The 57,671-nt window shown below is 65.7% G+C and carries 46 protein-coding genes, 1 tRNA gene and 6 pseudogenes (1 of these 53 running past the window's edge); 26 read left to right on the forward strand and 27 right to left on the reverse strand.

All coding sequences use genetic code 11. The features are described 5' to 3' along the window. Positions 1-37: 37 nt before the first annotated feature. Positions 38-124, reverse strand: a pseudogene (locus AC5Y46_RS21535) (oxidoreductase); the annotation flags it as partial. 175 nt (positions 125-299) lie between these two features. On the opposite strand from AC5Y46_RS21535, the gene AC5Y46_RS21540 reads away from it, so the two are divergent. Continuing rightward, positions 300-1,487, forward strand: coding sequence for a cytochrome P450 (locus tag AC5Y46_RS21540; RefSeq protein WP_499992965.1), 1,188 nt, complete (start codon positions 300-302; stop codon positions 1,485-1,487). A 660-nt stretch (positions 1,488-2,147) separates the two neighbouring features. On the opposite strand, the pseudogene AC5Y46_RS21545 reads toward AC5Y46_RS21540, so the two are convergent. The 4 genes and pseudogenes from AC5Y46_RS21545 to AC5Y46_RS21560 all read right to left on the reverse strand — a co-directional run. After that, positions 2,148-2,363 (reverse strand): annotated as a pseudogene (locus AC5Y46_RS21545) (hypothetical protein); the annotation flags it as partial. Between the two features lie 565 nt (positions 2,364-2,928). Next, complete coding sequence (locus AC5Y46_RS21550) at positions 2,929-3,198, reverse strand: metal-sensitive transcriptional regulator (protein ID WP_499946153.1); 270 nt, start codon at positions 3,196-3,198, stop codon at positions 2,929-2,931. A 130-nt stretch (positions 3,199-3,328) separates the two neighbouring features. Further along, positions 3,329-6,223, reverse strand: coding sequence for an MMPL/RND family transporter (locus AC5Y46_RS21555; protein WP_499946154.1), 2,895 nt, complete (start codon positions 6,221-6,223; stop codon positions 3,329-3,331). Beyond that, positions 6,220-6,651, reverse strand: coding sequence for an MmpS family transport accessory protein (locus tag AC5Y46_RS21560; RefSeq protein ID WP_499946155.1), 432 nt, complete (start codon positions 6,649-6,651; stop codon positions 6,220-6,222). Before AC5Y46_RS21560 ends, AC5Y46_RS21555 begins: the two co-directional genes overlap by 4 nt. Before the next feature lie 536 nt (positions 6,652-7,187). On the opposite strand from AC5Y46_RS21560, the gene AC5Y46_RS21565 reads away from it, so the two are divergent. The 5 genes and pseudogenes from AC5Y46_RS21565 (at position 7,188) to AC5Y46_RS21585 (ending at position 11,047) form a co-directional block, all read left to right on the forward strand. Continuing rightward, a complete protein-coding gene (locus AC5Y46_RS21565; RefSeq protein ID WP_499946156.1) occupies positions 7,188-7,802 on the forward strand; it encodes a mycothiol-dependent nitroreductase Rv2466c family protein in 615 nt (204 codons plus the stop codon). 215 nt (positions 7,803-8,017) lie between these two features. Then, the gene (locus AC5Y46_RS21570) at positions 8,018-9,196 is read left to right on the forward strand and encodes an NAD(P)/FAD-dependent oxidoreductase (RefSeq protein WP_499946157.1); all 1,179 of its coding nucleotides are present in this window, start codon (positions 8,018-8,020) and stop codon (positions 9,194-9,196) included. Between the two features lie 91 nt (positions 9,197-9,287). Continuing rightward, positions 9,288-9,986: a GAP family protein gene (locus AC5Y46_RS21575; protein ID WP_499946158.1), complete on the forward strand. Its 699-nt coding sequence runs from the start codon at positions 9,288-9,290 to the stop codon at positions 9,984-9,986. A 72-nt stretch (positions 9,987-10,058) separates the two neighbouring features. Then, positions 10,059-10,396, forward strand: a pseudogene (locus AC5Y46_RS21580) (HNH endonuclease); the annotation flags it as partial. A gap of 234 nt (positions 10,397-10,630) precedes the next feature. Continuing rightward, the gene (locus AC5Y46_RS21585; protein WP_499946159.1) at positions 10,631-11,047 is read left to right on the forward strand and encodes a hypothetical protein; all 417 of its coding nucleotides are present in this window, start codon (positions 10,631-10,633) and stop codon (positions 11,045-11,047) included. Positions 11,048-11,846: 799 nt separating this feature from the next. Here AC5Y46_RS21585 and AC5Y46_RS21590 read toward each other — a convergent pair. Further along, positions 11,847-13,172 (reverse strand): hypothetical protein, encoded by a 1,326-nt coding sequence (locus AC5Y46_RS21590; RefSeq protein WP_499946160.1) that lies wholly within the window; start codon positions 13,170-13,172, stop codon positions 11,847-11,849. Positions 13,173-13,487: 315 nt separating this feature from the next. Between AC5Y46_RS21590 and AC5Y46_RS21595 the strand changes: the two genes are divergently transcribed. The 5 genes and pseudogenes from AC5Y46_RS21595 (at position 13,488) to AC5Y46_RS21615 (ending at position 16,579) form a co-directional block, all read left to right on the forward strand. After that, complete coding sequence (locus AC5Y46_RS21595) at positions 13,488-14,330, forward strand: helix-turn-helix domain-containing protein (protein ID WP_499946161.1); 843 nt, start codon at positions 13,488-13,490, stop codon at positions 14,328-14,330. 6 nt (positions 14,331-14,336) lie between these two features. Next, positions 14,337-14,519 carry a helix-turn-helix domain-containing protein gene (locus AC5Y46_RS21600; RefSeq protein ID WP_205876824.1) on the forward strand — a complete coding sequence of 61 codons (183 nt, stop codon included), beginning with the start codon at positions 14,337-14,339 and terminating at the stop codon, positions 14,517-14,519. A 26-nt stretch (positions 14,520-14,545) separates the two neighbouring features. Next, a complete protein-coding gene (locus AC5Y46_RS21605) occupies positions 14,546-15,844 on the forward strand; it encodes a site-specific integrase (protein WP_499946162.1) in 1,299 nt (432 codons plus the stop codon). A 79-nt stretch (positions 15,845-15,923) separates the two neighbouring features. Next, positions 15,924-16,244: pseudogene (locus tag AC5Y46_RS21610) on the forward strand (type II toxin-antitoxin system RelE/ParE family toxin); the annotation flags it as partial. Next, the gene (locus AC5Y46_RS21615) at positions 16,241-16,579 is read left to right on the forward strand and encodes an XRE family transcriptional regulator (protein WP_499946163.1); all 339 of its coding nucleotides are present in this window, start codon (positions 16,241-16,243) and stop codon (positions 16,577-16,579) included. The pseudogene AC5Y46_RS21610 and the gene AC5Y46_RS21615, both read left to right, overlap by 4 nt. 25 nt (positions 16,580-16,604) lie before the next feature. Here the strand turns inward: AC5Y46_RS21615 and AC5Y46_RS21620 are convergent, their stop codons facing one another. The 3 genes from AC5Y46_RS21620 to AC5Y46_RS21630 form a co-directional block, all read right to left on the reverse strand. Then, positions 16,605-18,701, reverse strand: a complete 2,097-nt coding sequence (locus tag AC5Y46_RS21620) for an AAA family ATPase (RefSeq protein ID WP_499946164.1) — start codon at positions 18,699-18,701, stop codon at positions 16,605-16,607. Next, positions 18,698-19,804: a hypothetical protein gene (locus AC5Y46_RS21625; RefSeq protein ID WP_499946165.1), complete on the reverse strand. Its 1,107-nt coding sequence runs from the start codon at positions 19,802-19,804 to the stop codon at positions 18,698-18,700. Before AC5Y46_RS21625 ends, AC5Y46_RS21620 begins: the two co-directional genes overlap by 4 nt. A gap of 575 nt (positions 19,805-20,379) precedes the next feature. Then, a tRNA-Met gene (locus AC5Y46_RS21630) sits at positions 20,380-20,456 on the reverse strand. A 179-nt stretch (positions 20,457-20,635) separates the two neighbouring features. Here AC5Y46_RS21630 and AC5Y46_RS21635 point away from each other — a divergent pair. Next, positions 20,636-21,841, forward strand: coding sequence for an RtcB family protein (locus AC5Y46_RS21635; protein WP_499992970.1), 1,206 nt, complete (start codon positions 20,636-20,638; stop codon positions 21,839-21,841). Between the two features lie 108 nt (positions 21,842-21,949). Here AC5Y46_RS21635 and AC5Y46_RS21640 read toward each other — a convergent pair whose 3' ends face one another. Further along, entirely contained in the window at positions 21,950-24,919 is a 2,970-nt protein-coding gene (locus tag AC5Y46_RS21640; RefSeq protein WP_499992973.1) for a UPF0182 family protein, read from the reverse strand. 69 nt (positions 24,920-24,988) lie between these two features. Beyond that, a complete protein-coding gene (locus AC5Y46_RS21645) occupies positions 24,989-26,011 on the reverse strand; it encodes a YlbL family protein (RefSeq protein WP_499992974.1) in 1,023 nt (340 codons plus the stop codon). Between the two features lie 78 nt (positions 26,012-26,089). Between AC5Y46_RS21645 and AC5Y46_RS21650 the strand changes: the two genes are divergently transcribed. Continuing rightward, positions 26,090-27,475 (forward strand): zinc-dependent metalloprotease, encoded by a 1,386-nt coding sequence (locus AC5Y46_RS21650; protein WP_499992976.1) that lies wholly within the window; start codon positions 26,090-26,092, stop codon positions 27,473-27,475. 38 nt (positions 27,476-27,513) lie between these two features. On the opposite strand, the pseudogene AC5Y46_RS21655 reads toward AC5Y46_RS21650, so the two are convergent. Further along, positions 27,514-29,087: pseudogene (locus AC5Y46_RS21655) on the reverse strand (PE family protein). Between the two features lie 189 nt (positions 29,088-29,276). Here AC5Y46_RS21655 and AC5Y46_RS21660 point away from each other — a divergent pair. After that, on the forward strand, positions 29,277-30,107 hold the full coding sequence (locus AC5Y46_RS21660; protein ID WP_499946170.1) for a TOMM precursor leader peptide-binding protein: 831 nt from the start codon (positions 29,277-29,279) through the stop codon (positions 30,105-30,107). Here AC5Y46_RS21660 and AC5Y46_RS21665 read toward each other — a convergent pair. Continuing rightward, positions 30,104-30,277 carry a hypothetical protein gene (locus AC5Y46_RS21665; protein ID WP_499992978.1) on the reverse strand — a complete coding sequence of 58 codons (174 nt, stop codon included), beginning with the start codon at positions 30,275-30,277 and terminating at the stop codon, positions 30,104-30,106. The two genes, AC5Y46_RS21660 and AC5Y46_RS21665, sit on opposite strands and share 4 nt — an antisense overlap. An 88-nt stretch (positions 30,278-30,365) precedes the next feature. Here AC5Y46_RS21665 and AC5Y46_RS21670 point away from each other — a divergent pair, with 88 nt between their 5' ends. Further along, the gene (locus tag AC5Y46_RS21670) at positions 30,366-31,709 is read left to right on the forward strand and encodes a macrolide-binding ATPase MABP-1 (protein WP_499946172.1); all 1,344 of its coding nucleotides are present in this window, start codon (positions 30,366-30,368) and stop codon (positions 31,707-31,709) included. 56 nt (positions 31,710-31,765) lie between these two features. Here the strand turns inward: AC5Y46_RS21670 and AC5Y46_RS21675 are convergent, their stop codons facing one another. The 3 genes and pseudogenes from AC5Y46_RS21675 to AC5Y46_RS21685 form a co-directional block, all read right to left on the reverse strand. Next, positions 31,766-32,029, reverse strand: a complete 264-nt coding sequence (locus AC5Y46_RS21675; protein WP_499946173.1) for a WhiB family transcriptional regulator — start codon at positions 32,027-32,029, stop codon at positions 31,766-31,768. Beyond that, a pseudogene (locus tag AC5Y46_RS21680) lies at positions 32,005-32,318 on the reverse strand (hypothetical protein). Before AC5Y46_RS21680 ends, AC5Y46_RS21675 begins: the two are co-directional and overlap by 25 nt. A gap of 100 nt (positions 32,319-32,418) precedes the next feature. Beyond that, positions 32,419-34,521, reverse strand: coding sequence for an ATP-dependent DNA helicase UvrD2 (locus AC5Y46_RS21685; protein ID WP_499992980.1), 2,103 nt, complete (start codon positions 34,519-34,521; stop codon positions 32,419-32,421). A 103-nt stretch (positions 34,522-34,624) separates the two neighbouring features. Here AC5Y46_RS21685 and mrx1 point away from each other — a divergent pair, with 103 nt between their 5' ends. Together mrx1 and AC5Y46_RS21695 are read left to right on the forward strand one after the other, a co-directional pair. Then, entirely contained in the window at positions 34,625-34,867 is a 243-nt protein-coding gene (gene mrx1, locus AC5Y46_RS21690) for a mycoredoxin Mrx1 (protein WP_499946175.1), read from the forward strand. A gap of 77 nt (positions 34,868-34,944) precedes the next feature. Next, positions 34,945-35,583, forward strand: a complete 639-nt coding sequence (locus AC5Y46_RS21695) for a sensor domain-containing protein (protein WP_499946176.1) — start codon at positions 34,945-34,947, stop codon at positions 35,581-35,583. On the opposite strand, the gene nudC is transcribed toward AC5Y46_RS21695, so the two are convergent. From nudC to AC5Y46_RS21715, 4 genes are read right to left on the reverse strand one after another with little or no spacing between them, the layout of a single operon-like run. Then, on the reverse strand, positions 35,576-36,502 hold the full coding sequence (gene nudC, locus AC5Y46_RS21700) for an NAD(+) diphosphatase (RefSeq protein ID WP_499946177.1): 927 nt from the start codon (positions 36,500-36,502) through the stop codon (positions 35,576-35,578). The genes AC5Y46_RS21695 and nudC overlap by 8 nt on opposite strands. Next, the gene (locus AC5Y46_RS21705) at positions 36,502-37,569 is read right to left on the reverse strand and encodes a potassium channel family protein (RefSeq protein WP_499946178.1); all 1,068 of its coding nucleotides are present in this window, start codon (positions 37,567-37,569) and stop codon (positions 36,502-36,504) included. The genes nudC and AC5Y46_RS21705 overlap by 1 nt, the downstream gene beginning before the upstream one ends. 18 nt (positions 37,570-37,587) lie before the next feature. Beyond that, a complete protein-coding gene (locus AC5Y46_RS21710; protein ID WP_499946179.1) occupies positions 37,588-40,881 on the reverse strand; it encodes an ATP-dependent helicase in 3,294 nt (1,097 codons plus the stop codon). Beyond that, entirely contained in the window at positions 40,848-43,934 is a 3,087-nt protein-coding gene (locus AC5Y46_RS21715; protein WP_499946180.1) for an ATP-dependent helicase, read from the reverse strand. Before AC5Y46_RS21715 ends, AC5Y46_RS21710 begins: the two co-directional genes overlap by 34 nt. A 51-nt stretch (positions 43,935-43,985) precedes the next feature. Between AC5Y46_RS21715 and AC5Y46_RS21720 the strand changes: the two genes are divergently transcribed. Continuing rightward, complete coding sequence (locus tag AC5Y46_RS21720) at positions 43,986-44,771, forward strand: alpha/beta fold hydrolase (RefSeq protein WP_499946181.1); 786 nt, start codon at positions 43,986-43,988, stop codon at positions 44,769-44,771. A gap of 2 nt (positions 44,772-44,773) precedes the next feature. Beyond that, positions 44,774-45,082 carry an MGMT family protein gene (locus tag AC5Y46_RS21725; protein ID WP_499946182.1) on the forward strand — a complete coding sequence of 103 codons (309 nt, stop codon included), beginning with the start codon at positions 44,774-44,776 and terminating at the stop codon, positions 45,080-45,082. Here the strand turns inward: AC5Y46_RS21725 and AC5Y46_RS21730 are convergent. From AC5Y46_RS21730 to AC5Y46_RS21740, 3 genes are all read right to left on the reverse strand, one after another. Then, on the reverse strand, positions 45,079-45,933 hold the full coding sequence (locus tag AC5Y46_RS21730) for a TIGR02569 family protein (protein ID WP_499946183.1): 855 nt from the start codon (positions 45,931-45,933) through the stop codon (positions 45,079-45,081). The two genes, AC5Y46_RS21725 and AC5Y46_RS21730, sit on opposite strands and share 4 nt — an antisense overlap. Before the next feature lie 360 nt (positions 45,934-46,293). Then, positions 46,294-47,460, reverse strand: a complete 1,167-nt coding sequence (gene moeZ / locus AC5Y46_RS21735; protein WP_499946184.1) for an adenylyltransferase/sulfurtransferase MoeZ — start codon at positions 47,458-47,460, stop codon at positions 46,294-46,296. A gap of 143 nt (positions 47,461-47,603) precedes the next feature. Next, a complete protein-coding gene (locus AC5Y46_RS21740) occupies positions 47,604-48,629 on the reverse strand; it encodes a DUF3152 domain-containing protein (RefSeq protein ID WP_499946185.1) in 1,026 nt (341 codons plus the stop codon). A 191-nt stretch (positions 48,630-48,820) separates the two neighbouring features. Between AC5Y46_RS21740 and fasR the strand changes: the two genes are divergently transcribed. Next, entirely contained in the window at positions 48,821-49,507 is a 687-nt protein-coding gene (fasR, locus tag AC5Y46_RS21745; protein WP_499946186.1) for an HTH-type transcriptional activator FasR, read from the forward strand. Here the strand turns inward: fasR and AC5Y46_RS21750 are convergent. Then, the gene (locus tag AC5Y46_RS21750) at positions 49,504-49,761 is read right to left on the reverse strand and encodes a DUF3107 domain-containing protein (protein ID WP_499946187.1); all 258 of its coding nucleotides are present in this window, start codon (positions 49,759-49,761) and stop codon (positions 49,504-49,506) included. The two genes, fasR and AC5Y46_RS21750, sit on opposite strands and share 4 nt — an antisense overlap. A gap of 214 nt (positions 49,762-49,975) precedes the next feature. On the opposite strand from AC5Y46_RS21750, the gene AC5Y46_RS21755 reads away from it, so the two are divergent. Further along, a complete protein-coding gene (locus AC5Y46_RS21755; protein WP_499946188.1) occupies positions 49,976-50,671 on the forward strand; it encodes an MmpS family transport accessory protein in 696 nt (231 codons plus the stop codon). 4 nt (positions 50,672-50,675) lie between these two features. Here the strand turns inward: AC5Y46_RS21755 and AC5Y46_RS21760 are convergent, their stop codons facing one another. After that, entirely contained in the window at positions 50,676-51,371 is a 696-nt protein-coding gene (locus AC5Y46_RS21760) for a ferritin-like fold-containing protein (protein WP_499946189.1), read from the reverse strand. Positions 51,372-51,639: 268 nt separating this feature from the next. Here AC5Y46_RS21760 and AC5Y46_RS21765 point away from each other — a divergent pair, with 268 nt between their 5' ends. Both AC5Y46_RS21765 and AC5Y46_RS21770 read left to right on the forward strand, forming a co-directional pair. After that, positions 51,640-53,148 carry a DEAD/DEAH box helicase gene (locus AC5Y46_RS21765; RefSeq protein ID WP_499946190.1) on the forward strand — a complete coding sequence of 503 codons (1,509 nt, stop codon included), beginning with the start codon at positions 51,640-51,642 and terminating at the stop codon, positions 53,146-53,148. Positions 53,149-53,163: 15 nt separating this feature from the next. Then, positions 53,164-54,378 carry an Rv3212 family protein gene (locus AC5Y46_RS21770; RefSeq protein ID WP_499946191.1) on the forward strand — a complete coding sequence of 405 codons (1,215 nt, stop codon included), beginning with the start codon at positions 53,164-53,166 and terminating at the stop codon, positions 54,376-54,378. Positions 54,379-54,511: 133 nt separating this feature from the next. Here AC5Y46_RS21770 and AC5Y46_RS21775 read toward each other — a convergent pair whose 3' ends face one another. Then, on the reverse strand, positions 54,512-55,315 hold the full coding sequence (locus AC5Y46_RS21775; protein WP_499941851.1) for a ParA family protein: 804 nt from the start codon (positions 55,313-55,315) through the stop codon (positions 54,512-54,514). A gap of 85 nt (positions 55,316-55,400) precedes the next feature. On the opposite strand from AC5Y46_RS21775, the gene AC5Y46_RS21780 reads away from it, so the two are divergent. From AC5Y46_RS21780 to AC5Y46_RS21790, 3 genes are read left to right on the forward strand one after another with little or no spacing between them, the layout of a single operon-like run. Beyond that, the gene (locus AC5Y46_RS21780; RefSeq protein WP_499941850.1) at positions 55,401-56,012 is read left to right on the forward strand and encodes an acid phosphatase; all 612 of its coding nucleotides are present in this window, start codon (positions 55,401-55,403) and stop codon (positions 56,010-56,012) included. Next, positions 56,009-57,097: an isochorismate synthase gene (locus AC5Y46_RS21785; protein WP_499941848.1), complete on the forward strand. Its 1,089-nt coding sequence runs from the start codon at positions 56,009-56,011 to the stop codon at positions 57,095-57,097. Before AC5Y46_RS21780 ends, AC5Y46_RS21785 begins: the two co-directional genes overlap by 4 nt. 44 nt (positions 57,098-57,141) lie before the next feature. Then, entirely contained in the window at positions 57,142-57,570 is a 429-nt protein-coding gene (locus AC5Y46_RS21790; RefSeq protein WP_499941920.1) for a GNAT family N-acetyltransferase, read from the forward strand. Here AC5Y46_RS21790 and AC5Y46_RS21795 read toward each other — a convergent pair. Further along, on the reverse strand, positions 57,522-57,671 hold the 3' end of the coding sequence (locus tag AC5Y46_RS21795) for a hypothetical protein (RefSeq protein WP_499941846.1). 282 nt of this gene lie beyond the right edge of the window; only the last 150 of its 432 coding nucleotides appear in the window; its start codon lies beyond the right edge, outside the window; its stop codon occupies positions 57,522-57,524. The genes AC5Y46_RS21790 and AC5Y46_RS21795 overlap by 49 nt on opposite strands.

Genomic DNA, 57,671 nt, shown 5'->3' on the forward strand with positions numbered 1-57,671 from the left:
CATCCCACACTGTAAACTAATTAATGACGCACGACACTAGAACGAGGGCGGCACCCCGCCCGATGCCAGTACCTCCGCCGGTTACGACCGCGACGCGGCCATCAAGTGAAAACCGATTGCCCATCGAGCTCCCTAAGTCCGGTGAGTCGAACGTTTCGTGCGTCCGCCCGAATCGTACGACCGCATAGCATTGCGCGGCCTCCTGCACGAATCCGCTGTTGCCGGTCCACTATTCGTCCTGTACGTTCGTACAGCAGTCACTATACGCGATTGATGCTTCTATCGTCGAGGAGTCGATGTTGAGCGACTTGTACTACGACCCATGGGACTTCGACATTGACCTCGATCCCTATCCCACCTACCGCCGCCTACGCGACGAACAACCGGTCTACTACAACGAACGGCATGACTTCTGGGCTGTAAGTCGCTACGCGGACGTCGACGCCGCGCTGCGGGATACCGCACGGCTGAGCTCGGCCAAAGGCGACATCCTCGAAGTGGTCATGACCGACCCGGTGATGCCGCCAGGCATCTTTATCAACGAGGACCCGCCCCTGCACACCATCCATCGCGCGATCGTTTCGAGGGCATTCACGCCGAAGAAGATGCGCGCGATCGAGGACAAGATCCGTGCATTCTGTGTCGCCTGCCTCGATCCCCTCGTCGGCGGCGACCGGTTCGATTTCGTCGAGGACCTCGGCGCCGAGCTCCCCATGCGCACAATCGGAATGCTCGCAGGCATCCCCGACGCCGAACAGCCCGCGGTGCGTCAGCACGCCAACGACGTGTTGCGCAATGAACCGGGAAAGCCAATGGCAATCAAGAAAGACCGGTATTTCACCGGAGAAATGTTTGGTGAGTACGTCGAATGGCGGGAGAAAAATCCTTCGGACGATCTGATCACCGAACTACTCAACGTCGAGTTCGAAGACGAAACCGGCACCACGCGGAAGCTGACCAAGCAGGAGCTCACTGTGTTCCTTGCCGTCGTTGCCGGTGCCGGGGTCGAGACGACCGGCCGACTATTCGGTTGGATGGGCAAGGTTCTTGCCGAACATCCCGATCAACGGAAAGAACTCGTGCAGGACCACAAGCTGATTCCGGTAGCGATCGAGGAACTCCTGCGCTTCGAACCACCGGGGCCGCACGTGGCACGCTTCGTTGCTTCTGACGATGTGACCTTCCAGCAGCAGATGATTCCTGCCGGCAGCGCGCTACTGATGATGCTGGCGTCAGCCAACCGCGATGAGCGTCATTTCGACGATCCTGACAGGTTCGACATTCACCGAAAGCCGGGTGGACATCTGACTTTTGGGCGCGGGGCGCACTTCTGCGTAGGTTCTCCATTGGCTCGCCTAGAGGGCCGCGTGGCGCTTGAAGAGGTGCTCAAACGTTGGCCCGAATGGGATGTGGATATGGCCCAAGCGCGACGATCCCGCACGTCTACTGTGCGCGGATGGGACAGCATGCCAGCTGTCGTGGCCTGATTTGTCTGATGCGCCCTTGGACAGCAGCGCCTCGTAGGCGTCGCCCTTGAGATCTGTACCCGAAGCCGACCACGAGCCCACCATTCGGGTCCGGCCCGGGAGCGCTGGCCAAATCTCTTAGGGTAACGACTTTGGGACCGACGTAGTCTGCCGCGGGATCGTCCGCTGGAAGTACGCGCGCATCCTGAAGAGCGACAAGCCGGCCAGACGCATGTTGTATCCCTGTACCTTGCGCAACCACCCATTGGCCAACGAGTTGTGCTGCGACGGTGTCGTTTACGACGCGCTTGAGTTCGACGGTGTTATCGACGTCGTCGCGGAGACGGAACTCGTGTGACCGTAGATCGACCTTCTGAGTCGGCCAGCGGCGGTCATGTCGGTTCCTGTACGGACACGCATCGGTGTCCAAGTTTCGACATGCATCGCCGATGACGCAATCCGCACTTCCGGCCGTGAAGGCGCACCGAGGATTACGGTCGGTGCCGCTGCTTGAATGGCGTTGACCAACTTGCCGACGCTCTCCGCGATCAGGTCAGTCGCCCAATCGGGGCGACGATCCTTGCCCATAGCCCGCACAATTTCCCACAAACGGTCGTCCGCCACGGCTTGTTCAGGCAGGTCGACGTCAAGTTTGTCAGTAGGACCCTTGCCGAATCGGAGCACGGTGCTTCCAGGCTCAATCGCATGGAGTCGCAGCTGCGAAAACTCCTCCATGAACTGCTTCGTGCGGCCGGGGCCAGGCGTATTGACTACTTCACGGCTAATTCGAGTCGTCAATTCCTGCAAGGCAGTCGCGAGGGCGGCTAGGTCCTTGACCGGAATCTCGCCGCTCGGGGTTGGAGCGTCAACAAGACGGAGCTCAATCTCCTTCATCATCGCAGCTACCTCCCTAGTTTCATCACCGACGAGTCGTCACTCCGGTATGGCGCACGTCACCCGAATCAATTCGGCCCTCACCAGCAGCAACGTTTGCACCGATTATCACAGCGGCCTGCGACAACACTTGTCTGCGCAGCAGAAGGCACCTTCACTCGACGCCTCGGCTTTCCCACTCACCAAGGTCCCCGAGCCAAGCCGTGCGCAGCGCGTTCTATGCGCTCTCATAAGTTTTTGGCCTCGCGAATGTTCCCGGAAGTGTTCCCAACGGACATGAAAATGGCCCCCAGGCTGCTGCCTGAAGGCCATCTCCGTTGGTAGCGGGGACAGGATTCGAACCTGCGACCTCTGGGTTATGAGCTACGGGTCAGGGATTTTCGGGTGTTCGGGTGGTCTCATTTGTGCAGTTCAGCGGGGGTATGGCGTTCGGTCGGTTGCGTCGTGTCACACTGATTTGGGGTGGTTTCGCGGTGTTTGGTTCCCAAATTTGTTCCCAAATCTCGACGACGGGCTGTCGGCGCGCCAGAAAGCCAGCGAGCTCCTGGCGACCCGTTAGCAAAGCGCCTTACGCCAGCGAGAGGAAGAGTTTTTCTAGTTCGTCTTCGGTCAGGGGTGGCTGAGTCCCTGATTCGTTGTGGGTGATGCATTGCCGCATACCCGAGGCGACGATCTTGAAGCCGGCGCGGTCGAGCGCACGCGACACCGCGGCGAGTTGGGTGACGACGTCTTTACAGTCACGGCCTTGCTCGATCATGGAGATGACGCCGCCTAGTTGGCCGTGAGCGCGCCGCAATCTGCTGAGCACGTCGTTCATACGGTCGATGTCGTCGATCACGGGTCCTCCACGAGGGTTAGCTGGAAGGTCCATTCTACCCGGGGGGGTATGTTGTTGCGCGGCAGCGACTGGGGATGGGGCGAAGCGTGCGCGCTTTGGTGGCACGGTCTGAGTCACTCTCTGCCAACGCTTAGTGGGCTTGAGTCGCTGCTGGGTTGGCTTGGCGGCCAGTGGCAGCGTGCGAGTCGCGCTGGGTGCGCTGACGACTCGAGGCGTAGGGGCTAACGGGGCGTGGTCGCACTCTTTGGGGCCACCAGAACCAGCGTCCGAGTAGGGCTGCGATTGATGGCGTCATCAGGGAGCGCACGATGAGGGTGTCGAATAGCAACCCCAGGCCAATGGTGCTGCCGGCCTGGCCAATTGAGCGCAGGTCGCTGGCGACCATGGACATCATGGTGAACGCGAACACTAGGCCTGCCGCGGTGACGACTCCTCCGGTCTCCCCCATGGAGCGGATAATGCCGGTCTTGAGTCCTGCGCCGATTTCTTCTTGGAATCGTGACACGAGGAGCAGGTTGTAGTCCGAACCGACCGCGAGCAGGATGATCATGCCGAATACTGGTGCGATCCAGTTCAATTCCAGACCGAACAGGTGTTGCCAGACCAGGACCGACAGTCCGAATGCGGCGCCCAGCGACAACAGGACGGTGCCGACGATCACCAGTGAGGCCACGAGCGCGCGGGTGATAATTATCATCACGATGAAAATAAGTGTCATGGCGGCGATTCCGACGATCAGTAGGTCGTATTGGGATCCCGACTGGATGTCTCGGTAGATGGCGGCGGTGCCAGCGAGGTAGAACTTCGCGTCGGTGAGTGCGGTTCCCTTGACGGCTTGGTGTGCGGAGTCGAGTTCGGGGATGACGGAGTCGATTCCGGCCGGTGTCGCGGGGTCGGTGTCGTGGGTGATGATGAAGCGCGCCGCTTTGCCGTCCGGTGACAGGAAGAGCTGAAGGCCGCGCTGGAAGTCGGCGTTGGTGAAGGCTTCCGGCGGCAGGTAAAAGTAGTCGCCGCTTCGGGCGGAGTCGAACGCTTCGCCCATCGCACTGGCTGTGTCGGTCATCCGCGAGATCTGCTCGACGAGGCCGGAGAAGCTGCTGTGCATGGTGAGCAAACTGCCCCGCATCGATTGGGCGACGGTGATGATCGGCGGGAATTGCTGCAGCAGCTGCGGCAGGAGCGCATCGATATTCCCCACGTCCTTCAACAACGCGTTCATGTTGCTGCTGAATGTGTCGACGCCGTCGATCGCGTCGAACACCGATCGGGCTCCCCAGCAGACGGGGATGTTGAAGCAGTGCTGTTCGAAGTACAGATAGCTCCGGAAAGGTCGTGCTACGTCGTCGAAATCCGCCAGGTGATCCCGGATTTCATCGAGCGTGGCTTTCATCTGACCCATGTCGCCAAGCATGTGGTGGGTGGTGGTGGCCATCTCGCGCATCACGGCATAGATTTTCTGCATCGAGGTGACCATGGCGCCCAGATCATCTCCCATGGTGAGCATGTCGGCGGCCCGGTCGCGCATGAATTGCAGGTTCTCGCGGATAGGAATCGATTGAGCGCTGATCTGGAACGGTATCGACGTGTGTTGGACCGGACCACCCAGCGGTCGGGTGATGCTTTGCACCATGGCGATACCCGGTGCGCGGAACACCTCCTTGGCGATGCGGTCCAGGATGATCATGTCGCCGGTGGTGCGCATGTCGTGATCGCTTTCGACCATCAGGATGTCGGGATTCATTGTTGCGGCGCTGAAATGGCGCTCTGCGGCTGCATATCCGACGCTGGAGGGCAGCGTATCGGGGATATAGAAGCGGTCGTTGTAGCTGATTTTCATGCTTGGCATGATCAAAATGCCGACCACGGCGATGACCAGTGACGCGGCGAACACCGGAGCCGGCCAGCGCACCGTGGCAGTCCCGATCCGCCGCCAGCCGCGGACTTTGACCGCCCGCTTGGGGTCGAGCCAACCGAAACGGCCGGCGACCGCGACGACGGCCGGCGCCGCGGTGAGCGCTCCCGCGACGACAACGAGCAGTCCGAGGGCTGACGGGATGCCGAGTGCTTTGAAGTACGAGAGTCGCGCCAGGTGTAGGCAGAAGGTCGCTCCGGCGATCGTGAGCCCCGAGCCCAGGATGATATGCCAGGTCCCGCGGAACATCGCGTAGTAGGCGGCTTCTCGATCCTGCCCGGCCTGGCGGGCCTCCTGATAACGGCCGATCAGGAAGATGGCGTAGTCGGTTCCCGCCGCGATCGCCAGCGAAGACAGCATGGCCACAACGAACGTCGAAAACCCCAACAGATCGTAGTTGCCCAGGAGCGCGACGAGCCCTCTGGCCGTACCCATCTCAAAACCGACCATGAGCAGTATCAACAGCACTGTGCTGACTGAGCGATAGGCCAGGAACAGCATGATCATGATGACGACGCCGGTCACACCCATCATGGTCAGCATGCTCTTGTCGGCAGCTTCATTCATGTCCGTACTGAGCGCTGCTGGACCAGTGACATACACCTTGAGACCACTCGGAGGCCGGGACGCATCGATGAACTCTCGCACCGCCTTCACGGACTCGTTGCCCAACGTGCTGCCCTGGTTACCGGCGAGATTGACTTGAACGTACGCCGCTTTGCCGTCGCGACTCTGCACGCCCGCCGCCGTGAGCGGATCTCCCCACACGTTCTGCACGTGCTGCACGTGCTTGGAGTCGGCCCGCAACCTATTCGCCAGTCCGTCGTAGTACCGATGCGCCGCCTCACCGAGTTGTTGATCGCTTTCCAGGACGATCATGGCGATGCTGTCGGAATCCGACTCGTGGAACTGCGCGCCAATGCGTTTCGCGGCGATCATCGCGGGCGCGTCTTGGGGCGACATGGTCACCGCATGGTTTCGTGCCACCGACTCAATTGGCGGCACAAGCACATTCAAGGCGACGGTCAGCAGCAGCCACGCGATAAGTATCGGCACGGCGAACACCCGGACGAACCGCATGAATGCCGGATGGCCCTCGGTGTCGGTGCTCATGCGGCCTTGACCAAACAGGAAGTTTGCGCGTGGTGTCCAGTCGAAGATTGCTCGTCCTTGACGACACCGTCGACAGTGATGCGGCAACCAATTTCGTCGCTATCGCCTTGAGCCACCAAACTAGCGATCACCGCAGGCACTGTCGTCGTGACCGTAAATGACCACGGCAAACCCGTGAAGGACGCCTGTTTCGGCTGGGCGTCCCTATTCAGATAGCTGATGCTTCCCGCAGTTCCACCAGGTCCGTACACCTCGTATATCACCTGTTTGACATGCGATGCTTCGAGCGGTCCGGCGCTGCTGCCAGTAGCAGAAAAAATCTCATCCGAGCCAAAAACTCCGCGCAGCCGATCAACCGACACCCCGCCAATAGTCAACGCAATCAGGACAATCAGCGGCACCCACAGCTTCCTCAGAAATTTCAGCAAGAAGCGCAATTCCCTTCACTTGTCGCCAACGCGGTGCGCGGCAATCGGAGCGTTGACACCTCAGGCAGCACCGACCCACAGCACCGGCACGATCCGCACACGCCCCTGCCCGGCCAATCGCTTAAGGACGCGCGGGTCGACCTCGCTTCCAGATGTTTCCATGCAGGGTACAGGTACGGGTAGGGGTATATCACCTATGCTGGCACATTGAAACGCGCCAGGCAACAGCGACCGACCTAGATCTCTCGAGCACGCCCTCGGCAAGTCGGCTCCCCGCGCGCGAGTTGGTAGCCGGACCACGCCGGCAAGGTCGCCAGTCGCGATATTGCTCCCATCGCCGACGGTAGATACACTAGGGGGTATGGTATCCAGTAGCCATCTTGGTTAGCCGCCGAGGGGGCCGAAGGCAACTTTGTTGTGAGCAGATGACGACATACTGAAGACAAGATCGCCTGAATTCCAAGCATTTTCAGTGAGTCGCAGTCAACCGCGGCGTCTCGCGATAGTTGTTACGTAGTCGGAGGAGGGAGCAAACATTGACCGAGGCACAGGTACCCGATCGGAGCACGAACACGGTCACTCTATGGCTGGACCCGGTGTGTCCGTTTTCATGGAATACGGCTCGTTGGCTGACCGCCGCCGCCGAGAAGGCCGGATTTGACATTGATTGGCAATTCATGAATCTCGCCATCCTCAATTCGGGCCAAGAACTGCCCGCACCTCAGCGGGCTCGCATGAACGACTCACGACAAGTCGGGCGACTCATGGCCGCGCTACACGACGAGCTTGGTTCCGACGTGACGAGCAAGGCATACTTCGCATTTGCTCAGCGGTACTTTGATCAGTCAGCCGCAGTGGACGACGACCTCGTCAATCATGTTGTCCGGGTAGTCGGTGCCCAACACGTCGGCGTGGGCGCGTTGGGCGATTCTTCTCTCGATGCTGCAGTCGCAGAGTCGCATCAGCACAGCCAGGACGCGCTCGGGGACACCGGCGGCAGTCCTCTGGTCACGATCGATGGCCGCACCGTTTTTGGGCCGGTCTTCACCGCCGTGCCCGCCGCCGACGAGACGCTGGCAGTTTTCGACGCCGTTGCCACGTTGGTGCGCACAACAGAATTCAGCCAACTCAACCGTCCTCGTACTCACTAGCAGCGTCCGGGACGGACCATCGCCGTGAGTTGCCCCCTACGCTGCCGTTTTTGCGGCGAGACGACCTGAGCGGGGATGCGGCCGACACGTCGCAGCAGTCAAACGGGCGGTGGATCCAGTGCAGTGGTGTGACAGTCACCCCCGCGACGGCGCAGCGCAGCCATTAAGGACTCGCATCCGAATAGGCGAGCAGGAAAGACGGAAGGAAAACGGCCATGACAAAAGATCTACTCATTCTCGGCGCCGGTATCGGTGGTCTGAGCGTCATCAAAGAACTCGCTGAATCGGGTGTCAGCCTCGATGATCTCGCCGTCACGGTGGTCGATGAAGACTTCTCGCATTTCCTGGGATTCACCCTTCCGTGGGTGATGCGTGGGTGGCGTGATCGCGACAGCGTGCCGATCACACCCAGCGCCACGGCATTAGCCGGAGCCCATCGGGTCACTGGGACGGTTCGTGCCATCGACCCGGCGGCACGCACCGTGACACTCGCCGACAAGACCGAGCTTGGTTTTGACGCCCTTATTATCGCGACGGGCGCGCGCAACGCCATCGACAACATCCCCGGACTGCGCGACGCGGTCGACTCTGGTTCAGCGGTGCACTACTACAGCGCCGAGGCGGCCGCGCAAGCTCACTTAGCACTGCAGGCATTCACCGGCGGAAAGCTGGTCTTCCTGGTGACCTCGCAACCCTACCGGTGCCCCGTCGCGCCGTACGAAGGGTCGCTTCTCGCCTCAGATCTACTGCGCGACAACGGATCACGTGACGTTACACAGATTTCAGTCTACAGCCCCGAAAAGCACCCGATGCCGTCAGCGGGACCGTTCGCCGGGCCCGAACTGATTGACCTGCTCAATGAGCATGACATCGAGTTTTTCGGTGAACATACCGTCGCCCGCCTCGACGCCGAGGACCAGGAGATTCACTTCGAGAACGGCGTCACTATCTCGTTCGACTTACTGGTGTTCGTGCCCCCGCACGAACCCGCCGTGGCCTTGGACGGTTCAGAGTGGATCAGTGTCGACGCAGCGACCATGGAGACCAAGCATCCCGGCATCTTCGCGATCGGCGACACGACCGCCATCACCTCCCCGTCCGGCAGACCGCTGCCCAAAGCCGCGATCTTCGCCAAAAACGGCGCCAAAGCCGCGGCGGCAAACGCACTGCGGCACCTGGGCAAGACCGACACCCACACCCAACTTTCCGGCGAGGGGTACTGCTACATCGACACAGGCAACGGCGAATCGGCCCTCGGGAGCGGCGATTTCTTCACCATGCCCCACCCCGCCATACACCTCAGTCAGCCATCGCAGAAGCTGCACCACGACAAGCAAGACGAAGAACGCGACTGGCGCGTTGAGTGGGAGGGCGTTCCCTCACAGGCAGACTGAGTCACATGCACGAATAGAAAGGGAACTGACTACTTTGACGGATTAAGGGGCCGAGCATCATGGCTAGCCGGCACGTCAGGAGCGGAATTCCTTGAACCCGGCATTCGATCCGGAAGGCCCTGCCGTTTCGATGGACTTGACTCCGTTCCTGGCCCGACTGACTGCACCTGCTCTATCAGTCGCAATATCACCGATACCGATCGTCATCGCTTTAGTGCTACTCGTCCACAACGACCGGCCACGCGCATCGAGCATGGCCTACCTCATGGGCAGAGCGACGGCGCTCGCGGTGCCGACATTGGCGTTTCGAACCACGCCCGGTTTGCATGACGCCGCTCACCGGCCCCTCCCCCAGTGGGTCCATTGGTTAGTCGCAGCGATCGGTGCGGCGTTCGTCATCCTCGGAATACTTGCTTGGCGACGCCGCGGCAACGTGAACGGCAATCCCGACCGATACAGCAAAATCGGCGGCATAGGACCATTGTTGTCGGCGGCGATAGGGTTGTTTCCGGCGCTGATCAACCCGAAGGTGTTGGCGGCCAGCGTAGCTGCGGAAGCCTCCATCGCCACCCTGCGGTCGACTGTCGGCGCCACGGCAGCTCTCGCCTACTACGTCGTGCTGGCAACATCGACTGTGGCTGCGCCCATCATCACCTATCTCGTGGTCGGACCACGCATCGATTCCAAGCTCGAACACTTCAGGCAGTGGATTCAACAGCGGCAAGACACTGCTACAGCTGCAACTTTTGTCATCGTCGGCGGCGCCATCCTGATTTACGGGCTTGCCTGACGAATTCCTATTTCCGGAAGCGCGTACCCGCATTCATCAGGAGGCATTACGCCCAGTAGCTTTTGTGAGTAGGTCAGTGCCGGCGGGAACAGTTCGCAGCGATCGACCGTCACCTTGAACACCCCCACAATCGACGCGCTGATCGACGTTTTGTCGCAGAAGATCCGCTGGAGGAAAAGTGCTGCGGGCCAGCGCTCGCTGATGACGTCTAGGCTGCGCAACTTCATCAAGTCGCGTGATAATCACGCCTGCCCTTAATGCTCAGGATCGCTCGCTGCGGAGCCCACCTCCTCCTAGAGTTGGACCACATCGTCCCAGTGTCAAAGGGGGGTTTGTCTGCGCCCGACAATCTGCAGATTTTGTACTGGCTATGCAACCGGACGAAGTCGAATAAGGTTGCGTCCGCCTGACTGTCGCGCACCCGCATAACACCCCGACTCTTGGTCCGGCATCCGGGAGCGATGCGGTCGAACCACCCGGGTACGTCCCCGACGAGACGCCGTTCACTCTCATGAACCTCGTGCCGTCGACGCAGGGTTTCGCCTCCAGCCCAACACGGTTGACTTTTCACTGCAGGTGGCGAAGAAACAGGCTTGGGAACAACGGTTTTGGCTCTCCTTATCGGTGGCGGAAGGAACTTGACCGTGGACTCAACGTCAACCAGGCCCGGGCCTGTTGCAGGCCAGGAATCGCATGATGCCGCCCCGCATACGGCCAAGCGATCAGCCGGTGGACTGTTGCCTGTTCTTTTGAGCACTACGCTGGGCAGCGCGCCGTTGTTGGCGACTCAATTGGGGACCTGGGCCAGCGTCGCTGGGAGCACTGATCAGGGCGTCACTGTAGCCGTCTACATGGTGCGCTTCCAGCCGGGTGAGGTCGCTGCGCAGCTGGGCGATGACGGTGTTTTGCGAGATGAGTTCGGCACGCAGCGCGCTGAGTTCTCGTCGACGATCCGCCGCATGCTGGGCCTCGAATCGGAGATGCTTACGAAGACGCCGAACGTCGTACATTGCACCTTGGTAGTCAGGGTCTTTGGTCAGCGCGTGGTGCTGGCTTATTGAGGCTCCGAATGCCTCCATAGCCGTACGCAATTCGGCGCTCAATTCGCCGTCGGTGTAGCGCTGCAGAAGGGTGTTCAAGAGCTCTCGACATTGGTGGTCGGAGCTCAAGAACAGTCGTTCTAGCGTGTGCATGGAAGGTAGCTCCACGCGCGCATGGGGGTCGGGGCGATGGGCGCGAGGCACCTCCACCACTCGCACGGCCGCGCCGGCGTTGCGGGCCGCGGCGCGCTCTGCGGAGGCCAGTCGTCGGCATCGCGGCGAGCACCAAATCGGACGCCGACCCGGCCCCCTCTGCGGCATATCGAAGGCCTCCCCGCACCGCGGACATTTCCGCACGGAGTCGATTCGGGCTTCCAACAGCAGAGTTTTGCCGCTCACGCAACACCCGCTTCCCGATGTCAGACAAATGACGGTCCCAGAATTCGTCCGGACGTTATGTTATTAACTCGTTACCCTGAGTGCAAGAGGTGTGATGTGTTTGGAGGCGTCAAATTTGGCGGAGGCGGAGGCAGGATGTACCGCGCCAGGCGGTTGGCAAATCTCCGGGTGACAACCGAGGTGGGCGAAACAGTGAAAACCAGGAGACGATGGCGCTGCCGCGACGGTGTCGTCCAAGCGGTTACTAGTGCGCTGATCCGCCGCAGGCGCCGGCTGAAACCACCTACACCAAAGCGCTTGAGGCGGCGGTCGCTAATTCCGACCGGCATCGCCGATCATCGCGGAGGTTGCCGGTCGGCTCCACCGCCCTTCGGCCCTAACCTTCGCCGGGTGCGAGCCGGTCCCAAAGCGGGCTCCGATTTCAGATGTCGCCGGTGCTCGGTGCGGCTCGAAGGCCGGCTGCGATCGAGACGAGCTCATCGCGTGTCAGGGTGTCGGAGACGAGGAATACGAATGTTCCGTGTCGTTCGAGGTGGGCTTGGGCGTGCGGCGAGTCGACTGGGGCGACCCGAATCGACGTCCCATTGCTGTCTGCCTGCTGCCAGTTTTGGTCGTCGAGCAGGCTCCCGTAGTAGCGGGACGCGTTAGCCGCGGCCAGTTGTGTAACCGAGATGCTGTGGTGGCCGTCATCGGAGCGGTAGCTCAGCGCGACCAGCGCCGGAGTGGGTGGGCGCTGCGAGGCTTCCATGAACACGCAGTGCACCCGCCAGGTGTCAGGTATCCGGTCTGGCATCAACACGGTGAAGGGCGCGCGTTGCTGGGCTTCGGTGAGGGTGGTGTGCTGCAGCTGCTGGCGAGCTTGGGTTGGCCGGATCTCTTCGCCGTCGGGCGGCCGGAATTGGAAGGTCTCAGCGGGGATCGGCGCGTCGAAACCGATGGCGAGTGCGCTGATCTGGTGGAAGGGCTGCTCGTCGCGGATCGCGGTGACGGACAGCAGAACTCCGCGTTCTTGGTCGACCTCGAATCGGTAGTGCTGGGCGCCGGTGCCCAAGCCGTGCAGCTGGCCGAAGGGGTTGTGGTGGCGTGGGTCGGATGGGCGAGGTGTGGCGGCCGCGGTGAGGGTGGCTCGGCCGGCAACCCGGGAGGTCCCCGTCACGCTAAAACGCAATGAACTCAGCAGTGGTGTCGGATTGAGCATCACCTCGAGTTCCTGACCGATGCCGCTGCCCGCTCGTGGATCGTCCTGGTTGCTCATCGCGCCCATGCGCGCATCCCAAAACCACCACAGCGGGCCATCAGCGACGCCGTAATAGCCGTCCCGAAGTCCTCCGTGACGCTCCTCGCGCAAGCGCTGCCCATCGCGCCAAAAATCCACCGTCTCTTCGGACTCCACGGGTGCGGGGTCGCCGCTGGCGCCCGTATAGATGCTGCTGATGCTGCTGACCGAAGCGCCGCTGCGCTTCTGCTCCTCAATGTCTGCGCGGAAGGCCATGTGAACGCGCTCGTTATGGCGCCAAAAGCGGTAGGTCGCATGAACGGTGCGAAACGAGTCGGCAGCGTCGTGCAGCAACACCAAAAATGCGCCGAGCGCGACCTCGTCGCCCGTCGTATGTTGCGGCACCTCGGACACTCGTCGAGAGTAAACCGCGCCCGCGGCCTCTATGCCAGAAACAGGCAGCATCGCGGCGATGTGCCGAACAGTCTGACCGCCACGGTCCGGATCAGGAGGCGAGCCGGGCGTCAGCACGGTAGCTCCTACTGAGGCAAATAGAACTACATCGGCAGCTCCGTGACATCCGACGCATCCACGCACGCCGGCGCGGCCATGCACGCGATGCGCCCTTCGAGGCAGCGCGTTTCGCGATTTGTGGTGCCGTGGAGGGAATTGGCGGTAATCCGGCTGTGCCGCAGCAAAACTCACCAGAAAAATATCTGCTTGCCCGTCGCGCTAGGCACCTAGGCGGACTTACCGTTTAGAAATGAAACGACGCGACAGGGATTGCCGCTCGGTGCAGTCCGCCGAAACGGCTGCCGGTGGGCACCGCCTTATCGATGCGTCCACATGAGCTGGGAGGCCCTCGCCTGGGCAAAAGACTCGGACATCGCCCAACCGGTAGCGAAGTTCATCCTCGTGCTACTGGCAAATAAGGCGGATGAGAACTTCTCGTGCTATCCGTCAATCCGTACGCTGATGACTGAATCCGGCGCCGGAAGGAGCACGGTCTTACGCGCGCTGAGCTTGCTGGAGACCCGGGGCTTCATGACCCGACGCCCGCAATTCCACGATTCCGGCGCTCGCCGCTCCACCCGTTACTACCTGAATCACCCTCGGGCACCTCATCTTCCACCCGGTCCCGATCCGACACCCCCTAGTCCCAATACGGGACCCCCCGGTCCCGTATTGGCACGGGAGCCGTCCCGCAGTGGGACTGGGGCGGTGTCACAGCGGCACCCTACGGGGGTCCCAGATCGGGACCCCTTGAAACCATCAATAGAATCCCCATCCGAACCGGGTGGTTCTGCAGCACAAATCCTGCACGCCGTCAGCGATTCGTGGCGGCTCGGTGAGCGCGACGTGCACAGTCTCCTGCCGGCCATCGAGTCCGCTCTGGCACGCGGTTGGCCAGCCGCTGACCTCGCCGCCCACCTGATCCGGAATCCTGACGGTGCACGTCATCCAATCCGTGTGATAGCCCGACGTCTAACGCAAGCGTGGATGCCGCCAAGCTCATCCGCGCCAACAGTGCCCTGGTGCGGTGAATGCGAGGATGCGTACTCACGCACGATCACGGTCGCTGGGGCCGATGGATCGGAGGCCGCACGTTTTTGTCCACGGTGCAGCCCACAGGCCCACGAAGACCGCACAGCTGTGCAAAATTCCGTCAACTCTGAGGAAAGGTGGTGAATTATCTTGGAAAACAACGTGTTCAATGATCTCCCTCTGCTGCTTGCCGTTCCACACGCCGCACAGCTACTGGGAATCAGCCGGGCGGCAGCCTACCGACTGGTGGCCTCTGACGAGCTGCCCGTTCGCCGGCTCGGCGGCCGGATCTATGTCGTAACGGCTGGGTTGCGTGAGCTGGTGGCATCGTGAAAGGGACCGTCCATCAGCGTGGTTCGGTGTGGTACTACAAATTCCGCCTGCCGGAGAGGGACCCGGCAACCGGCCGATACCCCTGGATCAGCAAGGGCGGGTTCGACACCGAGCGTGAGGCCTGGAAAGCCTGCCGCGAAGCAATGCGTGACGCTGACCGCGGCCGAGTCGTCAAACCCTCGACCCGTACGGTTGCGCAGTTCCTCAACGAATGGCTCGCCGCCGTCGAACCTGCACTCGATGCCACGACATGGCGCAGTTGGAGCGACTACGCGCGCACATACGTCATTCCCCATATTGGCGCCGAGCGCCTGCAGCGACTCGACGAGCCTCAACTCCTGAAGCTCTACGCCAAACTGCTCAGCGAGGGCCGAGTCAAGCGCGACAACGACTCCGTGATGTATGCCTATTGGTCCGAACGCAACACTGCCGGCGCCCCACCCACACCACGACAGCTGTCGCAGGCCTGCGGGACAACGATCCATGCCGCCCGCACCGCCGTACGACGCTATCGGATAGGCATTGTGCCTAAACCGGTTTCGCCGGGCTTGGCGCCAAAGACCGTCCGCAACGTCCACGCCTTCCTTCATCGGGCGCTCGTCGACGCAGTTGCGTGGAAGTACCTCACTGACAACCCGGCAAGCAATGTGAAACCACCGCGGCGGCCGCGCACCCGCCGGACAGTTTGGAGCGCCGAGGAAATCCGCACATTCCTCAAATCGATCCGCGACGACCGGTTCGCGGCACTCTTCCTGCTGGAACTCACTACCGGTATTCGGCGCGGCCAGGTGTGTGGCCTGAAGTGGTCCGACGTCGACCTCGATGCCGGTGCGATAACCGTCCACGACAATCGCGTGGTCGTCGGCGGGCGGGCACTCGACAAGGCCGGCGGTAAGACCCGCAACGCTGACCAGACGATTTCGATCGACCGCACTACCGTGGCGGCGCTGCGCCGTTGGCGCGAACTCCAGGACAGCGAGCGCGAATTTTTCGGCGACGCATACCATCCCGGCGATTACCTGTTCACCTACCAGGACGGCCGGCCACCGCATCCCGATACCATTCGTCAACGCTTCGATCGTTTAGCGGCGGCAGCGGGCCTGTCTCGCATCACTTTTCACGATCTGCGCCACTCGTACGCCACCGGTGCGCTGCGGGCCGGTGTCAGCCCAAAGGTGATCAGCGAGCGGATTGGCCACGCGAATGTTGGTTTCTTCCTAGAGACGTATGCCCACGTGCTGGGTAACGACGACCGCGAGGCAGCAGAACAAGCCGCTGAGTTTTTGCTCGGCGACGCCTGGGATGACGGAGCGGGCTCCGCATGAGACGTCTTCGGCTCAGAGTGTTGCATATAACCCTGAAGTTATATTAATGTCGGAGTCCTGGGAAGTGATCTTGCTATAGGAGGTCGAGAACTGGTATTTCACGCTTGACGAGGACGCGATCGTCGCCGTTACCGGGGCTATCGACCTGCTCGAGCTGGAAGGACCAACCTTGGGCCGTCCGACGGTGGACAAGGTGAGGGGATCGAAGTTTCACAGCATGAAGGAGCTGCGGCCAGCCGGCACCAGCATCCGGATTCTGTTCATCTTTGATCCTGAGCGGCAGGCAATCCTGTTGCTCGGCGGCGACAAGTCGGGCAATTGGAAGAGCTGGTACGACAAGAACATTCCGAAAGCTGAGCGGCGATACGAGAACTGGCTGGCGACCGAGGGAGATGAATGAACATGGCACGTAACTGGCGTGAGATCCGAGCCGAAGCCATCGCGCAGGGGCGAATAGACCCGACTCGGGCCAATGCCGCGCGTACGGAGATGTATGACGCGGTCCTGGCGCAGCGCCTCGCCGATATTCGAAAGGCGCATGGACACGCTCGCCAGACGGACGTCGCTGCCATCATGGGCGTTTCCCAAGCCCGGGTATCGAAGCTGGAAGGAGGCGATCTATCGCATACTGAGCTCGGAACTCTGCAGTCCTATGTGGCCGCGCTGGGAGGGCGACTACGCGTGGTAGCCGACTTCGAGGGAGTCGTGGTGGAGCTGACCACAGCACCAATCTAAGAGCTGTTTAGCAACTGAAGTTGCCTCAAGTTCCCGCATGCATGATTTGGTCCAGGACATTCTTCATCCCAACTGGTTGGCGGCTTTCTTCGGCCAGCTTGTCCAGGATTAGGTTGACGAAAGGCTCGTAGCTGATACCACTAACATGTGCACCAACAAAGCGCTTAAGGATTTTTCGACCCGGGAAGTCGCTGAGCCACGTGTCATTGTCTAGCGAATCTTGGAACCTGGCCTCATGTCTCTTTCCCATCTCAGACAGCTTGTCTTCGGTAAACTGAGAAGACGCATCCTTCACACGGCCGATACTTGCTTTTATTGAAGGGTAGACCGCCTCGACATAATTTTGCGTTGACGGGTTGCCGCGGACATTAATCATAGCAATTATTGCATCATTGACCTCCTTTTGAAGCAGCTCAAGCACAAGTCCATCAGTTAGCTGTGTTGCACAAATCTTAAGTGCTGCCACTACCTCGTCATCCGAACCGAATACAGTACCTTGGCCTGCAGACTTCACAACCGCGCGAAGAGCGCTCGGGTCGAGTAGATAATTTTCGATGTGGTACCGGTCCCAGCTGTATAGCCTGGACGCCAAAGCCTCCGGTTTGACATGTTCGTGGTCTCGATCGGTTACAGCATAAAATCGCTCCAAAACACCCATCTGGTGCGTCGAACTTTCCAATATTGCGTACAGGTTTCGAACACCCGATTTATTTCCAGCGCTCACAAGATTTATCCTGCGTGAAAACTCGGGAAACAACCGACGAACCATGGTCACATCAAAGCCAGTAGTCCCCTCACCTTCGAAAATAACTACCTTTGAGTGAGGTTGATAAGTAGCAAGGTCGCCAACTAGATCGACGGTAGCCCGCTCTAGCTCGTCATCGAGAAAGATGCTGGACGCTTGATTCGCCCCAGAATCGCCAGAGGACGCGGGCGTCATATGAAATACGTGATAGTTTGCATTACCGACCGCCTGCCTCAGGAGCGCGTCGGAGTGCGTGACCATCCAAATCTGGTTTCCTTGAGCAACGCCCAGATGTCGGTAATAAAAGTCTGCGAATCCTTGAAGCAGGCTGGGATTTAAATGCAGTTCCGGCTCGTCTAGGAGGATAATTGATCCCTTTGGTATGGAGTTACGCAGTCGCAGGTAGCCGTACAGGATCTCCTTCTCGCCGGAACTAAGATCATCAATGTCATGCGTTCGGCCGCTCGCAAGCTCTACTGGAAATTCTAGGTTTCCGTTAGGCAGAGGACGCCCTCCCAAGTACTTCTTCTCCGGAAAAAACGTACTGAATAGATCTATCAAGGTAGCTTCAAGATTGTCGCGGGCCGTCGACTCGCCGCCTGCCTCATTAGTTATTAAACCGCGTACGTATGCTGAGGCAAGCTCCGTCTTAATATTCTGATATTTTGCTTGCCAGTTGTAGAGTCCATGGTGACGCCGCTGCTCTTGAAATTGACGGGCATCCAAGTTAATGCCGCCAACATCTTGCCGCGTATAGGCGCGCGATGCACTATGGTATTCAATAATGCCTAGATGGTCGGGTTCGTATGCTTGAAAGGCGATTTGCGCGGGTAAGCATCGTTTTAACTGGAGAGCACCATTGATATCTACCGACACGCTCAATTCGTGCGTCGACTGGCCTAACGCTCCGGAAAATTCTGCGACAAGCGTCGCGAGTTCCTGATCCACTCGAGGTTTCATGTGCGCGAATTGAGTTGCGACTGACATTTGATTGAATGAAAAGTAGTCAAAGGCTTGACCGGTGACAATTTGCCAAGCAATCGGTAACGCCAGTGTGTTGACATTTGCGGCGAGGTAAGCCACTTCATCGGGGCTGAATTCTAGCTCTGCAGAAACGAGCATTCGAGACTCGGGATTTCTAAAAATTCGCGCAAGGGCACTTTGGTCTTGTACGTTGATGGCGAATTCGCCAAACCATTGTAGATGCTCGTTGGCCTGATACCCACCGTACAGTGACTTTAGCAGACGAATAGCATCAAAAACACAAGATTTCCCGCATCCGTTCTGGCCGGCGACTACAACGAAACTTCCCAAGTCGTCAACCGTGAAGTTTTCGACGGCTCGAAGGTTTCTTATCTCTAACCTTTTGAACCTCATGCGTCGCTCCGTCCATTGACCTTGAATGACCGTAACTGGCTTTTCGCAAATGCGGGTGTAGTTGTTGTCTTGAGCCGCCGGCCTCCAGGAGTTATCTGGCGAGTAGTTGGCAAGGTCACCGTAGCCCTACGTCGAGATCGATCACGATGACAAGATCGAACGCAGGCGCACGGCAGTCGGACTGAGAGCATGCGGTGCCAGAACCTGTTATTCCCCGAGCGGCTTTGGCGCCGGTTTATCGTGGCTTCGTCGAGCGCATGGTTGAGGGCGTTGCGCAGCCAGAGGGCTTCATCCGTTGACAGCGGCATCTCCGTGTCCCAGGACGGGCACATGATGCCCCAACCTGTCGGTGCCCCTCCCGGCAATTCATATTTGACGATGACACCGCCCCCGTAGTTGCGCCACGCGATCTTGCGTTCGGGCACGCCGCCTGGGGTGGTGGCAGCGATGCCGACTGCAACCCGGTGACCGAAGGCGGGCTCAACCCTCACGTGCATTCCGAGCTCCGTTATCCTGCCGTCGCGTGGATGCCACGGACGCTTCGGGTGGGTACGGCCAAGCAGGGGGTCGAGTGCGTCGATCGTCTGCTTCCATAGGTTCAGCCAGTTCCGGTCGGGGCCGACAACGAAGGACAGCTCGAGCCTCACCGGCCCAGGCGGCAGCTCTCCCGATTTTGCGACAGCGGCGCGGATTTGCTCCTTGTAACCAACCGTCGACGCTGACGCCGTGGGACGTGCAATCAGCACCCCCGTGCGAGGCGCAGCCACCTTCTCGGCAGCTTCAATTCCTTCGAATGACTGTTCAGCGTGCTGCTTGGTGCACCACACCGACACCAGACCGGTATTCGCTAGACGGTAGGCGAGCGGAAACGCATAGTTGTCGAGATCAGCCGCATCAAGCAGATCCCGCGATCGAGGCAGGCCGACGTCGAGTCGGAGCGCCCATGCGCCCTCTATTCGCGAACTCGCCAAGAGCGCTTCGGTGTCGTCCAGGTATGCCTGCAATCGGACTTGGTCGGGATCGCCAGCCTTATTCCACGACGCTAGTCGAGGCGCAACCCTGAGCTGATATGCGGCACCTTCCGGTCGGGCGTACCAATCCATCGGCCCAACATAGCGACGCACACCGACAAACCGTCGGCATCACCTTCCGACAGCGGGCGTCTATGCCCGCAGACCGGCGGAGAGCCGCGACTGGGAGCAGTGCCTCGCTACTCGGTGCTCCAGGATCTCGCCGCCGCCCAGGCAGTGGTGTCGCATCCCGCCGACCCCACCTACACCCTCATCTGTGATGAGGCCCCTAACTTCGTACCATGGAGAACCCGCCACGCAGGCCAGTTAGCGATGCTCAGGCCGTGTGCTCAACGACTTCGCAGGCTGGTGTGGTCCAGACAATCGACGGACAACTCTTCGTCCAGCCAGTCTGCGCTCAGTAAGCGACCAATCGAAAACCGGGCGACACCTCCGCAACCAGCGCGAGGTCTCCGATGTGCACGGCGCCGCCGAGCAGTGGCCGCCGAGCCGTGACAGCGGATCTGCTTCGGCCGGGGCGACACCTTAGGTGATTTTCACTGCGCCGAATCGGCTTCCGGAAATTGTTAGCGTCGCGAATGTTCCCAAAAGTGTTCCCAAAGCCATAGAAAATGGCCCCCAGGCTGCTGCCTGAGGGCCATTTCCGCTGGTAGCGGGGACAGGATTCGAACCTGCGACCTCTGGGTTATGAGCCCAGCGAGCTACCGAGCTGCTCCACCCCGCGTCGGTAGACGCAAGGTTACCCAACGCGTGCGAACCTCTCCAAATCGCGCGGTCAGTAGTGTGCCGGCGCCGAGGGGAGCAGCGAAAATCCGTTGCGGCAGCCCATTCGCTTTCGATAGCCTCGCCTTTCAGTCGCCCCCCTCGGCGCCCCCCACAACCACACGCGCCAAGGAGTTCATCATGTCTCAGCGTCTCGCGCCGAAGCTGCTCAGCTTCGCCACCGAGATCGCCGGCAACACCGTCGAGCAGGCCAAGACCACCGCGTCCATGCCGTTCGTGCACCCGCACATCGCGCTGATGCCCGACGCGCACCTGGGCAAGGGTTCGGCCGTCGGGACCGTTATCCCCACCAAGGGGGCGGTGATCCCTGCAGCGGTGGGCGTGGATATCGGCTGCGGCATGGTGGCAGCCAAGACGCGGTTCACCGAGAACGACCTGTCCGTCCGTTTCGGCGGAGACTACGTGCCGGAGCTGTCGGCGCTGCGGCGCCGCGTCGAAGACGCGATTCCGCTGTCGCCGGGCAATTACAACAAGTCCCTGCAACGGTTTCCGTTCACCAAGCGCAAGCACGACGAGCTGCTCAAGCTACAGACCGACCTGGATGTCGACCTGTCGCACAGCCCGAAGTGGATGCAGCAGTTGGGATCTCTCGGTGGCGGCAACCACTTCATCGAACTCTGCCTGGACACTGACGACAACGTCTGGCTGTTCCTGCACAGTGGCTCGCGCGGGGTCGGAAACAAGATCGCGCAACGCCACATCAAGATTGCACTGGAGCAGAGCGCAAATGATCCGCTGGTCAAGCTACCGAACCGTGATCTGGCCTTCCTGACCGAGGGCAGCGCCGAATTCGACCGCTACATCAAGGATTTGGAGTGGGCGCAGCGCTTTGCACTGCTCAACCGTGCCGAGATGATGGACCGTTTCATCCACGTCTTCGCCGACTGGCTGGGAGTACAAGCGCAACGTGTCGAGGTGGAACGGATCAACACCCACCACAACTACACGGTCCGCACCCAAATCGACGGGGAGACGGTGTGGCTCACCCGAAAGGGTGCGATCGACGCCACCGAGGGCAAGCTGGGAATCATCCCCGGCTCGATGGGTACCCGCTCCTACATCGTGCGGGGCAAGGGCAACCTGGACGGCCTGTGGTCGGCCCCGCACGGGGCTGGCCGCCGCTACAGCCGGACCAAGGCCAAGGAACTGTTCACCGAGCAGGACCTGGCCGCGGCGATGGCAGGCATCGAATACCGGCACGGCAAGGAGTGGATCGACGAGATCCCGCAGGCCTATAAGGACATCGACCAGGTCATGGTCGATGCCGCACCGCTCGTTGACGTGGTGACCTCGCTGCGGCAGATCTTGAACGTCAAGGGGCAGTAGGCCTGGCGCGAGGGTCCGCAAAATGACGCCGTTTGCGGCGTGTCAGCGTACATTTGCGGACCCTCGCGGCCGAGGCGGAAGCCGGGGGCGGAAAGCGCCCAGCGACCGCTACCTGGTGTTGTTGAACTTGGTGATCGCCTCGTCGAGTCGCTGCAGCGCCGACCCGTACCCCGCGAAGTCGCCCTTCTTCTGCGCCTCCCGGGCCGCGCCGATCGCAGCCTGAATCTCTTGCAGCGCAGCGGATTTCGCCGGAGACAACGCCGCGTCGGGAGGCGGCACCGCGGCCGTGGGTGGCGGCACGCCAGGACCGGCCGCCGGGGGCGGACTCGCGGGCGGATTAGCCGGCATGCCCGCATCGGTGGGCTGGATGCCGGTCGCGGCAGCACCCGCACCCGGTCCGAACAGCGCGGTCAGCGCATCGCCCACGGTGGGGCCGTAGCCGACCTTGTCGTTGTACATCATCGCGACCCGGATGAGCCTCGGATACGACGAGGCCGCGTCGCTGGCTCCCGGCGACGCGTAGACGGGCTCGACATAGAGCAGCCCGCCCTGCCCGACCGGAAGCGTGAGCAGGTTGCCCCAGCGGATGCGGTTCTGGTTGTCCCGTCCGATCACACCCAGGTCCTGGGACACCGCCGGATCGGTGGTGATCGCATTGTTGGCGAGCTTGGGGCCGTTGACCTGACCCGGAATGGTCAGCACCGTGAGCTTGCCGTAGGTGGCGGGGTCCGAACTGGCACTGATGTAGGCGGCCAGATAGTCGCGTTTGAACCTGTTCATCGCGCTGATCAACTGGTAAGACGCCGAGTTGTCGTTCTTGGCAATGTTTTTCGCGACGATGTAATACGGCGGCTGGTAGCTGCTGGCCGTCGGATTCGGGTCCAGTGGCACGTCCCAGAAGTCCGAGGTGGAGAAGAACGTCACCGGATCGTTGACGTGGTATTTGGCCAACAGCATGCGCTGCACCTTGAACAGGTCTTCGGGATACCGCAGATGCTCGGCAAGTTCAGGTGTGATGTCACTCTTGGGCTTCACCGTGCCGGGGAACACCCGCATCCAGGCCTTCAGCACCGGGTCGTTCTCGTCCTGCTGGTACAGCGAGACGGTGCCGTCGTAGGCATCGACGACGGCTTTGACCGAGTTGCGGATGTAGGAGACGCGCTTGTCGGGCGCCAGCCGGTTGAACGCCACCTCCGTGGAGTCCGCCGTCGCCGACGACAGCGAGGTGAGTTCGGAGTACGGGTAGTTGTCCAGCGTGGTGTAGCCGTCGATGATCCACACCAGGCGCTTGTTGACGATGGCCGGGTACACCGCGCTGTCGGTGGTCAGCCACGGCGCCACCGCCTCGACCCGCTGCGCCGGATCCCGGTTGAACAGGATCCTGCTGTTGGAGCCGATCACGTTGGAGAACAAGAAGTTTCGCTCGGCGAACTTAGCGGCGAACACGCTGCGCGCCAGCCAGTTGCCGATCGGGACCCCACCGCCACCGGTGTAGGTGTAGTTCTTGGTCTCGGTGCTGGTCTCGTAGTCGTATTCACGGTCGGCCCCGGTCTTGCCGACGATCGCGTAATCAGCGGTCGCGCCGGCGATGACGGGCCCGAAGTAGATTCGGGGCTGGTCCAGCTGGGCCGGACCGTCGGACACGACGGTGCCGTTGGCGCCGACGACGTTGACCAGGAACTGCGGGTAGCCCCCGTTCTGGTTGGGTTCGTTGGCGATACCGCGCACGGTGTTGGCCGGCGACGCGATGAAACCGTTGCCGTGCGTGTAGACCGTGTGCCGGTTGATCCAGTCTCGCTGGTTGTCGATCAGCCGGTCCGGGTTGAGTTCGCGTGCGGCGACGACGTAGTCGCGCAGGTTCCCGGCGCGGTCCTGGTAGCGGTCGATGGACAACTGGTCGGGGAAGTAATAGAAGTTCTTGCCCTGCTGGAACTGGGTGAACGCCGGGCTCACAATCGTCGGGTCGAGCAGCCGGATATTGGAAGTGGTCGCCCGATCGGCTGCGACCTGCTGTGCGGTGGCCTGCCCGTCGCCGCTGTAATTGCGGTAGGTCACCACGTCCGGCGTCAACCCGTAGGCTTGCCGCGTCGCGGTGATACTCCGGCTGATGTATTCGCTTTCCTTCTGCGCGGCATTGGGTTTGACGCTGATCTGTTCGACGATCAGCGGCCAGCCGGCACCCACGATCAGCGACGACAACAGCAACAACACCAAACCGATGGCAGGAATCCGCAAGTCGCGCAACGTGATCGCGGAGAACACCGCCGCAGCGCAGATCAGTGCGATCGCCATCAGGATCAGCTTGGCCGGCAGGACGGCGTTGATGTCGGTGTAACCCGCCCCGGTGAACGGCTTGCCGCCGCGGGTGTGCGACAGCAGCTCGTAGCGATCCAGCCAGTAGGCAACGGCTTTGAGCACAACCAGGACGCCGACCAGAGTGATCAGCTGAATCCGCGCCGACCGGCTCAGCGCGCCGGCGCGCCCGGTCAGCCGGATGCCGCCAAATAAATAGTGCGCCACCAGGTTTGCCAGAAACGCCAGGAAGACGGCGACGAACAGGTAGCTGAGCACCAGCCGGTAGAAGGGCAACTCGAATGCGTAGTAGCCGAGGTCCTTGCCGAATTGCGGGTCGGTGATGCCGAAGTCGCCGCCATGCAGGAAAAGCTGGACCCGCACCCAGTAGCTCTGCGCGACGACGCCGGCCAGCACGCCGATCCCCACCGGGACCCCGATGCCCACCAGTCGCAGTCGCCCCAGCACCGCGGCGCGATAGCGCGCGACCGGGTCGTTTTCGCTGCTGGGGACAAACACCGGGCGGCTGCGATAGGCCACCAGGAGGGCGGCGAACACGATGCCGCCGACCAGCAGCCCCGCCACCAGGAACACCACGATGCGGGTGACCAGCACGGTGGTGAACACCGAGCGATAGCCGAGCTCACCGAACCACAACCAGTCGACGTAGGCGTCGATCAACCGCGGGCCGGCCAGCAGCAACACGATCACACCCAGTGCGATCAGGATCAGAATCCGGCTACGCCGAGTCAGCTTCGGCATCCTTGCGGTGGGCCGCATTCCCACTAGCTACGCTCCCTGTTCTGTTTCCCCGATGGCCCCAACTGTACGCATCACCCCGGCCCCACAACCCGGCTAGCAGCTCGGGGTGGGCGCCCCGGCCGTCATCGCATGCAGCGCGTCCACCGCCGAACTGAGCGTCTCGACCTTCATCAGCTGCAACCCGGACGGAATGTCGGAGACCGCCTCATAGCAGTTCTTCGCCGGCACCAAGAACACCGTGGCACCCGCAGCGCGGGCGGCCGCCATCTTGTGGGTGATCCCCCCGATCGGCCCGACCTTGCCGTCGACGCTGATGGTCCCGGTGCCCGCGACGAACCTCGAACCCGCCAAGTCGCCGGTGGTGAGCTTGTCGACGACGGCCAAACTGAACATCAACCCGGCGGAGGGACCACCGATGTTGGCCAGGTTGAACTCCACGCTGAACGGCGCCCACGGCGCATCCATCACTTCCACGCCCATGAACCCGTAGTCCCGGTCCTTGTTCGTGCCCAGGGTCACCTGCACGACGCCGGCGGGTTCGTTCTTGCGGCGGTAGTCGATGGTCACGACCTGACCCGGCTTGGTGTTCTTCAGCAACGTGGTGAACTGATCGACCGTGGCCACCGGATTGCGGTCGACAGCGTCGATCGCGTCACCGGGTTTGAGTTTGCCCGCTGACGGGCTGTCGTCGGGCACCCTGGCCACGGTCACCGCCTCGGGGTATTTCAGGTAACCCAACGCTGCGTATTCGGCGCTGTCTTCGGACTTTTTGAAGTCGGCGTTGTTGGCGCTGTCCACCTCTTCACGCGACTTGCCGGGCGGGTAGACGAGGTCGCGCGGAACCAACTGCTCCTGGCCGGAGATCCACAGGGTGATGGCTTCACCGAGGGTCAGGTCGTCCCGCTGGGACACCGTCGTCATGTTCAGGTGGCCCGTCGTCGGGTGCGTCTGGGTGCCCTCGATCTGCACCACCTGCTTGCCGTCGACCTCCCCGAGCGTGTCGAAGGTGGGCCCCGGACCCAGTGACACAAACGGCACCGTCACCACCGCCAGCAGGACGCCGAACACCACGATCGGGACGAGCGCGACCATCAAGGTCAAAATCCGCCTGTTCACGCAGAACACACTAATCGGCACCCCAGGCGACCCATTCAGCTGCGAGCGTGACGCCACACCGCGCTTTCCGATTCCCCGGTGGGTACCGTTGACGTCATGGCTGACCTGCCCTTCGGCTTCTCCGCTGGAGACGACCCCGACCGTGAGAAGCGCGGGAAGAACGATCCCGACTCCGGACCGGGCGCGAACCCGTTCGGTTTCGGCGGCGACTTCGACATGGCCAACCTCGGGCAGTTGTTCACCCGTCTCGGTGAGATGTTCGGTGGTGTCGGCAGCGCGATGACGTCGGGCACGGCCGGACCCGGCGCCGGCCCGGTGAACTACGACCTGGCCCGCCAGGTCGCGTCCAGTTCGATCGGGTTCGTCGCGCCGATCCCGGCCACCACGAACTCGGCGATCTCCGACGCCGTGCATCTGGCCGAGACCTGGCTGAACGGTGCCACGGCGCTGCCGGCCGGGACGACGAGGGCCACCGGCTGGAGTCCCACCGACTGGGTCGACAACACCCTGAAGACCTGGAAGCGGCTGTGCGATCCGATGGCGCAGCAGATCTCGTCGGTCTGGGTGTCCTCACTGCCCGAGGAAGCCAAAGGCATGGCGGGTCCGTTGCTGCAGATGATGTCGCAGATGGGTGGCATCGCGTTCGGGTCGCAGCTGGGTCAGGCGCTGGGCCGGCTGTCCAAAGAAGTACTGACGTCGACCGACATCGGGCTGCCGCTGGGACCGCAGGGAGTGGCCGCGATCCTGCCGGACGCCGTGGAATCCTTCGCTTCCGGGCTCGAGCAGCCGCGCAGCGAGATCATGACGTTCCTGGCCACCCGCGAGGCCGCCCATCACCGCCTGTTCAGCCATGTTCCCTGGTTGTCCAGTCAGCTGCTGGGCGCCGTCGAGGCATACGCGCAAGGCATGCAGATCGACATGAGCGGGATCGAGGAACTGGCCAGGGACTTCAACCCGGCGTCGCTGGCCGACCCCGCCGCCATGGAACAACTGCTGAGTCAGGGCGTCTTCGAGCCCAAGGCGACACCGGCGCAGACCCAGGCTCTGGAGCGGCTGGAGACCCTGCTGGCGCTGATCGAGGGCTGGGTGCAGACGGTGGTGACCGCGGCCGTGGGCGACCGACTGCCCGGTGAAGCGGCGCTCAGCGAGACGCTGCGCCGGCGTCGGGCCAGCGGCGGTCCCGCCGAGCAGACCTTCGCCACCCTGGTCGGGCTCGAGTTGCGGCCCCGCAAGCTGCGCGAGGCGGGGGCGCTGTGGCAACGCTTGACGGAGGCGGCCGGGATGGACGCGCGCGACGCGGTCTGGCAACACCCGGACCTGTTGCCCAGCGCCGACGACCTCGACGACCCGGCGGCGTTCATCGACGGGGTGATCGGTGGCGACACCAGCGGCATCGACGAAGCGATCGCGAAGCTGGACCGCGAGATCCGCGAGACCGACGATCCCGGCGCTGTGGATAACTGAGCGTGGCAGGTGCCCAGACGCGGCACCGTGATCCGGTACTAAGACCCGCCGTCACCGCCCCTGCCTCCCTGACCGAGGGTGCCGACGCCGACGGCCTGACCGTTGCCGCCGCCACCGCCCCCGCCGTAGGCGCCGGCGGTGCCACCCTGACCACCTGCGGCGGAACCGCCGCCTTGGGCGAAGATGGCACCGGGGCTGCCGGGCTGGCCGGCGGTGCCGCCGACGCCGCCGCCGACAGGCCCGCCGGTGCCGCCGGTGCCGCCGATGCCGCCCGCGATGCCTCCGCCCCCGCCCCCACCGCCGACGCCGCCGGCGAAGCCGTGGACGCTCGTGACGACTCCGGAGGCGCCCCCACCGCCCAGGCCGCCGCCTGTGCCCAGGCCGCCCCGGCCACTGGCGCCGAAGGACGCAATCTGACCAGATGACGCAGCGCCGCCACCGCCGCCGCCACCACCGGGACCACCTGTGGTTCCGGCCGGGCCGCCGCCCTGGCCCCCGCCGCCACCGTAGGAATAGTCGAAGCCGGCGGGCCCGGACCCGTTGGTGTTGGCAAACGACCCGGCTTGACCGCCGGTGCCCCCGGTGCCGCCGGTACCGCCGTGGCCGCCGCCAGTGCTGATGCCGCCCTGGCCGCCGCCTCCGCCACCACCGCCGGAGGCCCCGGCGGCGGTGCCCTGGGTGATGAGCTCGACTCGTCCACCGGCGCCGCCGGTGCCGCCGTCGCCGCCGTTGTAACCGGCGCCGCCCTGGCCGCCGGAGCCGCCGTAGCCGCCGGTGCCGCTGACGACGCCATTGCCATTGAAGTCGACCGCGCCGCCGGAGCCGCCAGTGCCGCCGGAGCCGCCGTCGCCGTCATGGCCGCCGATGAATCTGGCCAACCCCTGAGCTTGGCCGCCGGATCCGCCGGAGCCGCCGGGGCCGCCTTGCCGGCGGTGCCGCCGGTGGTGATTGCCCCGCCCGTCCCACCCACGCCACCGGTACCGCCGGTGCCGCCGTTGCCGAACAACATGCCGCCGTTGCCACCGGTTCCCCCGGTTCCGGCCAGACCACCGGCGACACCGGGCATGCCACTAATGCCGGCGCCGCCGGCCCCACCTTGGCCGCCGTTGCCGAACAACCAGGCGTTACCGCCTTTGCCACCGGGCTGCCCAGGCCGCCCCGATCCGCCGTCGCCGCCGTCGCCCCACAGCAGCCCGCCCGGACCCCCGTTCTGCCCGGTTCCCGGCGCACCATTGGCGCCCTTGCCGATCAGCGGGGTCCCCAGCAACAAGTTTGTGGGCGCATTGATCACTCCCAGCACTTGTTGTCCGAGCACATCCAACGGCGCGGCGTTGGCCGCCTCTGCCAGCGAATAGGCGCCCCCGGCGGCGCTCAGGGCCTGTACGAACTGGTTGTGAAACGTCGCCGCCCGAGCACTGAGCGCCTGAAAGTCTTGTGCGTGGCCGGAAAAGAGCCTCGCGATCGCCACCGAAATTTCGTCAGCCCCGGCAGCCAGCACTTGTGTCGTCGAGGTTGTCGCCGTCACGCGGGCTGCGCCGAGGATCGACTCGATGCGGCCCAACTCCGCTGCCGCCGCCGCCATCGTCTCTGGTAACGCGATCACAAAAGACACGTTTGTACACCTCCGAGCAAACCTTTGACTGTCACTTGGCCGGTGGTCTCGGCCCGTCAGGTAGGTGCAACGTAAGCGAGGTGCCCGCAGGGAACTTGAGTAGTCAACTACCTAATTTCTGCTGTGGTCGCTTACCGCTGTGGATAGCTGAATACGGCGCTACGGCCAGGCGTGGCAGCGTGACACGTCATGAGCCGGCCCGGCGCTTGCCTGTATTCGCTGAATCCGGCGATGCCAGTGTTGATGCGGCCAGACGGTGTGGTGCAGGTGGGCTGGGATCCGCGGCGCGCGGTGCTGGTGCGGCCCACGGCGGGTCTGACCGCGACGGGGTTGGCCGCGGTGCTGCGGTCCATGCGCTCACCGGTGCCGATGATCGAACTGCAGCGTCAAGCCGGCGGAGCGGACCTGACCGACCTGGTCACCCAGCTGGTCAGCCATGGTGTCGCGACGAGCCGGCCCCGCAAGGCCGCCGGTCGAGCGGCGTCGATCCGAGTGCACGGACGGGGGCCGCTGTCGGATCTGCTGGTGCCGGCGCTGCGCAGCTCGGGCGCGCGCATCGGGCACAGCAGCCAACCCCACGCGACGATGTCCACCACCACCGTCGACCTGGTGGTGCTCGCCGACTACCTGGTGGCCGATCCGCGCATCGTGCGTGACCTGCACACCTCGGGCGTCCCGCACCTGCCGGTCCGGGTGCGCGACGGCACCGGGCTGGTCGGACCGCTCGTCATCCCCGGCGTCACCAGCTGCCTGAGCTGCGCCGATCTGCACCGTCGCGACCGGGACGCGGCGTGGCCGGCGATCGCCGCGCAGCTACGCGACACCGTCGGGGTGGCCGACCGGGCCACCCTGCTGGCGACCGCGGCGCTGGCGCTGAGCCAGGTCAACCAGGTGATAGCCGCCGTGCGCGGCCAGCAAGCCGCCGCGCCGTCGGCGCTGAACGCCACGTTGGAGTTCGACCTGAACGCCAGCGCGATCGTGGCCCGCCAGTGGACGCGCCATCCGCTGTGCTCGTGTTAACCCAGTCGGCCCTGCTCGGGGACGTTCGTGCAGACCGACGCATACGCCCGGGACAACGTGTCCAGCACGTCCTCGGTCAGGGTGCGCTCGTTGCGGTGCTTGTCCAGGGTCTCGATGATCGCCCGGAACAGGGCCTCGGCGGTGTCGTGCTGGGTTTGCTTGGCTGACATGGGACGCTCCACTCCTTGGCGCAGTGACTACATAGGTCTGTGCTGGCGGGGACGATGCGCAATCAATGCAACGAATGCCCTGAGCGTCATGGATGATAGTTACGTGTCAGAAATCAAGCGTGGCCGCGCGGCCCGCAATGCGAAGCTCGCCAGCCTGCCGGTCGGCATGGCCGGCCGGGCGGCTCTGGGCTTCGGAAAGCGGCTAACCGGAAAGTCGAAGGACGAAGTCAACGCCGAGCTGATGGAGAAGGCCGCCAACCAGCTGTTCACCGTCCTGGGCGAACTCAAGGGCGGCGCGATGAAGGTCGGTCAGGCGCTGTCGGTGATGGAAGCCGCCATCCCCGAGCAGTTCGGTGAGCCGTATCGCGACGCTCTGACCAAGCTGCAAAAGGACGCCCCACCGCTGCCCGCGGCCAAGGTGCACCGGGTGCTCGACGCCCAACTGGGCACCAAGTGGCGCGACCGGTTCAGTTCGTTCAACGACACCCCGGTGGCCTCCGCCAGCATCGGTCAGGTGCACAAGGCCGTCTGGGCCGACGGGCGCGAGGTCGCCGTCAAGATCCAATACCCGGGCGCCGACGAGGCGCTGCGGGCGGACTTGAAGACCATGCAGCGGCTGGTCGGTGTGTTCAAGCAACTCGCGCCGGGCGCCGACGTCCAAGGCGTGGTCGACGAATTGATCGAACGCACCGAGATGGAGCTGGACTACCGGTTGGAAGCCGATAATCAGCGTGCATTCGCCAAGGCTTACGAGGACCACCCGCATTTCGCGGTGCCGCACGTGGTGGCCAGCGCACCCAAAGTGGTGATCCAGGAGTGGATCGACGGCCTGCACATGGCCGAGATCATCCGCAACGGAACGCGCGAACAACGCGACCTGATCGGCATCCGGCTGCTGGAGCTCACCTTCGACGCGCCGCGCCGGCTGGAGATGCTGCACGGCGACGCGCACCCCGGAAACTTCATGCTGCTGCCCGACGGGCGGTTGGGCGTCATCGACTTCGGTGCCGTGGCGCCGCTGCCGGGGGGTTACCCGATCGAACTCGGGATGACGATCCGGCTGGCCCGGGACAAGAACTACGACCTGTTGTTGCCGACCATGGAGAAGGTCGGGTTCATCCAGCCCGGTCAGGATGTGTCGGTTCGCGACATCGACGAGATGCTGCGCCAGTATGTCGAGCCCATCCAGGTGGAGGTGTTCCACTACAACCGAAAGTGGTTGCAGCGGATGACGGTGAGCCAGTTCGACCGGTCGGTTGCGCAGATCAAGACGGCGCGGCAGATGGACCTGCCGCCCAAGCTGGCGATCCCGATGCGGGTGATCGCCTCGGTCGCCGCGATCCTGTGCCAGCTGGACGCGCGGGTTCCGATCAAGGCGCTGTCGGAGGAACTGATTCCCGGCTTCAACGAGCCGGACACCGTAATGGTCTGAGTCACGGGTGACGCCACCGCGAAATCTGTGAAATCGCGGCGGCGTCACACGTTCGGCTACGCGGCTTGCTTGCGCGGGCGTCCGCGGGGACGCTTGCGGCTGACGATCGAGCCTCGCTCGAAGATCTCACCGCCCCACACACCCCACGGTTCGGCCCGGTCGAGCGCGGCGGTCAGGCACTGCCGCCGGACGGGACAGTCCGTGCACAGCGTCTTGGCACGCTCGAGGTCGGCCGGGGTTTCGGCGAACCACAGGTCGGGATCGCCGGCATGACATGGCAGGGCCGGCCGCGTCTTTATTGGGACCGTCGATGCCGACATGTCCTCTTCACCTGCTTCCTGGTCGGTTGGCTGTCTAAATCGGCGATCCGGACCAGGTCGGGAAGTGTTTCCCAAAAGCTATGGCCACGGATCCTGGTGACGTCGGGTCCGTGGCCATTTGGCGAAACTGGGCTCTACTTTGCTATGCGAGGCCCCAATCCACGGACGCGTCAGTCGCGGCGGCGACACGGTGCTTACCCGCGGCCGCCGACGCGGCGGCATGTGCGGTGCTCGGTACACGGGTAGCCGCGCCTACGCCGAACGCATTTACGTCGATCGTGTTGAACATCGCGGGCCACCCTCCTTTCATGTCGCCTGAGCGCCAATACCGAGATTCGAGGGTAATGCGTCGCGGCCCGTCGCCACAAACGATTTTCTGACCTGCGGTTTCATGCTTGCCGCATCATTTCGAGCAAGTCGGGCCCATACTGGGCCAGCTTGGTGGCGCCGATGCCGGGAATCGCGATCAGGGCGTCGTCGTCGGCGGGCCGCATCTCGGCGATCGCGACCAGGGTGTTGTCACTGAACACCATGAACGGGGCGATCTTGTGTTCCTTGGCCTGCTCGGTTCGCCACGCCTTGAGTTTGAGCAGCAGCTCCTCGTCGACGTCGCCGGCGCAGGTGGTGCAGCGCCGCAGCATGATGGCCGCCGGTGTGGTCAGGTCCTTGTTGCAGATCCGGCAGCGCGACGGGCCGCGGTTACGGCGCTTGGTTGGCGCCGGGTCGGCGCGCGAGTGGGGCGCGACGCCGTTGAGGAACCGCGACGGCTTGCGGCTCTGCCGTCCGCCCTGGGCCCGCGCCAACGCCCAGCTGAGCGTCAAATGGACTCTGGCCCTGGTGATTCCGACATAGAGCAGGCGGCGTTCCTCTTCGACCGGCTCGCTGTCGGGGCCGTGCGCCAGCGCGTGCGAGATGGGCAGCGTCCCATCGGCCAACCCGACCAGGAACACCGCGTCCCATTCCAGGCCCTTGGCCGCGTGCAGCGAAGCCAGCGTGACGCCCTGCACCACCGGCGGGTGGCGGGCATCTGCCCGGGTCCGCAGCTCGGCCACCAGGCCGGGCAACTGCAGATCGGGACGCTGCGCGACCTCGTCGTCGACCAGTTCGGCCAGCGCCGCCAGCGCCTCCCAACGCTCGCGTGCCCGGGTGCCGGTCGGCTCCTGGGCCGTCAGACCCAGCGGTTCCAGGATCTCGCGGACCACCTCGGGCAGCGGAGCTTCGGCCATCTCGGACCCGCGCTGCGCGGCTCGTTGCAGGGCCAGCAGCGCCTGCTTGATTTCCTGACGGTTGAAGAATCCCTCCCCGCCGCGGACCTGGTAGGCGATGCCGGCTTCGGTCAGCGCTTCCTCATAGGCCTCGGATTGGGCGTTGACCCGGTACAGAATCGCGATTTCGGATGGCGCCGTGCCGGATTCGATGAGCCGCGCGATCGACGACGCGACCGCGGCGGCCTCGTTGGCCTCGTCCGGGTGCTCCCGGAAGGACGGCACCGGCCCCGGCGCGCGCTGGCCGACCAGTTGCAGTTTGCTGCCCGCCACCCGGCCCCGGGCGGCGGCGATCACCTGGTTGGCCAGGGACACGACCTGCGGGGTGGACCGGTAGTCGCGTTCCAGCCGCACCACGGTGGCATCCGGGAAGCGCCGGGAGAAGTCGAGCAGGAACCGCGGCGAGGCTCCGGTGAACGAGTAGATGGTCTGGTTGGCGTCGCCGACGACGGTGAGGTCGTCCCGGTCACCCAGCCAGGCGCAGAGCACCCGCTGCTGCAGCGGCGTGACGTCCTGATATTCGTCGACGACGAAGCAGCGGTAGCGATCCCGGAACTCGCCGGCCACGGCGGGATCGTTTTCGATGGCCGCGGCGGTGTGCAGCAGCAGGTCGTCGAAGTCGAGCAGGGTGACGTCCTCGTCGCGGACCTTGAGCGCCTCGTAAGCGGTGTAGACGGCCGCGACCTTCTCGACGTCAAGCGGGGTGTCGCGGCCGGCGGCTGCCACAACGCCGGCGTAGTCCTCGGGGCCGATCAACGACGCCTTGGCCCACTCGATCTCGCCGGCGAGGTCGCGCACGTCGTCGGTGCCGACGTTGAGGCGGCACCGGCTGGCCGCGCGGGCGACGACGGCGAACTTGGTGTCCAGCAGCTCCCAGCGGGTGTTGCCGACCACCCGCGGCCAGAAGTAGCGCAGCTGGCGATGCGCGGCGGCGTGGAAGGTCAGTGCCTGCACCGAGCCGACGCCCGCGCCGATCTGGGCGGCGGCGTCCAACGAGCGCAACCGCGAGCGCATCTCCCCTGCCGCGCGCTGGGTGAAGGTCACCGCCAGCACCTGCCCCGCGGCGACGTGACCGCTGGCGACGAGCTGGGCGATGCGGTGGGTGATGGTGCGGGTCTTACCGGTTCCGGCGCCGGCCAGCACGCACACCGGACCGCGCGGCGCCAGCACGGCTTCGCGCTGCTCGTCGTCCAGGTCCGCGATCAAGGGGTCGACTACTACCGGCATGGCGTCCATCTTGGCTTCGATCATGGCAGGGCCGGCCGACAAAAGCGGTTCGCGGCGGGGGCCGCGCCCGGAATGGTTCATCGCCCGGTTACGTTAACGAGTCATGACCAACGCTGCGCTCACTGTCTACTCGACCACCTGGTGTGGCTACTGCTTCCGGCTCAAGACCGCGCTCAAGGCCCAGGGCATCGCCTACGACGAGGTGGATATCGAGCGCGACGCTGCGGCAGCGGAGTTCGTGAGCTCCGTCAACGGTGGCAACCGCACGGTTCCGACGGTCAAGTTCGCCGACGGGTCGACGCTGACCAACCCCAGCGTTGCCGAGGTCAAGGCGAAGCTGGGCTAGGCCACGGGCTGGACACGGCCGGTTGCCCGCGTAATTGGTGCCCCGGCCCGGGCCTGTCGGACCTTACGATAAGCACCATGGCATTGGCGCTGGTCGGGCGGGCGACCTTGGTCGTTTGCTGCGTGGTCTCCGCGCTGACGGGATGCTCGCAGCACAGCACATCAGCGGCGCCGAGGCCTACCGCGACCGGAGCGGACGCGTTGATCGTCAGCGTCGAAGAGGTGCGGCGTATCGCCAATTACGAAGAACTCAACGCCCATGCCCACAACGATCTGCGACACCCGCCGGTCGGTGACGTCAGCGCGCCGGGGCCGTGCCGGGCCGCCGGGACCAGCGACCTCACCTTCGCCGGCGGCTGGACGGAATTCCGCAGCGCCGGCTACAGCGGGGTCACCGACGACATCGACCCGGGTGGGCTGGCGCTGGTCGACTCGGTGAGTCAGGCCGTCGCGATCTACCCCGACGAGCATGCTGCGCGCGGCGCGCTCGATCAGCTCGAAGTCTCGCTGAACGCCTGCGTCGCCCTGCACGACCCCAAGTACGACTTCACGCTGGACAAGCCGACGCCGTTGTCATTGCGGATCACCGACAACGGCTGGAGTCACCAGTACCGGGCCAAGAATTCGGTGTTGATGTCGGTGGGGGTCCTGGGAATCGAACCAGCCGAGCGGATCGCGTCCACGATCATGGACGAGATCGCCGGCCGCGTCAGGTAGCGGCCCAGGATTCGATGATCACCCGGGCGATCGAAATCGACCCGGGCAGAAGCAGTTTCGAGTCCGTCGAGCTCGTCCAGTCGCCGGCCTCGAGTGCGGCACGCACCTCGTCGCGGGTGAACCAGGCCGCCTCGGCGATCTCGCCGTCGTTGAACGAGAACTCCTCGTCCGGATCACCCAGCGCGTGGAACCCGACCATCAGGGAACGCGGGAACGGCCAGGGCTGGCTGCCCAGATAACGGACGTCGCGGACGGTCAGACCGATCTCCTCGCGGATCTCACGCGCGACGCACACCTCGAACGACTCGCCGGCCTCGACGAAACCGGCCAGCAGCGAGAACATCCGTTGCGGCCAGACCGCCTGGCGGGCCAACACGGCCCGGTCGCCGCCGTCGTGCACCAAGCAGATCACCGCGGGGTCGACCCGCGGGAACTCCTCGTGCCCGGTGAGCGGATTCACCCGCGACCAGCCGGCGCGGGCGGGTTTGGTCGGAGTGCCGTCGACAGAGCTGAACCGGGCACTGTCATGCCAGTTCAGCAACGCCAACGCGGCCGACACCAACTGGCTGCTGGTGTCGTCGATGATGCGGCCCAGACGGCGCAGATCAAGCACCTCTACTTCGCCGGGCCCGTCGTCGGGGGGTTCCAGCGCGGCACGGATCGCCCAGACGTGGCGGCCGCCTTCGATCCGGCCCAGGAACACCGCGTCGGCTGGCGGCCTGTCGCCAAGCGCCGCGGCAGGTCCGAGCACGACCTGGCCGTTGACCGCCAGCACCTGATTGCGTGCGTCGACGCGAAGCAGCGCCGCTTGCGCCCATCCGGCGATCGCGGCGTCGACGTCGGTGCGCAGCTGGTCGGCCCGGTCGGCGCCGACCCGGGACAGTAGCGGGACTTCGCGCAGTCGGAAATCCAGCGACATCAGTGCCCCGCGTGACGGACGTAGAGCAGGCGGTCGCCGCCCTCGATCGCGTCCACTTCGGGTGCGTCGATGCGCAACAGTTGCCCGTCGCGAACCACGCCCAGCACGATGTCGCGCAAGTGCCGCGGCGACCCGCCGACTTCGGCCTGCTCCACCTCGCGCTCGGCGATCGCCAGACCCGCGTCGGGAGTCAGCAGGTCTTCGATCATCTGCACGACGCTGGGCGTGGTGGTGGCCAGGCCGAGCAGCCGGCCGGCGGTCTCGGAGGAGACCACCACCGAGTCAGCGCCGGACTGCTGCAGCAGATGCTGGTTCTCGGCCTCCCGGATGGACGCGACGATCTTGGCCTTCGGGGACAGCTCCCGCGCGGTCAGCGTCACCAGCACGGCGGTGTCGTCGCGGCTGGTGGCCACGACGATCGAGGCCGCATGCTGGGCACCGGCCAGGCGCAGCACGTCGGACTTGGTGGCGTCGCCGTGCACGGTGACCAGGCCCGCGGATGCGGCGCGGTCCAGGGCGGTGCGGTCGGTGTCGACGACGACGATCTCGCCGGGGGCCACCTCGTCACCGAGCATCGCGGCGATCGCGGTCTTGCCCTTGGTCCCGTAGCCGATGACGATGGTGTGGTTGCGCACTCTGCTCCTCCAACGCTGGATTTTCAGTGCCTGCCGCGACGTTTCGGTGACGACCTCGAGTGTGGTACCGACCAACAAGATCAGGAACGCGATGCGCAGCGGCGTGATGATCAGGACGTTCGCCGCGCGCGCGAACTCTGAGATCGGGGTGATGTCGCCGTAGCCGGTCGTGGACAGCGTCACTGCCGAGTAGTACAGGCAGTCCAGGAAGGTCAGGCGGTCGCCTTGGGAGTCGTGGTATCCGTCCCGGTCGAGGTAGACGGTGACGGCACCGAGCAGCAGCGCCGCCAGCGCAATCGCGATGCGGCGGGAGATGATGCGCACCGGGCTGGCCTGTCCCTGCGGGATACGCAGGACGCCGACGAGCGCGTAACTGGGCTGGGCGGTCAATCTCTCGTCGAGACGTCTCAGCCGCCAGCTGCCTTTCGCCACGGAGTCATGTAACCACGATCAGGCGGGACGGGGGCGACTGGAGTCGGTCAGCAGTACGGCCAGTTCGTCGGCGCCGGGCAGCACGTCGGGGACCACGGTGGTGCCGCTGCGCACGTAGTGGAAGGCGGTGCGCACCGAGGATTCCGGGCAACCGTGCAGGGCAGCCCACGCCAACCGGTAGACCGCCAGCTGGATCGCGGCCTGCCGCTTGGCTTCCGGCCCCCGCGGCGGCTCACCGGTTTTCCAGTCCACGACGGTGGTGCCGCCGTCGTCGTCGGCGAACACCGCGTCGATGCGGCCGCGCACGACGATGCTGGCGATCGGCATCTCGAACGGCACCTCGACCGCGATCGGGGCGCGGGCCGCCCACGGCGAAGCGGCGAACTTGTCCTGCAGCGCGGCCAGTTCCGCCGAGTCGCCGACGTCCGAGTCGGCCGCGCCCGGCAGATCGCCGAGGTCGAACAGCAGCTCGGCGCCGTAGAATCGCTGCACCCAGGCGTGAAAAGCGTTGCCCAGCAAGGCGTGCGGATCGGGTCGCGCGGGCAGCCGGTGGATCAGCCGCACCGCGGCGCCCTCGGGGTCGCGCGCGAGTTCCACCAGTCCGCTGACCGACAGCTGGCCCGGCAGGGCGTGCTCGACTGCCTGCGTTGCGCGTACCCGCTCGGCCAGCAGCGCGTCGACGTCGGCGGCCCAGCCTTCGACGTCGGCCGGCTCGGTCTCGGGGGGCTCGACCGACATCGCCGCGGCCACCAAAGCCGCCCCGCGTTCGGTGTCCCCACGCCGGCCGGACAGCGGATCGACCGGCCAGACAGCCTCGACAACGTTGTCCCGCAACGGGTTTGGCTCACCGTCGGCGGGTGCGGGCGCCCAGTGGTCCACCGCTCCGCAGGGTTGACCCGCCTGCGCCGAGGCATCGATGACGGCCTTGAGTTCAGCCAGGAACTCCGAGGGGCCGCGCGGCTTGAGGCCGGTAGCTCCCCAGTGGTGACCGGACACCAATAGCGTGTCCTCGGCTCTGGTGACAGCGACGTACAACAGTCGGCGCTCCTCGTCGATGCGTCGCCGATCGAGTTCTTGGCGGTGCTCGAAGATGATGTCCGACAACTGTTTCCGGTTCGTGACGTTTGACGTGTCCAGCACCGGCACGCCCAGGGCGCCGGGTTGGGCGCGATCTCCGCGCAGCAGCGGCGGCAGTTCCCCGGGGTCGCTCAGCCAGCTGCTGCGCGACGCGGTCGACGGGAAGATCCCGCCCGAGAGGTGCGCCACGGCCACCACTTGCCATTCCAGACCCTTGGCGGCGTGCACGGAAAGTATCTGGACCCGGTCGCGGGCCACCACCGGTTGGGCGGCGGCCAGGCCGTTCTCGACCTGCGTTGCCGCATCGAGGTAGGCCAGCAGGCCGGTCACCGAGGCACCGGAGTCACCGGCGCGCTCGGCGTAGCCTGCGACCTCGTCGGCGAACGCGTCCAGGTGCTCGGTGCCCGACCACTCCCCCGCGGCCTTGGCACGGACCTCGCAGTCGAGGCCCAACACGCGACGGACCTCGGCGACCAGATCAGGCAGCGAATATCCCAGATGGCCGCGCAGCGCGGTCAGCTCGCCGGCGAGGGCGTTGACGCGCTGGTATCCGGCGGCGGAGTAGCCCTCGGCGGGGCCGGGATCGCAGATGGCATCGGCCAGGCAGGGGGTGTCGGCGTCCGGGCCGCACGATTTCGCGATCGCCTCGGCCGTGGCCGGTTGCGCCGTCGACGGCGAGCGGTTCAAGTCTTGCGCGCGCCGCCACAGTGCGGCGATGTCGCGGCCGCCGAGCCGCCAGCGCGGACCGGACAGCACCCGCATGGCCGCGGCACCGGCCGTCGGGTCGGCGACCAACCGCAGCATCGCCACCAGGTCGGCGACCTCCGGGACCGCGAGCAGCCCGGCCAGGCCGACGACCTCGACCGGAATCCCGCGCAGCCGCAACGCGTCCGCGATGGGTGCGGCGTCGGCGTTGCGGCGCACCAGCACCGCCGCGGTGGGTGGGGCGGCGTCATCCTCGCGGGCCTGCCGGTAGCGGTGCTGCAGCTGGTCGGCGATCCAGTCGCGTTCGGCCTTTACGTCGGGCAGCAATGCGCAACGCACTGTTCCGGGTGGGGCGTCCGGGCGGGGACGCAGTGGGCGCACCGCAACCGAACGGCGCCTCGCCTCGGCCGAGATCGCGTTGGCCAGGTGCAGCGTGGTGGGCGGGTTGCGCCAGCTGGTGCGCAATTCCAGGGTCGGTGCGGGCGATCCGTCGGCGAGCGGGAAGTCGGTGGTGAACCGGGGCAGGTTGGTCGCCGAGGCGCCGCGCCATCCGTAGATCGACTGGATCGGGTCGCCGACCGCGGTCAAGGCCAAACCGTCGTCGCGCCCGCCGCCGAACAGCGACGACAGCGCAACACGCTGCGAGTGCCCGGTGTCCTGGTATTCGTCGAGCAGTACCACCCGGTAGCGGCTCCGTAGGTCTTCGCCGACCTGTGGAAACTGCGCTGCGAGCCGGGCCGCGGAAGCCATCTGCATCCCGAAGTCCATCGCCTTGTCGGCCCGCAAGCGTTCCTGCAGCGCGTCCAGCAGCGGTACCAGTTCGGCGCGGGCGGTCTGGGTGGCCAGCATGCGCAGCAACGATTGGTTGGGTCCGCTTTCGCGCTGCCGCGGACCGGCCGGCAATGTGTGCACCAGCCGTTCCAGCTCGACGTGGGTATCGCGGAGCTGCCCGGTGTCGACGAGGTGTTCGGCGAGCTGGCCTGATAACCGCAGCACCAACGAGGTGACGGCGGCCGGGGTTTTGTCGGTGCGCAGTTCGCCGCGGTACCCGGTGACGACGTCGAATGCCAGCTGCCACAGCTCGGTCTGGGTGAGCAGTCTGGTGTCGGGCTCGACGGGCAGCAGCAGTCCGTAGTCGCGCAGCAACGAGCCGGCGAACGCGTGATAGGTGCTGACCGCGGGTGCGCCCGCAGGTTCGGCCATCCCGCCCGGGCTGAGGTCGAGGCTCGCCAGCCGGGCCAGGCGGGTCCGGACCCGGCGCAGCAATTGGCCCGCGGCCTTGCGGGTGAAGGTCAGCCCGAGCACCTGGCCGGGTTCGGCGTAGCCGTTGGCGATCAACCACACCACCCGGGCGGCCATGGTCTCGGTCTTGCCGGCGCCGGCTCCGGCGATCACCACCAGCGGACCCGGGGGTGCGGCGATCACCGCGGCCTGCTCCTCGGTCGGCGGGAAAATGCCCAGCGCAGTTGCCAATTCGGCGGGACTGTAGCGCGGCTTCACTGCGCCGGCCCGTCGGCGTGGGCCGGGCACGACGGCCGGACCGGGCAGTGTGCGCAGCCGTCGTTGCGGCGGGCGACGAACTGCGGGCCGGCCGTCGCCTCGGCTGCCCGGCGGACCAGGTCGCGCCAGTGCTCACGGGCCTGTGCGGTCAGCGGATCCTGTTCGCGCTGAGTTGCTCCCGCGGCTCCGGTCTTGCCGGGATAAACCAGCCGGGCGCCGCCGGGCTCGGCACCGGCGGGCATCATGCCCTCGGCCACGGCCAGCTGATACATCGCCAGCTGGGCGTGCTGCTGAGCGTCGTCCTTGGTGACCGGTGTTTTGCCGGTCTTGACATCGACGATGACCAACCGACCGGCGGCGTCGCGCTCGAGACGGTCGACGCGGCCGCGCAGCCGGACCTGTCGTCCGTCCCCGCTGGATGCTTCGAGCGTCCCGTCGACCGCGACCTCGACGCCTACCTCGGTCAGCTCACCGCGGGTCTGCGCACGCCACTCGACGAAGGCCTGGATCATGGCGCGGTGCCGGTCCAGCTCGTTGGCCGAGTGCCAGTCGGCGTCGAACGGCAGGTGCTGCCACACCCTGTCCAGCGCGGCCAGCAGTTGCGTTTCGGTGCGGTGCGGTTCGGCGATCAGCGCGTGCAGCATCGAGCCGACCGTGGAGCGCAACTCGCGGGGGTTGGTCCCGCCGTGCCGTTCGACCAGCCAGCGCAGCGGACAGTCGTTGAGGGCCTGCAGGGTCGAGGGCGTCAACGTCACCACATCCCCGGCGCCGCACAGCGGTGCTGCGGTACTGGTCGGGACCAACCCGTGCCAGCTCGACGGATCCGCGCCCGGCACACCGGCTTTGGCCAGCCGCGCCAATTGTGTTGCCGCACAAGCACGGGTGGCCTCATCGACCGCGCCGTCCGCCGCACATACCACGGCCCGCAGCCGACCGACCACCGCCGCGGTCGACAACACCCGCGGTGTCGAAACAGGTTGCGCCGCAACACTTTCATCGTCGGCGAATTGGGCGATCTCGGCGAAGAACGGCGACGGCAGTGCGGCGTCGTGGCCGTCGGCGTCGCTGTCGACCGCGGTCACCACCAGCCGGGTCCGCGCGCGGCCCATCGCGGCCACCAGCAACCGGCGTTCCTCGGCCAGCAGCGGCGCCCGAACCGAAGCGTCGTCGCTGATCCCGTCGAGTTGATCCAGCAGCCGTTGGGTGGCCAGCACGCCACCACGCGGAATCGTGTTGGGCCACAACCCGTCCTGCAATCCGGCAATGACCACCAGGTCCCATTCGTGTCCCAGGGCGGCATGCGCACTGAGCACCCGGACCTGCTCGGCCGGCGACGCCGCATCTCGGTTGGGCCGTGGCAGCTGCCACGCTGTCACGTGTTCGATGAGGCCGGGCAGTGACGCACCGGCCGTGCTGGACACGTAGTCGTCGGTGAGATCGAACAACGCGGTCACGGTTTCGAGGTCCCGCGCGGCCTGGACGGCCGCCGGACCGCCGCGTTCGATAGCGGTCAACCAGCGCCGTTGCAGGCCCGACCGGTGCCATGCTGCCCACAGCGTGTAACGCGGATCCAGCCCGTCGCGATGGGACCGTGCTGCCGCCGCCAGCACGGCGCGCAGCCGTCGCAGCGCGCGGGCCTGCGGACCGGACACCGGCTGGTCAGAGGTGAGTGTCTGCACCAACCGTTCGGTGAACGTGCCGGGCTGGTCTCGTCGCAATGTCCTGCGTAGCTGCCGCACCGACACCGGATCGACGCGACCGATAGGCCCGGTGACCAGCGCCAGGGCCTGGTCGCCGTCGAGTCCGTCAGCGGTGGCGGCCAGGACGGTGAGCAGCGCACGCACCGCAGGTTCCTCAGCCGGCGACCCACCCGCCGCCGGTATCGCTACCGGAACACCGGCGGCGGCCAGGGCTCGCGGCAGGCGCGCACCGGCGCGAGGCACCGACCTGACGATCACGGCCATCTGCGACCACGGCACGCCGTCGACGAGGTGAGCGCGGCGCAGGGTGTCGGCGATCAGCGCGGTCTCGGCGTGTGCCGAGGCGGCCCGGCGCACCGTCACCGAGCCGTCGTCGGTTCCGGTGCCCTCGATCCGCCGGCCGGCACCGGCACCGGGCAGCCGCATCGCGATCCCGCTCACCGCGTGGGCCACGGCGGGCGCGCAGCGATGCGACACCGTCAGCGTCACCGATGCGCCGTCGTCATCGAGCAGCAGGGCGGGCTCGCCACCGCGGAATCCGAACACCGCCTGATTCGGGTCGCCGGCGATCAGCGCGACCTCGGCGCCGACCGCCAGTGCGCGCACCAGACGCGCCGCCTGCGGGTCGAGTTGTTGTGCGTCGTCGACCAAAAGCACACGGAGACGGGCACGTTCGGCGGCCAGCAGGTCGGGATCCACGGCAAAGGCCTCCAGAGCCGCGCCGACGAGTTCGGCGGCACTCAGTGCCGGTGCGGTGGCCTGCGGGGCCGCGGTGCCCACGGCCGCACGCAACAGCATCACCTGCTCGTACTGCTTGGCGAACCGGCCGGCCGCGACCCACTCCGGCCGGCCGCTGCGGCGGCCCAGCCGTTCGAGCTGGTAGGGGTCCACACCGCGTTCGGCGCAGCGCGCCAACAGGTTTCGCAGTTCGGTGGCGAAACCGGCGGTGGTCAGCGCGGGCAGCAGGTGAGCGGGCCACGATGCGCCGTCTTCGAGATCGCCGGCCAGCAGTTCCCGGATGATGGCGTCCTGCTCGGCGCTGGTCAGCAATCGGGGCGGGGCGTCGCCGGCGCGTTCAGCGGCCCGCCGCAACACCGCGTAGGCATAGCTGTGCACCGTGCGCACCAAGGGTTCGCGCACCACCGGACGACCGACGCTCGACCGCAGCAGCGCCGCCGTCAGAGCGCTGCGTTCGCGTGTTCCGAGCCGACCCGAACCGGTAAGCAGCAGAATGGATTCCGGCTCGGCACCACCAGCCAGCCGGGTGATCGCCGCCTCGACCAGCAGACGGCTCTTTCCCGTGCCCGGGCCGCCCAGGACACGCACCAGGCCTCCCAACCCCGGCTGCAGAACCTGCTGCGCCGCGCCCCAGCTGTGTGTCATGTCAGGGATGCAACCACGAGGGTCTGACAAGTCGCCTGGCATCATCGACGCGTGACCGCCGACCTGCACATACACCGCTTCGGACCGCCCGGCCCGATCAAGCTGCTGGCGCTGCACGGGCTGACCGGCCACGGCCGGCGGTGGCAACACTTCACCGACTACATACCCGAAATCGCCACCGCGGCGCCCGATCTGATCGGCCACGGCAGGTCGTCGTGGGCGGCGCCATGGACCATCGACGCCAACGTCGCGGCGTTGAGCGGGTTGCTGGATGCCGGGGCGGACGGTCCGGTGCTGGTGGTCGGCCATTCCTTCGGCGCCGCGGTGGCGCTGCACCTGGCCGCGGCACGCCCCGATCTGGTGGCCGCATTGTTGCTGCTCGACCCCGCGATCGGGTTGGACGGTCAATGGATGGCAGAGATCGCCGAGGCGATGCTGTCGTCGCCGTACTACCCCGACCGCGCGGAGGCCTTCGCAGAGAAGTCGACCGGGTCGTGGGCAGACGTGGACCCGGCGGTACTCGCAGCCGACCTCGACGAGCACCTGGTGCAGATGGCGAATGGACAGTACGGCTGGCGCATGAGCCTGCCGGCGATCACTTCTTACTGGAGCGAGCTTGCGCGGCAAATCGTCTTGCCGCCCCAGGGCATACCGACGACGTTGGTGCGAGCCACGTGGACGTCACCGCCCTACGTCAGCGACCGGCTGATCGCGGAACTGCGGGATCAGTTGGGCGACGACTTCCAGTTGCTGGACTACGAATGCGATCACATGGTGCCGCACGCCAAACCCGACGACGTGGCAACGCTGGTGCGCAAAATGTTGAAGTCGCGGTAGCCGTGGCGCAGATCACCGACGAACAGGTCGAGCGGGTCCGCGCGCTGGTCGCGGCCATACCCGCGGGCCGGGTCGCCACTTACGGCGACATCGCCTCTGTCGCAGGGCTTTCCAGTCCACGCATCGTCGGCTGGATCATGCGCACCGATTCCGCGGACCTGCCCTGGCACCGGGTGATCACCGCGTCCGGCCGCCCCGCTGCGCATCTGACCGCCCGGCAGTTGGAACTGCTGCGCGCAGAGGGCGTGCTGTCGGTGGACGGCCGGATCGCACTCAGCGACGTCCGTCATCAATTCGGTTCCGAGGACTAGAGATTGAGCCGGACCAGTGCTGCGGTGCGGGCCAGTCCGGGAAACGCCTCCGCGGTGGAACGTGGATGCAGCGCGTGCACGGCGAGGCGAAATATCAAGGCGCGCAACAACATCTGTGGCCACTCGGGTAGCGCATTCCAACGCTCGATGAGACCGTCGTCAGCCTCTCCCCACGACAACGCATCGACGACCACCACCCCGGCGGCCCATGAGGCGGGGCGCCAGTACGGCGTGATGTCGGTGATGCCCGGCGGTGCGGTGCCGGCGAAAAGCACTGTGCCGTACAGGTCGCCGTGCACCAGCTGGTTGGGACTGCGGGTCGGCTTGCGCAGCGTCGCGAGTTCGTTGATCAGTTCGACCGATCGTTCGGCGTCGGCGGACGACGGCGCGGTCCGCGCTCCCGGCGGGACCGACTGCAGCGGGCGCTCCTCCCACGCGGCGCGGTCCGCGGCGATGAAGACGTCGACGTCGGCCCAGGGCGCGGTGGGGCCCTGAGTCAGGAATCGGGGACGCTCCAGCTTGCCGGTGGCCTCGTGCAGCCGGACCGCCGCCGAGACCACCTCGTCGTGCCGGGCCTCCGGGGTCCCGGCGACGAATGTGTCTGCCCGCCAGCCGGAAACCACGTAGCGGCCGTCGGTCGACCGCACCGGGCGGGCCAGGCGCACGCCGTCGACGAACAACGTCTCCCGCACCCGCGCCGACCAGGCGGCACGCGCGTTGTCGGCGACCATCGACAAGACGACCTCACCGCAGCGCCAGCCGTTCTCCCACGCGGCACCCAGGGCAGCGGGCTGCACACCGGTCAAGCCGAACGCCGCCAGCACGTGCTCCGGCGGTGGCTCGACACTCACGGGAGTCAGCCTATCTGGGTGGCGATGCGCGTCGGCACGACGCGCTGGGGAGCCGGACTTTCGGTTCCCATATCGGGCGATCAGCACGCGGCTTGCGGGGTCCCACCCAACAATTTGTCCAGCTCATGAGCTCGTGGCCAGCAGCCGTATTTCACCGGGTGCGGCCCGAGTCGTTGCAGGCGTTGTGCATCGCGCTGGATCCTCAATGCTGCACCTCGCTTTGACGGCTGAGCAGCGCTGATATCAGCCCGGCTTGCCGAGCGCGCCAGACAGCCCTGCTGGGCGCCTTGGCCAGCGGCACCGCCAACGCCGCAGCTCAATACCCGTTTTCGCGCCGACCCGACGGCACCGCGGGCCGGCTCAGTACATGACCATGTCGGGCTGAATCTGCTTGGCCCAGGCCATGATTCCGCCCCGCAGATGCACCGCGTTAGAGAAACCGGCTTGCTGCACCGCCGCCAGCGCCTGGGCCGAACGCACGCCGCTCTTGCAGTACAGCACCGCTTTGCCGGCTCGGGGCAGCCGCGACAACCCGTCCCCCGACGTGATCGTCGACAGCGGGACCAGCTTGGCACCGTCGATGTGCACGATGTCCCACTCGGCTTGCTCGCGGACGTCGATCAGGGCCACATCTGTGCCGGAATCCATCAGCCGGCGCAACTCCTGCGGAGTAATCGTGGAATCGGCCTGGTCCGAGGGCACCGCGCCGCAGAAGTACTCGTAGTCGACGAGCTCGGTGATCCTGGGGGTGGCGGGGTCCTTGCGGATCCGAATCGTGCGGTAGCTCATTTCCAGTGCGTCGTAGATCATCAGCCGGCCCAGCAGCGTTTCCCCGAGCCCGGTGATCAGCTTGACCGCTTCCGTGCCCATCACCGAGGCGATCGAGGCGCAGATGACGCCGAGCACACCGCCTTCGGCACACGAGGGCACCAGCCCAGGTGGCGGCGGTTCGGGGTACAGGTCGCGGTAGTTCAGGCCGCGGCCGTCGGGTGCGTTCTCCCAGAACACCGAGACCTGACCTTCGAAGCGGAAGATCGATCCCCAGACGTAGGGCTTGCCGGCCAGCACCGCTGCGTCGTTGACCAGGTATCTGGTCGCGAAATTGTCGGTTCCGTCCAGGATCAGGTCGTACTCACCGAACAACTCGACCGCGTTGTCGGGCCCGAGCCGGAACTCGTGCAGGCGCACGTCGACCAGCGGGTTGATCGCCGCGATCGAGTCTCGGGCCGACTGTGCTTTGGGCCGCCCGACGTCGGCGACGCCGTGAATGATCTGGCGCTGCAGGTTGGACTCGTCGACGACATCGAAGTCGACGATCCCGATGGTGCCGACACCCGCGGCGGCCAGGTACAGCAATGTCGGTGCGCCCAGCCCACCCGCGCCGATCACCAGCACCCGCGCGTTCTTGAGCCGCTTCTGCCCGTCCGGTCCCATCTCGGGAATGACGAGGTGACGGCTGTAGCGGGCCACTTCGTCGCGGGTGAGCGCGGCCGCGGGCGCGACCAGAGGCGGCAGCGATGGTGTCACAAAGACGAGGTTAGGCGATCCAGCGCACCCGCGAGCACACCCGCCAGCACACCCGCCAGCACACCCGCGAGCACACCCGCGAACAGACGCAAAAGCCCCCGTTTCGGCACGAAACTGGGGGCTTTTGCGTCTGTTCGCGCCACTTAGGCGATCGGGAACGGCCAGGGGTTGAACCGGCAGGTCTTGCCGTCGGCCTTGACCTGATCGGGGTCGAATTTCGCCCCGTCGTTGTTGGCGGTGGAGAACGTCTGCTGCATCATCACCGGGGCAAGCCCACCCTGCTGGTCACAGGGCTCGTGGCGCACATAGCCGATGGCGTGGCCGACTTCGTGGTTGACTACGTATTGCCGGTAGGAGCCCACGTCGCCCTCGAACGGCACCGCGCCGCGCACCCACCTCGCTTCGTTGATGAACACCCGCGACTCGCGGTCCGAGCCGAAGGACGGGTTATAGCAGGAGGTTTCCAGCGGGAATTCGTAGCCGCATCCCACCCGAACCGTCATCGGCGAGACCAACGAGATCCGGAAGTCGGGCTTGCCGCTGTCGACCCGGACGAAAGCCAGTTGCGGATTGTGCGTCCAGCCCTTCGGATTGTTCAGCGTCAGGTCGACCATCTGGGCGAAAGCGTCGTCGCCGCCGTACATCGTGGGGTCCAGGCCGTTCTCGACCTCGACGGTGTAGCGGAACACCTTGGCGGTGCCTTGCCCGACCTGCGGGGTGGTACCGGGAACCACGCGCCACGTCTTGTCCCCGGCCGGGGTGAACGGACCGCCCTCGGGCAGGATGCCGGTGGGCAGGTTGGCGTCGAACGCAGACAGGCCGCGTGGCGGCGTGTCCAGGATCGAGGTGCCGACCGCACCGATGGTCGGCGGGTCTTTGTGGATCGAACTCGCCGCCGGCTTGGGTGTGTTGGTGCCCGTCACCGTCTGGTAGGCCACCACCACGGTGAGCACCGTTAGAAACGGCAAGGCGTACGCGCGCCAGCCGTAGGTCGATACGAACCGACCGAGCCAGGATTGTTTGCGCCATTGGCGCGGGCGGTCGCGGTCGGCACGGACCCGTCCCGCGTTCTGCCCGAGCGGGTCGCGCTGAGCCCGCAGCGGCTCCCGCCACTCGTCGCGCAGCACCGGCGCACGACCAGTCGGCCGGGCAGGTGGCGGGGACGTCATTTCCCCAGGATTGCACAGCGACGGGCGCCGTCCCGTCCTGGCGCGCCCGAAAACGGGCCTGCGACAGACCCGGCCACGCGGGATAACGCCGGTTCGGATCGGCGGGACGCCGCAGGTAGTAGTCTTCTTGCGACATACGGTGCGACTTCGGGGATGGCAAAATAGGCGCACCAGCAACGGATTGAGGACCGATGAGCGATCTCGCCAAGGCGGCGCCGCGACGCGCTGTCAGGTCGGCCGACGGCGTTCGGCCCGGCGACGGCGCCGTCCCGTCCAACCGGCGCGGCAACCGGCTGCCGCGCGATGAGCGTCGCGGCCAGTTACTGATCGTCGCCAGCGACGTGTTCGTCGATCGCGGCTACCACGCCGCCGGGATGGACGAGATCGCCGACCGGGCCGGCGTCAGCAAACCTGTTCTGTACCAACACTTTTCCAGCAAGCTGGAACTGTATCTGGCGGTGCTGAACCGGCACGTGGACAACCTGGTGTCCGGCGTGCAACAGGCCCTGGACCGGACCACCGACAACCGGCAGCGACTGCACTCCGCGGTCCAGGCGTTCTTCGACTTCATCGAGCACGACAGCCAGGGCTATCGGCTGATCTTCGAGAACGACTACGTCACCGAGCCCGAGGTCGCCGCGCAGGTGCGGGTCGCGACCGAATCGTGCATCGACGCAGTGTTCGCGCTGATCGCCGAGGACTCGGGGCTGGATCCGCACCGCGCCCGGATGATCGCTGTCGGGCTGGTCGGCATGAGCGTGGACAGCGCCCGGTACTGGCTGGACTCCGACCGTCCGATCTCGAAGTCAGCCGCGGTCGACGGCACCGTGCAGTTCGCCTGGGGCGGCCTGTCGCACGTGCCGCTGACCCGCTCCTAACTCTTCCCCGCGACTTCCGCACCGACTGCGCCGACACCGAATCCGACGCGACGCGCGTCGGCGACCCCGATCTCGACGTAGGCGATCTTGGCCGCATTGACCAGGAAGCGACGGCCGCGCTCGTCGTTGAGGGCCAGCAGCCCCGATTCGTCGCGCAACGCGGCGCCGACGAGTTCTTCCACCTCCGCGGGCGTCTGCCCACTGGAGAACACCAACTCGCGCGGGCTGTCCGTGATACCGATCTTGACCTCCACGGGTCCCCTTCCGTTGGCGTTGCGTCGTAAACGTCTCAGCAGCAGGCTAATAGACACCTCCGACCGACAGCGCCCCGCGCCCCCTGACCGGCAGTTCGCGGTTAGCGAACGAACCCGTCACGATTCGGTCTAGCCGCCGCCGGGCACGCCCCCCACTGATCGGACCGTCGATACCATCGGCATCATCAGTAACACGCGTAACACCCTTTACGACATGGACCGGGAGACCGAGGACTACCCGGACGATGACGGCTGGGCCGGCTACGACGCCGACGACGAGAGTTGGGACGACGACGACGGCGAGGAGTGGGGCTGGCCGGCAGACCACCGCTGGCGCCCGGTCGCCTTGTTCATCGGCGTCGTGGTGGCTATCGGCGCCGTCGCAACCGCGGTCATCATCAACAGCGGCGACAGCGCGACAACCAAGGCCACCGTGGGTGCGCCGACCCCGCGCACGGTGATTTCCACCACATCGCGCCAGCCGGCCCCGCCGAGCCTGTCACCGACGCCGACCACCACTGCGCCCAGCGCCAAACAGCTGCCGCCGGAAACGGTCACCACCTTGACACCCTCCAACACCGCGCCCACCAGGACCGCGGCACCGGCACCCACCGCTGCCCCGCCCGGTGCGGCACTGAACCCGCGCACCGTCGTCTACAGCGTGACCGGGACCAAGCAACTCTTCGACATGGTGAACATCGTCTACACCGACGCGCGGGGCTTTCCCGTGACCGAGTTCAACGTCGCGCTGCCGTGGTCGAAAATGGTCGTCCTCAACCCCGGCGTGCAGACCGAGTCGGTGATCGCGACCAGCATCTACGGCCAGCTGAACTGCTCGATCGTCAACGCCCAGGGTCAGCTGGTCAAAGCCTCCGCCAACAACTCGGCGCTGGCGACCTGCACCCGTTGACCCGTCAGCTCAACCCCAGTTCGCGCATCCGCTGGTTGTGCGTCTGCTGCAGGCGATCGAAGAACGCGCCGAGCTGGCCCAGCCCGCCGCCCCCGGAAAGCACCAGGTCGACCAGCTCGTCGTGGTCGGCCAGCAGGAACTGCGCCTGGGTGATGGCTTCGCCGAGCAGCCGGCGGGACCACAACGCCAACCGGCTGCGCTGCTTGCCGCTGGAAGTCACCGCGGCGCGCACTTCGGCGACGACGAACTGCGAGTGCCCGGTTTCCGACAGCGCCGCGCGGACCACGTCAGCGACTTCGTCGGGCAGACCGCCGGCGATCTCCAGATACAGGTCGGCGGCCAGAGCATCGCCGACGTAGGTCTTGACCAACGCTTCCAGCCACGTGCTCGGAGTGGTCAGCCGGTGATAGTTCTCCAGCGCCGAAACGTACTTCGACATCGCCGCAACCACGTCCACGCCGCGCTTTTCCAGCGCGTCGTGCAACAACTCGTAATGCCCCATCTCGGCGGCGGCCATGCTGGCCATCGAGATCCGGCCACGCAGATCCGGTGCCATCCGCGCCTCGTCGGTCAACCGGTAGAACGCGGCCACTTCGCCGTAGGCAAGCAGTGCGAATAGTTCGTTGACGCCGGGATGGTCCGCCGACAGCCGGGGACTGGGCGAATCCGCCACTTCGTCGGCAGCTGAGGGCGGGGGCATGGCAACACTGTAGTAGGCAGCCGGGGAACAGGCCGGGCCCCGCTGGGCGACCAGGTATGATGACTGATTGGTAGTGGCTGAATCTGTGCTGCCACCACCGAGGAAATGTGCGTGCACGTAGCCGCCCGCCCAAAGTTGTCGATATCACCGAGCGGGCCCGGCGAAGTAGTCGAGTCGGAACTGGTGCGCGCGTGAACCGCGACACAGAACAGCACGAACTAGTCCGATTCAAGTTCGATTACTTCACCGGAAGGCATTCCACCCGCGTATGACCGCACTCAAAAGCACCTCTGGACTCACCTTTGCCAAACTCGGAGTTCGCGACGAAATCGTCCGCGCCCTGGCCGAGAAGGGCATCGAAACCCCCTTTGCCATCCAAGAATTGACCCTGCCGCTTGCCCTGGCCGGCGAGGATGTCATCGGCCAGGCCCGCACCGGTATGGGCAAGACCTTCGGCTTCGGTGTGCCGCTGCTGCAGCGCATCACCTCCGACACCGCCACCCGTCCGCTCACGGGTGCCCCGCGCGCCCTGATCGTCGTGCCGACGCGGGAGTTGTGCCTGCAGGTCAACGGTGACCTGGCGACCGCCGCCAAGTACCTGACCGCCGCCAAAGACGACGGCGGCGAGCGCCCGTTGTCGGTGGTGGCTATCTACGGTGGCCGCGCCTACGAACCGCAGATCGAGGCCTTGCACAAGGGCGCCGACGTCGTGGTGGGCACCCCGGGCCGGCTGCTCGACCTGTGCCAGCAGGGCCACCTGCAGCTGGGCGGTTTGTCGGTGCTGGTGCTCGACGAGGCCGACGAGATGCTCGACCTGGGCTTCCTGCCCGACATCGAGCGCATCCTGCGGCAGATCCCCGGCGACCGCCAGTCGATGTTGTTCTCGGCGACCATGCCGGATCCGATCATCACCCTGGCCCGCACGTTCATGGTCCAGCCCACCCACATCCGGGCCGAGGCCCCGCATTCCCTGGCCGTGCACGACACCACCGAGCAATTCGTCTACCGCGCGCACGCGCTGGACAAGGTCGAGCTGGTCAGCCGGATCCTGCAGGCCGACGGGCGCGGCGCGACCATGATCTTCACCCGCACCAAGCGCACCGCCCAGAAGGTGTCCGACGAGTTGCACGAGCGCGGCTTCGCCGTCGGCGCCGTCCACGGCGATCTCGGTCAGATCGCGCGCGAGAAGGCCCTCAAGGCGTTCCGTTCCGGCGACATCAACGTTCTGGTCGCCACCGACGTGGCCGCTCGCGGCATCGACATCGACGACGTCACCCACGTCATCAACTACCAGTGCCCCGAGGACGACAAGATGTACGTCCACCGCATCGGTCGCACCGGCCGCGCCGGTCGCACCGGCGTCGCGGTGACGCTGGTGGACTGGGACGAGCTGGAACGCTGGGGGACGATCGACAAGGCACTCGGACTGGACTCGCCCGACCCGGCCGAGACCTACTCCAATTCCCCGCATCTGTACTCCGAGCTGTCCATCCCGACGGAGGCCGGCGGCGCCGTCGGCGCGCCGCGTATGGCGCCGGCCAAGCGCCGCGAGACCGGCAACGACGGTTCCGCCCGTCCCGCTCGTCGCACCGCCAAACCACGCAAGCGCACCCGAGGCGGCAAGCCGGTCACCGGTCACCCCGTCAGCCCCAACGGCGAAGCCGCGGCCGAAGCCCCGCCCGCCGCTGGTGCCACCTCGGCTACCCCGTCCAGCTCGTCTGCCCGGCGGCGCCGTCGTCGGCGCAAGCCGGCGGATGCCGCTGCTGCGACGAACTGAGCCATACTCACTTCCGTGGTCCGACCCGAGCGCCGCACCAAGGCCGACATCGTGGCCGCCGCGACAATCGCGCTCGTCGTCGCCGTCGTGGCGGGCCTGATCTGGTGGACCAGCGATGCCCGGGCCACAATCAGCCGGCCGGCGGCCGTTCCGGCCCCGACCCCGACTCCGGCTCGGGAAGTGCCGGCCGCGCTGCGTCAGCTGTGGGCCGCACCCAGTCCGGCCACTCGGGTGCCGGTGGTGGCCGGCGGAACCGTGGCAACCGGAAACGGCCGTCTGGTGGAGGGGCGCGACCCCAATACCGGTCAACCGCTGTGGAGCTACTCGCGCGACGCCGACCTGTGCGGGGTGACGTGGATCTACCACTACGCCGTCGCGGTCTACCGTGACGACCGCGGATGCGGGCAGGTCAGCACCATCGACGGGTCGACGGGCCGGCGTGGACCCGCCCGCACCAGCTACGCCGATCCGCGGGTGCGGCTGTCGTCCGATGGCACCACGGTGTTGTCGGCGGGCAGCACCCGTCTGGAGATGTGGCGGTCGGACATGGTCCGAATGCTCGCCTACGGCGAGACCGACGCGCGGGTGAAGCCCTCGGCGCGCGGCCTGCACTCGGGCTGCACTCTGGAGTCGGCCGCGGCCAGCTCGTCGGCGGTGTCGGTGCTCGAGTCCTGCGCCAACCAGGCCGACATGCGCCTACTGCTGCTGCGCCCGGGCAAGGAGGACGACGAACCGGTGCAGCAGGTTGTGCAGGAGCCCGGCGTGCGACCGGGCACCGGCGCGCGGGTGCTGGTGGTCTCGCAGAACCGCACCGCGGTGTATCTGCCGACACCACAGCCCCGGGTCGACGTCGTCGACGACACCGGCACGCCGGTGTCGAGCACGCTGCTGGCCGGCCCGCCGGCCGAATCGGCGGTCGTGTCGCAGAGCGGCGGGGTGGTCACCTGGTGGACCGGGGATGCGCTGCTGGTGTTCGATTCGAGCAGCTTGGCGCTGCGTTACACGATCGCCGCTGGTGAGACGGCTGTTCCGCTGGGGCCGGGGGTGATGATGGCGGGGCAGATGTTGGTGCCGGTGACCGGCGCGATCGGGGTGTACGACCCGGTGAGCGGTGAGCCCAGCCGATACATCCCGGTGGAACGACAACCCGGCAATTCGGCTGTCATCCCGGTGGTGTCGGGTTCGCGGGTGTTCGAGCAGCGCGGCGAGACCCTGGTCGCGCTCGGTTAAGGCGCGCTGAGGCGCGCTGAGGGGCGCTGAGGGGCCGCGAGCAGACGCAGAATCGCACAAAATCGCCTGATTTCGTGCGATTCTGCGTCTGCTCGCCGGGGGAGGCTCCCCGGGAGAGGCTCGCCGGGGGAGGCTAGCTGTATTCGACGGTGAAGGTCGGCAGCGGTTTGCCGGTCTTCCAGTGCTTGAGCAGCGCCTGAGCCAACTCGCGATAGGCCAGCGCGCCCTTGTTCTTACGCCCGGCCAGCACCGACGACCCCGACGCGCTTGCTTCGGCGAAGCGCACCGTGCGCGGGATCGGCGGCGCCAACACCGGGAGCTCGTAGCGGTCGGCGACATCGAGCAGCACGTCACGGGTGTGGGTGGTGCGCGAGTCGTACAGCGTCGGCAACGCGCCGACCAGCCGCAGGTTGGGGTTGGTGATCTGCTGGACGTCGGAGACGGTCCGCAGGAACTGACCCACCCCTCGATGCGCCAACGTCTCGCATTGCAGGGGCACCATGACCTCGTCGGCCGCGGTGAGCCCGTTGAGGGTGAGCACGCCCAGCGACGGCGGACAGTCGATGATCACCACGTCGAAATCGTCGGCGAGTTTGGCCAGCGCCCGCTTCAGCGCGTACTCGCGCCCGGCCCGCATCAGCAACATCGCTTCGGCGCCCGCGAGGTCGATGTTGGCCGGTAGCAGCGTCATGCCCTCGGCGGTGGACACCAGAGCCGCGCTCGGCTCGACGTCGCCGAGCAGTACCTCGTGCACCGAGACGGGGAGTTTGTCGGGGTCCTGGCCCAGCGAGAACGTCAGGCATCCCTGTGGGTCCAGGTCGACGAGCAGCACCCGCTTGCCCTTGTCCACCATCGCCGCCCCGAGCGAGGCGACCGTGGTCGTTTTGGCCACCCCGCCCTTCTGGTTGGCCACCGCCAGCACGCGCATGTCAGTCACAGTGCCCATCCTGGCACGTACCGGCGCGACTGGTCGGGGTGGCAGCCTGCCGAGGTGCTGGCGTGTCTCGGGCAGAATCGCTGGCATGGGCGTGCACGACCACCGGTTGCTGTTGTTGCGACACGGCGAGACCGAGTGGTCCAGATCCGGGCAGCACACCGGCCGCACCGACATCGAGCTGACGGCTCCAGGGCGGGAGCAGGCCGAGTTCGCCGGAGTCGTCCTCGGCGAGCTCGATCTGCAGCACCCGTTCGTGTTCTGCAGCCCGCGTCGCCGCACCCTGGCGACCGCCGATCTGGCAGGGCTCATCATCGATCAGGTCACCCCGCTGCTCGCCGAATGGGATTACGGCGAGTACGAAGGTCTGACGACTCCGCAGATCCACGAGTTCGACCCGGATTGGCTGGTGTGGACGCACGGCTGCCCCGGCGGGGAAAGCGTCGAGCAGGTCAGCGAACGCGCCGACCGAGCCATCGCGCTGGCACTGGAGAACATGGAGTCGCGCGACGTGTTGTTCGTCAGCCACGGCCACTTCTCCCGCGCGGTGATCACCCGTTGGGTCCAGCAACCCCTGACCGCGGGCAGCCGCTTCGGTATGCCCACCGCGACGATCGCGGTCTGCGGGTTCGAACACGGCCTGCGCCAGCTCAGCCAGCTCGGGCTCAGCTGTCATCCCCGTCCGAGCGCAGTGGCGTGAGCCCCGAACCGTCGTTCGCGCTGACCGGACCGCGCGGAACGTGGGTAGCCGACGGCGTACGGTCCCGCTACGCCGACGTAGCCGCGGCCCAGGCCGCGCTGCGTTCCGGAGCGGTGCCAATAGTGTTGGGCGCGTTGCCTTTCGACGTGTCCCGGTCGGCTGCGTTGCTGACGCCGGAGCGCGTCGGCGCGCGCTCCGGCTGGCCGACGGGACCGGCACCGTCGGTGCGCGTCGATGCGGCCGTGCCCCCGCCCGCCGAGCATCGGTCCCGGATCAGCCGGGCGCGGGATCGGCTGGCCGATCCGGGCAATTCGTTGCACAAGGTGGTGCTGGCCAGATCGTTGCGGTTGGTCGCCGAGGCGCCACTGGACGTCCGCGTGGTCCTGGGCAGACTCGCCGCCGCCGACCCGACCGCCTACAGCTACCTGGTCGACCTGACCGCTGCCGGCGCGGACTACGCCGGGGCCGCCCTGGTGGGCGCCAGCCCGGAACTCCTGGTGGCGCGCTCCGGTGAGCAGGTGGCGTGCCGGCCGTTCGCCGGGTCGGCGCCCCGCTCTTCTGACCCCGACGCCGACGCCGCGAACGGGACCGCGCTGGCCGAATCGGACAAGAACCGCCACGAGCATCGACTGGTCATCGACACCATGCGCGCGGCCCTGGAACCGTTGTGCGCCGACCTCACGATCGCCGCCGAGCCGCAGTTGAGTCGTACCGCGGCGGTCTGGCACCTGTGCACCCCGGTCGTCGGCCGCTTGCGCGACACCTCAACGACCGCAATCGATTTGGCGCTGGCCCTGCATCCCACCCCGGCCGTCGGCGGGGTACCGACAGCTGCGGCCACCGAGCTGATCGCCGAACTGGAAGGCGACCGCGGCTTCTACGCCGGGGCGGTGGGCTGGTGCGATGCCCACGGCGACGGCGACTGGGTGGTGTCTATCCGGTGCGCGCAACTCTCGGCCGACCGTCGCACCGCGCTGGCCCACGCGGGCGGCGGCATCGTCGCCGAATCCGATCCCGACGACGAAGTCGTCGAAACCACAACAAAATTCGCGACCATCCTGAACGCATTGGGAGTCGAGCAGTGAACATCCGCCGCGCCACGCCCGACGACGTCGCCGACATCACCGCCATGATCCACGAACTCGCCGAGTTCGAGCATGCCGCCGAACACTGCACAGTGACCGAAAAGCAGATAGCGACAGCACTTTTCGAGGATGAGTCGACTGTGCACGGGCACGTGGTCGAGGTCGACGGTCGGGTCGCCGCGATGGCGCTGTGGTTCCTCAACTTCTCCACCTGGGACGGCGCGGCCGGCATCTATTTGGAAGACCTCTACGTGCGTCCGGGGTATCGGCGCCGCGGCCTGGCCCGTGGGTTGCTGGCGACGTTGGCCGGTGAATGCGTCGCCAACGGCTACACCCGACTGGCGTGGGCGGTGCTCAACTGGAACGTCGATGCGATCGCCCTGTACGACGGGGTCGGCGCGGTTCCGCAGCGGGAATGGACTACCTACCGGTTGTCCGGTCCGGAACTGACCGCGCTGGCCGAGCCCCGCTGATCGTCGCCGGCGGCCCAGCGCACGGCCGTCGGGCTGAACAGCAGGGCGAGCGTGGCCAGCGCCAGCAATCCGAGCGGGATACCGAACATCATCCGGTGGGA

The sequence above is a fragment of the Mycobacterium sp. NGS59 genome (genome assembly GCF_059812345.1).

What these genes read in the sequence shown, in the direction of transcription:
- AC5Y46_RS21555 (WP_499946154.1), bottom strand. Translation starts at nt 6,223, where the DNA reads ATGAGCACCGACACCGAGGGCCATCCGGCATTCATGCGGTTCGTCCGG.
- AC5Y46_RS21570 (WP_499946157.1), top strand. Translation starts at nt 8,018, where the DNA reads ATGACAAAAGATCTACTCATTCTCGGCGCCGGTATCGGTGGTCTGAGC.
- AC5Y46_RS21595 (WP_499946161.1), top strand. Translation starts at nt 13,488, where the DNA reads ATGAGCTGGGAGGCCCTCGCCTGGGCAAAAGACTCGGACATCGCCCAA.
- AC5Y46_RS21615 (WP_499946163.1), top strand. Translation starts at nt 16,241, where the DNA reads ATGAACATGGCACGTAACTGGCGTGAGATCCGAGCCGAAGCCATCGCG.
- AC5Y46_RS21620 (WP_499946164.1), bottom strand. Translation starts at nt 18,701, where the DNA reads ATGAGGTTCAAAAGGTTAGAGATAAGAAACCTTCGAGCCGTCGAAAAC.
- AC5Y46_RS21625 (WP_499946165.1), bottom strand. Translation starts at nt 19,804, where the DNA reads ATGGATTGGTACGCCCGACCGGAAGGTGCCGCATATCAGCTCAGGGTT.
- AC5Y46_RS21635 (WP_499992970.1), top strand. Translation starts at nt 20,636, where the DNA reads ATGTCTCAGCGTCTCGCGCCGAAGCTGCTCAGCTTCGCCACCGAGATC.
- AC5Y46_RS21660 (WP_499946170.1), top strand. Translation starts at nt 29,277, where the DNA reads ATGAGCCGGCCCGGCGCTTGCCTGTATTCGCTGAATCCGGCGATGCCA.
- AC5Y46_RS21665 (WP_499992978.1), bottom strand. Translation starts at nt 30,277, where the DNA reads ATGTCAGCCAAGCAAACCCAGCACGACACCGCCGAGGCCCTGTTCCGG.
- AC5Y46_RS21670 (WP_499946172.1), top strand. Translation starts at nt 30,366, where the DNA reads ATGGATGATAGTTACGTGTCAGAAATCAAGCGTGGCCGCGCGGCCCGC.
- AC5Y46_RS21675 (WP_499946173.1), bottom strand. Translation starts at nt 32,029, where the DNA reads ATGTCGGCATCGACGGTCCCAATAAAGACGCGGCCGGCCCTGCCATGT.
- AC5Y46_RS21685 (WP_499992980.1), bottom strand. Translation starts at nt 34,521, where the DNA reads ATGCCGGTAGTAGTCGACCCCTTGATCGCGGACCTGGACGACGAGCAG.
- mrx1 (WP_499946175.1), top strand. Translation starts at nt 34,625, where the DNA reads ATGACCAACGCTGCGCTCACTGTCTACTCGACCACCTGGTGTGGCTAC.
- AC5Y46_RS21695 (WP_499946176.1), top strand. Translation starts at nt 34,945, where the DNA reads ATGGCATTGGCGCTGGTCGGGCGGGCGACCTTGGTCGTTTGCTGCGTG.
- nudC (WP_499946177.1), bottom strand. Translation starts at nt 36,502, where the DNA reads ATGTCGCTGGATTTCCGACTGCGCGAAGTCCCGCTACTGTCCCGGGTC.
- AC5Y46_RS21715 (WP_499946180.1), bottom strand. Translation starts at nt 43,934, where the DNA reads ATGACACACAGCTGGGGCGCGGCGCAGCAGGTTCTGCAGCCGGGGTTG.
- AC5Y46_RS21740 (WP_499946185.1), bottom strand. Translation starts at nt 48,629, where the DNA reads ATGACGTCCCCGCCACCTGCCCGGCCGACTGGTCGTGCGCCGGTGCTG.
- fasR (WP_499946186.1), top strand. Translation starts at nt 48,821, where the DNA reads ATGAGCGATCTCGCCAAGGCGGCGCCGCGACGCGCTGTCAGGTCGGCC.
- AC5Y46_RS21755 (WP_499946188.1), top strand. Translation starts at nt 49,976, where the DNA reads ATGGACCGGGAGACCGAGGACTACCCGGACGATGACGGCTGGGCCGGC.
- AC5Y46_RS21760 (WP_499946189.1), bottom strand. Translation starts at nt 51,371, where the DNA reads ATGCCCCCGCCCTCAGCTGCCGACGAAGTGGCGGATTCGCCCAGTCCC.
- AC5Y46_RS21765 (WP_499946190.1), top strand. Translation starts at nt 51,640, where the DNA reads ATGACCGCACTCAAAAGCACCTCTGGACTCACCTTTGCCAAACTCGGA.
- AC5Y46_RS21780 (WP_499941850.1), top strand. Translation starts at nt 55,401, where the DNA reads ATGGGCGTGCACGACCACCGGTTGCTGTTGTTGCGACACGGCGAGACC.
- AC5Y46_RS21790 (WP_499941920.1), top strand. Translation starts at nt 57,142, where the DNA reads ATGATCCACGAACTCGCCGAGTTCGAGCATGCCGCCGAACACTGCACA.